Consider the following 55,382-nt stretch of genomic DNA (forward strand, 5'->3'; position numbering starts at 1 on the left):
TGTGTTCCTGTGTAACCATCTCCTGGGAAGGCTTGGACGGGGTGAAAACCGCGTCCAAGCCTCAAATGTGTAAACCATGTCCCCGGTTTACGATGTAAAGGATGTCCCCGGTCGTACACCCGCGAAGCATCCAACCCGGTGCATGGCACCGGCTCTGCCGGTGTTCGCGGGAAAAGCCCGCTCCCACAGTCGAATTGCACTAGATTCTAGAAACTGAGCAAGCCAGTTGTTTCCCCAGGTACTGCATCAGCCTCAAGCCTGCGGGGGACCTGTGGGAGCGGGCTTGCCCCGCGAAGCATCCAACCCGGTGCATGGCACCGGCTCTGCCGGTGTTCGCGGGAAAAGCCCGCTCCCACAGTCGAATTGCACCAGATTCTCCCGTTCATGCAGCAGTACTGATACCTGCCTACCACTCCTGGCTAAGCCCTAAGTCTCGAACCCAGACCCAAGCAGGTACCGGGACCAAATCACCGCGCCACACCCTCCCACCCCAAAGCACCCATCACCCCACGCCAAAGCAGCGTTTCTGGCAATTTGCCCACTTCTGATAATCGCCTCCGACATCCCGTCCCCGTTTGGAGCGCGCCATGCACAACAACAATAAGCACCTGCCGCCTCGTTTTCTCGCAGCCGCCATCGCCAGCTTTTCTGCGCTTGGCCTGAGCAGCGTCGCCGAAGCCGAGATCATGTTGTACGACAAGGACCAGACGACGTTTTCCACTGATGGCTACATCAACGCCTTCTACGTCAACAGCAAGGTCGACCGCGAGGGTGAGCAGTTCGACCGCCGCCAGTCGCGGGTGAAGATGGGCTTCCTGCCCAACTACATCGGCTTCAACATGGGCAAGCAGGTGGATGACCTGAAACTCGGTGCACGCGCCTCGTTCTGGGTCACCATTAACGACAGCGAAACCAATGGCACCGACACGGCCATCGATGTGCGTCAGTTCTACGGCACGGTGGCCAACCCCGAATGGGGCGAGGTGCTGATCGGCAAGGATTTCGGGCTATTCGCCCGTTCCAACATCCTGCTCGACGAACTGCTGGCCGGCTATGGCCAGGTCAGCGACACCTTGGGGCTGGTGGACGGCGGCGGGGTGTCGTTCGGCAACATCGGCAGTGGCTATCCGTACCCGTTCCCCACCTCGCAGATCACCTACCGCACGCCAGTGATGGACGGCCTGCGGGTGGCAGTGGGCATCATGGACCCGGTCGACACCAACGACAGCAGCCCGACCGGCAAGGCTTACCAGGAAAACCCGCGCACCGAGAGCGAGATCACCTACCAGTTCGACCTGGGTGGGGCGCAGATCTACAGCTGGGTCAACGGCAGTTACCAGACCTCGGACAATACGGACTCCACGGTAGAAACGATCACTTCCAAGGGGGTGGGTTACGGGGTGCAGGCAAAGATGGGCGGCTGGTCGCTGACCGGCTCGGGGTTCCAGGCCAAGGGCATCAACCCGTTCTTCACCAACAACGCAGGTGAGCCGGTGCTGCGCAATGTGGACAGTGACGGCTACCTGCTGCAGGGCTCGTACACGTTTGGCAAGAACCGCGTGGCGCTGTCCTATGGCAAGACCAAGGACGATGGCAACGGTGCGGTTGGCAGCGGCGCGGACTACGAGACCCGGGGTGTGGCGCTGTTCCATGACATCAACGACAACCTAAAACTGGTTGCCGAGTACAACCAGTTTTCCATCGACGGGCATGACACCAGTGCGCAGAACGAAGACACCGATACCTTTGCGGTGGGCGCGGTGTTGACCTGGTAAGTGGCCGGGGCCGCAAGGCGGCCCCGAATGACGCGGTCTTTTACGCCCATGGAACCGCCCACCCGCTACCCAAGTAGCATTCGTCACCCGCCACCTGCTCCTTAAACTGAACACTCAGCCACCCCGTGCCGGAGACCACGATGCAGCAGGCTCATAACGACGGTGTGGTCAGTGCCATGTCTCAGGCTACCGACGCACGGCTGGCCGCTCAGGACCTGGCGCGGCAGTTGCTGCACCCGCACCTGGGTTTCGTGTTGTTCTTCTGCTCCGCCGAGTACGACTTGCAGGCTTTAGGCGAAGCATTGGAACAGGACTTTGGCGGCATACGCCTGGTTGGCTGCACCAGCGCCGGTGAAATCACCCCGCTGGGCTACGGCCGCAATTGTGTGACGGCGGTGGGCTTCGATCACCGGCACTTTTCGATCGCCACCGCGTTGATCGATGAGATGGAGCGATTCAGCCTGATCGACGCGCAGCAGATGGTCGAGCGGCTGGTCGGCACCTGCCGGAGCAATACCCTGGCGCCAATCAAGGGCCACAGTTTTGCACTCACGCTGCTCGATGGCTTGTCCAGCCGCGAGGAGATGGTGCTTGCCGCACTCAGCGCAGCACTGGGCGATATCCCGCACTTCGGCGGCTCGGCCGGTGACGACAACTACCTGAACCGCACCCATGTGTATTTCGGCGGTACATTTCACAACGGCGCAGCCGTGGTGGTGCTGGTCAACACCTGGCTCGACTTCGAAGTGTTCACCACGCATCACATCCTGCCGCGCCAGGAAAAGCTGGTGGTAACCGGTGCCGACAGCGCCCAGCGCCGGGTTTTCGAACTGAATGCCGAGCCGGCGGCCGAGGAATATGCCCGCCACATCGGTGTACCCGTGGCTGCGCTCGATCACCGGGTGTTCGCCGCCCACCCGCTGGCCGTGCGCATTCATGATCAGTACTACGTGCGGGCGATCCAGCAAATGCATCCTGACCTCAGCTTGAGCTTCTACTGCGCGGTGGAGAACGGCATCGTGCTCACGGCCATGACCCCGGGCCCGCTGTTGCCGAACCTGCACCAGCTGTTCGATGGCCTGCACCAGCGTCTTGGACCGTTGTTGCTGACCATCGGTTGTGATTGTTTCCTGCGGCGTCTGGAACTGGAGGCCCATCACGGCCTGGAGCCGGTCGGCGCGTTCCTGCGCGAGCAACGGGTGATTGGCTTCAACACCTACGGAGAACAGTTCAATGGCATGCACATCAACCAGACCTTCACCGGGGTCGCCATTGCCCGCAACCGGCCGCCTGTCGGTCGCTGAACTGCAGGCCGAGCTGACCCGGCTGCAGCACCAGAACCACAAGCTGCAGCGCATCAATGACGCACTGATCGAGCGCATCGAGTCGGGCGTGACCCGGGGCAACGACCCATACGCCGCGTTCCAGCATTCGGTGGTGCTGGCCGAGCAGGTGCGCGAGCGCACCGATGCGTTGAACCAGGCCATGGCCGAGCTCAAGGCCGTCAACCGCCTGCTCAGCGAGGCCCGCCAGCGGGCCGAGACGGCCCATCAGCACCAGATTCGCCTGATTACCGACAACGTTCCGGCGCTGATCGCTTACCTGAACGCCGATCTGGTCTACGAATTCACCAACAAGGTTTACGAAGAGTGGTATTGCTGGCCGCATGGCGTGATGCTGGGCCAGAGCCTGCGCGAGGCCCACAGCGAGCAGCATTACCAGCGCCTGGAAGGCTACGTGGCGCGGGCGCTGGCGGGGGAGAGCGTAACGTTTGAGTTTGCCGAGACCAATATCAACGGCCAAGAACGCTACATGTTGCGTTCCTACGTACCGAACCGCCTGGCCAGTGGCGAAATCGTGGGTATCTTCGTGCTGATCCGCGACATCACCGAGCGCCGCAACACCGCACAGGCGTTGCACCAGGCGTATCAGCACCTGGAGCAACGGGTGCGCGAGCGCACTGCCGAACTGACCAGCCTCAACGACCAGTTGCTGCGCGAGATCGAAGAGCGCAGCCAGGCCGAGTCGCGTCTGCGCGAGGCCAAGCGCGAGGCCGAGCAGGCCAACCTGTCGAAAACCAAGTTCCTTGCTGCGGTCAGCCATGACTTGCTGCAACCGCTGAACGCGGCGCGGCTGTTCACCAGTGCATTGCTTGAGCGCGACGAACCGCAAAACGCTGCCCACCTGGTGCGAAATGTCAGCAATTCACTGGAGGATGTGGAAAACCTGTTGGGTACCCTGGTGGATATTTCCAAGCTCGATGCCGGGGTGATCAAGGCCGATGTCGCCCCGTTTGCCCTCCACGAACTGATGGACAACCTGGCTGCCGAATACGCCCAGGTGGCGCGTAGCGAAGGGTTAGCGCTGCATTTTGTGGGGTGTTCTGCCGTAGTGCGCAGTGACATCCAGCTGCTGGCACGCATCCTGCGCAACCTGCTCAGCAATGCCATCCGCTACACCCGCAGCGGGCGCGTCGTGCTGGGGTGTCGGCGCCAGCGCGGTGGCGTGCGTATTGAAGTATGGGACAGCGGCATCGGCATTGCCGAAGAGCACCTGGAAGACATGTTCCTGGAGTTCAAGCGGGGTGATGTGCAGCGCCCGGACCAGGACCGTGGGCTGGGCCTGGGCCTGGCAATCGTGGAGAAGATCGCCGGCATCCTCGGCCACCGGATCCGCGTGCGGTCATGGCTGGGCAAAGGCTCGGTGTTCGCTGTCGAGGTGCCGCTGAGCGCCACTGCACCCAAGGCCCAGCCGAGCCCGGCGATCTGCGAGCCGATGCTCGAACGCTTGCGCGGGGCGCGGGTGTGGGTGCTGGATAACGATGCGGCGATTTGTGCGGGCATGCGTACCTTGCTGGAAGGTTGGGGCTGCCGGGTGGTCACTGCGCTGTCGGAGGAAGACCTGGCGCGCCAGGTGGACAACTACCACGCCGAGGCCGACCTGCTGATTGCCGACTACCACCTGGACAACGACTGCAATGGTGTCGACGCCGTGGCGCGGATCAATGCCCGCCGCGCCCAGCCGCTACCGGCGCTGATGATCACTGCCAACTACAGCAACGATCTCAAGCAGCAAATCCGCGAGCTGGGTCACACGCTGATGCACAAGCCCGTAAGGCCGATGAAACTCAAGACGGCGATGAGCCATCTGCTGGCCAGTGGCGTGGCATAGCGTTTGGCGGCTTCGCGGGGTTACCCCCGAAGCCGCCGGAACAGGTCAACGGCGTAGATAATCAGCAAAATCGATATCGCCAGCACTGAGGATGGCTTGTACCCGGTTGTGCACATTGAGTTTGCGCAAGATCGCCGAAACGTGGGCCTTGACTGTGGTTTCGGCGATGTCCAGCGTGTAGGCGATCTGTTTGTTCGATTCGCCTTTGGTCATGCGCTCAAGCACCAGCAGCTGCTTGCGGGTCAGGGCCTGGAGCATTTCTGGCGGGAAGCTCGGGGTATCGTTGTGGCGCCGGCTGGTGCTGCTTTTCTGGGCGCGGATGATGTCGGGGGGCAGGTAGACATTACCGTTGAGGATCTGCTCGATCGCCTCGATCATCTGCGAGCGCGGTGACGACTTGGTGATGAAACCCACGGCGCCGTAGGTGATGGCCTGCAGCACGATCTGCTTTTCCTGCTCGGCAGAGACAATCACCACAGGTGTGGTCGGCGCTTCGTTGCGCAAGGTGATCAGCCCATTGAGGCCGTGCATGCCAGGCATGTTCAGGTCGAGCAGGATCAGGTCGAGGTCGTCATGCGCCTGGGTCAGGGCCAGGGCGCTGTCCAGGTCGGCGGTTTCCATGACCTCGCTGCCTTTGAAGCCATCACTGATGACATTGTGGATGGCTTCACGAAACAGGGGGTGATCGTCGGCAATCAGAATTTTGTACATGGCCTTTTCACCTTGTTTTTATTGGATGGAGCAGGGCACGCAGTTGCAGGCAAGCAAATCAGGGGAAGGGCACCGGTTGCGCCGGTTGCAATGGCAGCTCGGCCTGCTGCCAGGCGTCCAGGCCATCTCGGTACCAGTAAAGGTTGGCATAGCCCAGGGCTTTAGCGCGTTTTACCGCGTTCCAGCTCAGCCAGCAATCGGCGCGGCAGTAAAACACCACCGGTTGTTCCGGGTGCCCGGCCGTGGCTTTTTCCAGGTTATGCACGAAGTAGTTCTGCCAGGCCGGGCTCAGTTCGCCGTCGCCGGTGTTGGCCAGCCACAGGCTGCCAGGGAGGTTGGCGTGGGGCTCGTCTTCGATGAAGCGGCCCTGCAGCCATTGCCGGCGGTAGACGTCGATCAGTACCGGCGGCGGGTTCTGGCCCAGCAGGCGTTGCAGCGCGGCAGTGTCGATAACCTGGCCGCCTTCGACCTGGGCTGGGGTCGGGCTGCGGTAGAGGCTGGTGCGGTAACCGTCGGCGGAGAACAGCGGCGCCGTGTCAGCCTGGGCGATGCCTAGCGTCAGGCTCAGCGAAAGTACCGCCAGCAAAGGGCGTGGCAGCCGGGGCAGGGCACGTGGCATGGAGGTTGTTCCTTTTTGTTATGGACTCATTACATGCCAGTGGCGGTGCTTTGTGAATGCGACGATAGACAGTAAATGCAGTACTAAAGTAGTAGATGGCCGGGCGCCTGAAGGCATGGAGACGCCCAAGGCCGCTCCCACACACTATCCGCGTTACACGCCAGGTTTTCAGCGCGGCTTGCGCAGCGCTGCATGCTGGGGGTTGAAGGTGAGGATCGCCAGCAGCGTGAACAGCCCGGTCAAACCCAGGCACACCGCCAGCGCCAGCAGGTTCAGCCGCTCGTACAAGGCAAAGCGCACCAGCTCGACGGCGTGGGTAAACGGGTTTACTGCGCACAACCCGTACAGCCATTCGCTGGCCTCGCGCATCTTCCACAACGGGTACAGCGCCGACGACAGGAAGAACAGCGGGAAGATCACGAAATTCATCACCCCGGCGAAGTTCTCCAGCTGGCGGATGGCGTTCGACAGCAACAGCCCCAGGGCGCTGAGCATGAAAGCCACCAGCAGCAATGCCGGCAGGGCCATCAGCAGCCCCGCAGCCGGTGGCTGCACACCGTACAGCCAGGCAATGGCAAGGAAGGCATACACCTGTAGCAGGGAAATCAGCGAGGTCGCCAGCAACTTGCTGCCCAGCAGGAACGGCCGCGGCAAGGGGCTGGTCAGGAGCACCCGCATGCTGCCCATCTCGCGGTCATAGACCATCGACAACGAACCCTGCATACCGTTGAACAAGAGGATCATGCAGGCCAGGCCGGGAATGATATACACCTCGTAGGGGATGTACGTGTCGTAGGGCTCGATGATCGCGATGCCCAACGCTGCGCGAAACCCGGCGGCGAATACCAGCAGCCACAGCAGCGGGCGCACCAGGGCACTGAGCAGGCGCGTGCGCTGCAACACGAAGCGCAGCCATTCGCGTTGCATGATGCCGTTGAAACATTCCCAGTAAGCGTTCATTGGGCGTTGGCTCCTGAAGGCGTGCGGGTCAGGCGGGCAAAGGCGTGGTCGAGGTCGCCACCATGCTCCTGGCTCAACGCATCGGCCGTACCACTGGCCACCAGGCGCCCTTGGTGGAGTATCAGCAGGTCGTCGCTGGGCTGTACTTCGTCCAGCAGGTGGGTGGCCCACAGCACACTCAATTGCTGCTCGACGCACAGCAGCCGCAGGTGCTGGTTGAGCGCCAGGCGGCTGGCCGGGTCAAGGCCGACGCTGGCTTCGTCGAGCAGCAACAGGCGCGGCTCATGCAGCAGCGCGCGGGCAATTTCCACCCGGCGGCGATGGCCAATGTTCAGCTCGCGCACGCGATCATGACGGCGTTCGCCAAGGCCTTGGCGAGCCAGTTCCGCCTCGACGCGCCGGCTGCCTTGGCGCCGCGACAGGCCATGCAGGGCGGCGTGGTAGCGCAGGTTTTGCTCGACGCTCAGGTCCAGGTCCAGGGTACTTTGCTGAAACACCACGCCCAGCTGGCGCAGGGCCGGGCGCGGGCTAGTGCGCAATGAATGGCCACACACGTCAATGTCGCCCTGTTGCAGGTCGTACAGGCGGGTAAGCAGGGCGATCAAGGTCGATTTGCCGGCGCCATTGGGGCCCAACAGCGCGGCGAAACGCCCAGGTGCCAGGCGGAAGCCAACCTGCCTGAGTGCCTCGCGCTGGCCGTAGGCAAAACTGACGTCCCTGACTTCCAGCGCGTTCATGGGGTCACCACCACACCCCAGGGGTAGCGCCCGACTTTCACTGACTTGAGCACCTTGAGGTGTTGCGCATCGATCACCGACACATCGCCACTGACGCCGTTGGTGGCCAGCAAGCGACTCTGGTCGGGGGTGAATGCCAGTTGCCAGACCCGCCGCCCGACCAGCAGGTAGTCGAGCACCTCATAGGTCTTGGCATCGATCACTGCCACATGGTTGGCCGGCCCCAGCGCGACGAAGGCGTATTTGCCATCGGCGCTGAGCTTTATACCCACCGGCTGGACCTTGTCCGGGTGCACGCCCTTGATCTGGAAGTTCAGGGTTTTCAGCACTTGGCGCGTTGCCACGTCGAGGATGGTCACCGTGCCACCGATTTCCGCCGAGGCCCACAGTTTCGAGCCGTCCTGGCTGAACTCGACGAAGCGCGGGCGCTGGTCGACCAGGGTGCTGTCGGCCAAGGTCTGGGTGCTGGTGTCGATCCAGTGCAGCATGTTGGTGGTTTCGCTGGTGTTCACCGCCCACTTGCCATCGGGGCTCACGGCCATGCCTTCGGGCTCGATGCCCACATCGATCTGCCCCAGGACCTTGTCGGTCACGGTGTCGATCACCGTCACCAGCGCGTCGTCCTCGTTGGACACATACAACCAGCGGTCGTTGGGGTGCAGGGCGAACTGCTCGGGGTCCTTGCCGGAGGGCAACTCCTTGATGATCTGGCGCGTGGCCACGTCCATCACCTGCACCCGGTCGGAGTCGCTGGCGCAGATGTACAGCAGCTTGTTGTCATGCGACAGCAGCAGGCCCCGCGGACGCTGGCCCACCGGCAGGGTCTGGATGACCTCCAGGGTTTGCATGTCGATCAGGCTGAGGCTGTTGTCCTTTTCGTTGGACACCCAGGCAGTGGCGGCCACGGCGTGCCCGCAGGCCAGCGCCAAGGCGCCCGAGAGCAGGCTGGGGTAGAGCAGGGCCCGGGGGAAGACGGGGCGGCGCATGGCGAAATCCTTATGGTTGTGGTTATCGGCTCAGGGGTAGCTGCAGGTCACTTCGGGCTTGTCATAGCCCAGGCTGTCCATTTCGTTGAAGGGGTGCAGGAAGCCTTCCTGCGGCGACGTGCTGACCAGGGCGCGTGGCTGCACCAGCGGGATTGGCTGGCGCAGTTCGCCGTTCCACGGGCGGTAACTGAGCTTGCGGCCCTTGAACCCGTCCAGCGGCAACTGCTCGCTGAGCAACAGCTGCTGCACCGCGCGCGGCTGGGCCTGGTGCAACTTGCTGACCGCGCTGGCGACACTGCGCACGGCCATCCAGGCGGCGAAGTCGCGGTCGTTCATCCAGCGCCCGGCCTGGGCTTCGAAGCGCTTTTGCAGCTGTGCCGCGCCGAAGGTTTCCACGGTCTTGTGCCAGCCGGTAGGGGTCAGGCCCTGGGTGCCGGCCACCGGGCGCGGGTACCAGGTCTGGTAGGGCAGGTATTCGCCAAAGTCGCCGCGCTCGTCGGCCACCAGCACCACGTCGTATTCGGCCGTTTGGGTGAACAGCGGCATGTCGGCCTGGGCGCTGCGGCGCTGGTCGTTGTCGAAGGTCCAGGCCTTTTCCGCGATCAGTTGCACGCCAAAGCGTTTCATCGAGCGGCGCAGGGCGGCGGCGTAGGCCTGGTCGTCTGGCGTCTGGCCGACCACCAGCAACGCCCGCTGCCATTTGCGCAGCACCAGGAACTGCACCAGGGCATCGGCGAGCATGGCCCGGCCCGGCAGGCTGTGCAGCACATTGCCCAGGCACTGGCTGCTGCGCAGGCTGTCGTCGGGGCTGCCGGCATTGAACAGCAGGCTGTCGGGCAGGGCGGCAGACAGTGCGCGCAGGCTGGTGGCCGGGGCGTTGACCACGAACAGGCGCAGGCCCTGGTCATGCTGGGCCTTGGCCGCCTGCAGCAGCGCCTCGGGGCTGTCGACGTTGGCGTGGTTCAGCTGGAACTGCTGCTTCAGGAAGCGCCCGGTGCTGTTGCTGTCGACAATGGCCAGGTCGGCGCCTTGCAACCCGGCATCGCCGGGTTCAGGGATGATGTTGGACAGCAGCGGACCTGGGTCGGGGCGATAGCCCAGGTAGCCGATGCGTACTTGCAGCGTCTCTGCGGGCTGGCCCTGCGCGGCAGGCGTCAGGGGCGCAGACAGCGCGGCGGCCAGGGCCAGTAGGCAGGTAAGGGCAAGGTGGGCTGGCTGGCGCATGACACACTCCACGGCAGATGGCGCCAGCATAGGAAGCCCTTCGGCAGCGGGAAATATGCAGAAAGTAGCGCTCGGCCGGTACCAAGGTAGTAATTCCGTGCAGGGGCCGCAGTTTTACGATGGTCCCCAACGGCCTGAGGAGAACCGCTTGTGCGCCTTGTCAACTTGTCGGCCCTGTGGCGAGTCAACCTCTGGGTCACGTTATGCTTCGCCTTGGTGACGCTGGCATGTGCCGGGGTGCTGTTGCACCAGGCAGTGGCCGACGTCGAGCGTGAGTTGCAGTCAGCCGAAGCTGTGGTGGCGTACTTGGGCGAAACCGCTGAGCGCGACCCGGCAAGCCTGCAACCCGGTTTGACCAAGAGCCTGCGCCATGTGCGTGTGCACTGGCTGGCACCGGGTGAGGTGCCAACGCTGCCGCAAGAGGCCGGTATGGATGCCTGGCTTGGCCGCCAGTTGGTCGGTGAGCGTTACCAGGGCAGCCGGTTGCTGGACTTGACTGATGGCCGCCGCGTGTTGATTGCCGTGGATGCGCGGGATGAAATCGATGAAGTCTGGGACTCCCTGCAGCAACTGCTAGGCGTTTGTGGGCTGGCATTGTTGTTGAGCCTGTTGACCATCCGCTGGGCGGTGCGGCGGGCCATGGGCCTGCTGGATGAGCTGCTGGGGGCCTTGCACCAGGTGTCGGGCGGACAATTGACGGCGCGCCTGCGCGAGGCCGGCTTGCCGGAAGCGCGCCAGTTGGCGAAACACTTCAACCGCATGGCCGCAACCCTGGAGCAGGCCCAGGCCGACAATGCCCAACTGACTCAGGCTCTGCTGGCAGTGCAGGAGCAGGAGCGTACCCAGTTGGCGCAGACCCTGCACGATGATCTGGGGCAATACCTGGCAGGCATGCGTGCCCAGCTGTGCCTGTTGCGTATGGTGGCCGAACAGCCTGAACGGGTGACACAGACGGCGCACGCCCTTGAAGTCAATTGCGAGCGCCTGCAGCAAGGCTTTCGCGCGCTGGTGCACAACTTGTATCCGGTGGCGCTGCATTACATGCCGCTGGCCGAGGCCTTCGGGCTGTTGGTGAGCCAGTGGCAGGCCAGCCAGGGCATCGAATGCCGGCTGCGGGTTGGTGAACATCTGCCGGCGCTGCCTGGGGCGAGCAGAACGCATTTGTACCGCTTGCTGCAGGAGGCGCTGACCAACGTCTCCCGGCATGCCGGTGCCACCCAGGTGCGGGTACGCCTGCAGCGCAGTACCAAGGGCTTGCGCCTGTTCATTCGCGACAACGGCTGTGGCGCTTGCCAGCCCCGTCGTCCAGGGGTAGGCCTGCACTCGATGGCGGAGCGGGCCCGCAGCCTTGGGGGGGAGTTACGCATTTTCAGCCGCCCGGGGGCTGGCTGGGCGCTGGCCCTTAACATTCCGGAGGAGGTGTGATGAATATCGTGTTGGTCGATGACCACGCCGTGGTCCGCCAGGGCTACGCCAGCCTGCTGCGGGCGGTGCTGCCATTGGTGCAGGTGCGTGAGGCCGCCAGTGGTGAAGAAGCGCTGGCCAGGGTGCAGGAGCAGGTACCCAACCTGGTGATCATGGACTTTGGCCTGCCCGGTATCAGTGGCCTGGAAACCACCCGTCGCCTGCGCCAGCGCCTTCCGCAGTTGCGGGTGTTGTTTTTCAGCATGCACGACGAGCTGCCGCTGGTGCGCCAGGCGCTGGAGGCGGGGGCTTCGGGCTACCTGACCAAGAACTCGGCGCCTGAGGTGCTGATCGAGGCGGTGCAGCGGGTATTGGCCGGGCATGCCTACATCGAACAGCCCCTGGCCACACAGCTGGCTTGCAGGTCACAGCAAAGCACCGGTGACCCGCGGTTACAGCGCATGACCCAGCGCGAACTGGAGATCTTCACGATGCTGGCAAAGGGCACCCCGGCGCGGGTAATTGCCGAGCAGTTGTGTATCAGTGCCAAGACCGTGTCCAACCACCTGACCTTGCTCAAGAGCAAGATGCAGGTCAGCTCGCATGCCGAGCTGGTGCATCTGGGGATTGACCTGGGAGTGGTGCGGGTGGCGGGGTGAGGTGAGCGCCTGGCTTTGGAGGTTCAGCGCCTGTGAGATCGAGCGCCGCCCGCGCGGCGCTCGATCTCACAGGCCCTGAACCTGCCACGGCGAACCCCCCACTCATTTATCCCAGGTCTCAGGGCAACCCCTGCACCCCTCCATATTGGCCTCCTGAAAGTTCCCGTAATGCTGCCGCGCCCCGCGCAAATCGGCGCGTGCCAAGTTGCTCTGGCCAAACTTGGCCTCCTGCAGGTTGGCATCGCCCAGGTTGGCCTCTTGCAGATCGGCTTTGCTCAACCAGGCCATTTCCAGGTCCGCCGCCTGCAAGTTGGCCTGCGTAAGCTTTGCCCCGGACAGCCTGGCGAACTGCAGGTAGGCTGCGCGCAAGTCCGCCTTTGCAAACTGTGCGCCTTGGGCGAACAAGCCCCAGCCTTGAATAGCTACCAGCTTGCTGTTGCTCAGGTCGGCCAGGCGCAGATTGCTCTGTTGCAGGCTGGCGCGGGTCAGGTTGGCACCTTGCAGGCGGGCTTTTTCCAGATTTGCCAGGTCCAGCTGGGCATGACGCAGGTCGGCCTCACGCAGGTCGGCACCGGCCAGGTTCATCTTGCGCAGGTCCTGGTTGGCCAGGTTGGCGCCGCGCAGGTTGGCCCCTGGGCACTGGCTGGCTTCGGCGATCACGCAGCCGTTGATGACCAAGGGGGCATCGTTGCCGGCGTCGTCGGCGTTCACTGCCAGGGCAGGGGACAGCGCCAGCAGCAAGGTAAAGGGCAGGTAATTCATGGTGAAAGCCTCTGGGCAGGTCAAGGTCAGAAACGGGGAGGGGCGCAGGCCGCTCCCCGCTGCAGGTCAACGCTGTGCAGTCTGGTTGTCCCAGCTCGGGATCTTGAACACCCAGAAAGAACCACCCTGAGCCACCGGTTTGGTCAGCTCGGCCATGTCGCCGCCCCACAGTGGTACTGCACCGCCGTAGCCCACGGTCACGCCGATGTACTGCTCGCCGTCCTGTTCCCAGGTGATGGGCGGCGAGACGATGCCGCTGCCGGTCTGGAACTTCCACAATTCCTTGCCGGTCTTGGCGTCGAAGGCCTTGAAGAAGCCATCGCCGGTACCGGTGAACACCAGGTTGCCCTTGGTTGCCAGCACCCCGGCCCATAGCGGCAGGTGCTCCTTGTGTTCCCACACCAGCTTGCCGGTGGATGGGTCCATGGCGCGCAGGGTACCCACGTGGTCGTCGTACATGCGCTTGATGCGGAAGCCCATGCCCAGGTAAGCCGAGCCTTTCTTGTAGTTCACTTCCTCGGTCCAGTACTCCTCTTTCCACTGGTTGCCGGGGATGTAGAACAGGCCGGTATCCTGGCTGTAGGCCATGGGGTTCCAGTTCTTGCCGCCCAGGAACGGCGGCGACACCTCAACCGGCTTGCCCTTGGTTTCCCCCGGCAGCGGCTTGGCTGGGCGTTGGCCGGGGTTCTCCACTGGGCGCCCGGTCTTCAGGTCGATGTGACTGGCCCAGGTGATGTTGTCGACGAAGGGGAAGGCGTTCTGCAGCTTGCCGTTGTTGCGGTCGACCACGTAGAAGAAACCGTTGCGGTCGGCATGGCCGGTAGCCTTGACCAGCTTGCCGTCCTTGTCCTTGTAGTCGAACAGCACCAGCTCGTTGTTGCCGGAGAAGTCCCAGGCATCGTTGGGGGTGTGCTGGTAGAACCACTTGACCTCGCCGGTACTCGGGTCGACACCGACCTGGCCAGAGGTGTACAGGCTGTCGAAGTCATGCGGGTTGCCGTCCTTGGACGTGCGCGCCCAGGTATTCCAAGGGCCTGGGTTGCCGGCGCCGACGATGATGGTGTTGGTTTCGGGGTCGAAGCTCGCACTTTGCCAAGGGGCACCGCCGCCGTGGCTCCAGGCTTCGACCTTACCGGTTTCGGTGGTCGGGTCGTCCGGCCAGGACGGCGCCTTGACGTCGCCGGTCGGGGTGCTGTCCTTGCCGTTCAGGCGGCCCATGTGGCCCTCGACGAAGGGCCGCATCCACACCTCTTCGCCGGTGTCCGGGTCCCGCGCGAACAGCTGGCCGACCACGCCGAATTCATCACCGGAGCTGCCGTGGATCAGCAGCACCTTGCCGCTGGTCTTGTCCTTGATCAGCACTGGCGCACCGGTCATGGTGTAGCCGGCGCTGTGGTCGCCGAACTTCTTGTTCCACACCACTTTGCCGGTGCGCTTGTCGAGGGCGATGACCCGCGCGTCGAGGGTGCCGAAGTAGATCTTGTCGCCGTAGATCGCCGCCCCGCGGTTGACCACGTCACAGCACGGACGAATGTTGTCGGGCAGGCGGTGGTTGTAGGTCCACAGGCGTTTGCCGGTCTTGGCATCGAGGGCGAATACCCGCGAGTACGAGCCGGTGACGTAGACCACGCCGTCGCTGACGATGGCCTGGGACTCCTGGCCGCGCTGCTTTTCATCGCCGAAGGAGTACGACCAGGCCGGGGTCAGCTTGAACACGTTCTTGTCATTGACCTGGGCCAGCGGGCTCCAGCGCTGGGCGTTGGTGCCCATGCCGTACTGCAGCACGTCGCTGGTGGTGAGGTGGTCGTTGGCGATGTCTTCCCAGGTGACATTCTTGCCGGCAGGTGCCGCTGGGGGGGTGGCCGCTGTTGCCACGCTGCCCAGGGCCAGGCTACCGGCCATCAGCAGCACGCGAACGCTCAGGGCCAGAGGGGAAAGGGCGGGTAGCGATCTTATTGTCATGGTTGCAGTTCCCAATGGAGGTTTTGGCCTGCACAGGGTGGGGCGCAGTGGCGCTTGCGGGATACGGAAAATGTCCCGCCCTTGCCGGGAAGAGTTCCCGGCCGGCACCTCATTTGGCCGTTCGCCACAAGCCCTACTACCAAGGGAGTAAGGCCCGGCCACCAAAGCAGCATTCGGCCGCCTGCGAGGTGTTTTTAAGATGGCGGCACGGCCTCTGTGGTTGAGGCTTTGCGTGCAATGGTGAGGGCATGACAATGACAATAAAACCCAATGTGTTGCTTGCTGCAGGTCTGTTGGCCGGGGCTGTGTTGACCGGCACGGCCTGGGCCCATGGCAATGTGGTCCCGCAGGCGGTGGAGACCCAGGGCCTGACCCCAATCAAGGACGCTGGCGTGAGCCTGGACGGTGACGGCTGGGCAGCGGTCAACCCTTACCGCAGTTCGCCTGAGCACGACAAAGCGGTGGAGATCGGCGCCTCGGCCTACAACCAGAACTGCGCGGCCTGCCATGGCCTGGAAGCCAAATCTGGCGGTATTGCCCCCGACCTGCGCCTGCTCGATGCCGGCGACGCCGGCGATGAATGGTTCGTCGAGCGCGTGCGCCACGGCGCGGTCCGCGACGGCCGCGTGTACATGCCGAAAATGGCCGATTACCTGAGCCAGGAAGCCCTGTGGGCGGTGCGCACTTACCTGGACAGCGTGCACGTCGAGGAGTGACGGCCATGCGCCTGATGGCGGTGCTGTTCACGGGCCTGTTGCTGTGCTGTGCAGCGGCCCAGGCGCAGGTGCGCAGCTACGACACGATCATCGCTGCCGGTGAGCTGAAGGTGGCGGTGTACAAGGACTTTGCGCCCTACAGCTTCCAGGACCAGGGCCAGCCGCGTGGTGTGGATGTGGAGCTGGCCCAGGCGCTGGCCGAGGCCATGGGCGTGCGCCTGCAATTGATCTGGGCCCCCCCTGGGGAAAAGCTCGACGACGACCTGCGCGATTACATTTGGCGCGGCAGCCCGCTGCGCCACCAGCAGTTGGCCGACCTGATGATGCGGGTGCCGTACGACCACGACTACACACAGAAGCGCAACGAACTGGGTGAGCTGGAAAACGGCCAGGTGGTGATGTTCGGCCCTTATCAGGAAGAGCGCTGGCAAGTGGCCTACGACCGCCGCCGGTTGGCCTCGGTGGCCAGTGTCGCCGTGTTCCAGCAGCACCCGATCGGCGTCGAGGTAGACAGTGTGCCGTCGTTCTACCTGACCTCGGTTTTCAACGGCATGCTCAGCGCCAGAACCCATCATTACCCCAGCGTTCAGCAGGCCTTTGCGGCCATGCACGCCGGCCAGGTGGATGCGGTGATGGCGATGCGTGGTGAAGTTGACTGGCAACTGCATCAGGCCGCTGACCCGCAACTGGCGTTGGCGGAAAACGCTTACCCGAACCTTGGCAAGCAAGCCTGGGAGATCGGCATGGCGGTGCATGAGAGCAACCGGCAACTGGCCTATGCGGTGGAGGAGGCGCTAGAGGCGTTGATCCGGGATGGGCGGATGCAGGCGATTTATGCCCATTACGGCCTGCGCTATCAGACGCCGGAAATGTATCGGTAGTGCTCATCAAAGGAGTGGACGATGAACTGGCGAGCGACTGTCCTGCTGGTGTGCTGGATGCCCTGGGCCGCCCAGGCCTTGGCCAGCGAGCCCAGTGCCAGCAAGGACCCGGTACCGTCGGCGATGTGGGACTTCTACCATAAGCAACTGCTCGGCCAGGCACCGTTCGTGTTCGATGACCGGGTCAAGCTGCTGGCCCCACCCTTTGCCGAGGACGCACGCCAGGTGCCGCTGGAGATCGATGCCCGGGCGTTTACCGGCGAGGTGGTGCGTATCATCGCCTGGGCGGAGCTCAACCCGTTGCCGCGCATTGTCGACTTTCGGCCCGGCGAGCGTGTGCTGCCCTGGTTGTCGATCCGTATCCGTATCGAGCAGGCCACGCCGCTGCGCGCGGCCGTGCTTACCCGCGACGGCCTGTGGCATGTCGGCTCTACCCTGATCGATGCTGCCGGCGGCGGCTGTACTGCGCCCAGCGTGGTGCGCACCCAAGCCGGCTGGGAGGAACACCTCGGCGAGGTGCTGGGTGGGCGCTACAGACGCGGCGATAGCAGCCGCTTGCGCTTGCAGGTGAGCCACCCGATGGACAACGGCCTGGTCAGTGGTATTCCCGAATTCTTCCTCAACCATGCGCAGTTGCAAGGCGCCGATGGCCAGCCCCTGGCCAGCCTGGAACTGTACCCGGCGGTCAGCGAAAACCCCAATCTGGGCTTCGATGTCCTGGGCCCCGGGCCAACCCGGCTGCTGTTGCAGGACAACAGCGGCAACCAGTTCGAGGCGGCGCTGCCCTGAGCGCCAGGCCTGACCCTTTACCCGACCCGAGGCACCTGCCATGCGCTGGATCCTGCTGTTGCTGCTGTGCCTGGGGCTGCCGGCCCAGGCAAACCTGGAATACGGGCTGGTGCCCCGGCAGATTGCCGAGGGCACCTGGTTGCTGGAAGGCAGTACCGACAATTTTGCCAAGGCCAATGGCGGCAATGTGGTCAACACCGCGTTCATCATTACCGACGCGGGTGTGGTGGTGATCGACAGCGGGCCGTCGAAGCGCTATGGCGAGGCGTTGCGCCAAGCCATTGCCACCGTCACCGACAAGCCGGTGCTCGAAGTGCTGCTGACCCATCATCACCCAGACCACGCGCTGGGCAACCAGGCCTTTGCCGATGTGCCCATTGGCGCCTTGGCAGGTACCGCTGAGTTACTGCGTCAGCAGGGGGATGCCATGGCCGAAAACATGTACCGCCTGGTCGGTGACTGGATGCGGGGCACCGAGGTGGTGTTGCCGAGCCGGGTAGTGGAGCCCGGTATCCGTGAAGTCGGTGGGCACCGCCTGCGTTTGCTCGGGCTGAGTGGGCATACCGGCGCTGACCTGGCGATTCTCGATGAATCGACCGGGGTGCTGTTCGCTGGCGACCTGGTGTTCTACGAGCGTGCCCTGACGACGCCCAACAGCCCGGGGCTGGACGTTTGGCTCAAGGACCTCGAGACCTTGCAGGCGCTGCCCTGGAAGCAGCTGGTGCCCGGGCATGGCCCGGTGGCCAGCGACACCCGGCCGTTTACGCAGATGCGCGATTACCTGGGCTGGCTGGATAGCCTGCTGCGTGAGGGCGCTGCGCGTGGCGATGACATGGCCGAGATGATCCGCAGCCCGATCCCCGAGCGGTTTGCCGGGGTCAGCCTGACCCGGTATGAGCTGATTCGCAGTGTCAGCCATCTGTATCCGCGTTACGAGCGCCAACAATTCCGGCGCGTTGACGCCAGGCACTGACGCGCCTGCCCTGTACCAAGGAACTAGAAAACTCCGCACTCCTGGCAATTGTTGGCGAACAGGCCGCGACCAAGAATTCTCGGCACACCGGGAAATTTTCCCGGACACAACAAAAAAACCAAAGGTAGCCGACATGACCCGATCCGCACGTCGTCCCGCGTTCGCCCAGAGCCTGGTGCTCAGCGCCTTGCTGCTGGCCGGCGCGGCCCACGCCGCCGTCAGCAATGAAGAAATCCTCCAGGACCCGAAGAACCCGCAGCAGATCGTCACCAACGGCCTGGGCGTGCAGGGCCAGCGCTACAGCCCGCTGGACATGCTCAACAGCAACAACGTCAAGGAGCTGCGGCCGGTCTGGGCATTCTCCTTCGGTGGTGAGAAGCAGCGCGGCCAGCAGGCCCAGCCGCTGGTCAAGGACGGCGTGATGTACCTGACCGGCTCCTATTCGCGGGTGTTCGCCGTGGACGCCCGCACCGGCAAGAAACTCTGGCAGTACGATGCCCGCCTGCCGGACGACATCCGCCCGTGCTGTGACGTGATCAACCGGGGCGTGGCGCTGTACGGCGACCTGGTGTTCTTCGGCACCCTGGACGCCAAGCTGGTGGCACTGAACAAGGACACCGGCAAGGTGGTGTGGAGCAAGAAGGTGGCCGACCACAAGGAAGGCTACTCGATCAGCGCCGCGCCGATGATCGTCAATGGCAAGCTGATTACCGGCGTGGCCGGCGGCGAGTTCGGCGTGGTGGGCAAGATCCAGGCCTACAACCCGGAGAACGGTGAACTGCTGTGGATGCGGCCGACCGTGGAAGGGCACATGGGTTATGTGTACAAGGACGGCAAGGCGATCGAGAACGGGATTTCCGGCGGTGAGGCGGGCAAGACCTGGCCTGGCGACCTGTGGAAGACCGGCGGCGCCGCGCCTTGGCTGGGCGGCTACTACGACCCGGAAACCAACCTGATCCTGTTCGGCACTGGCAACCCGGCGCCGTGGAATTCGCACCTGCGCCCGGGTGACAACCTGTATTCCTCGTCGCGCCTGGCGCTGAACCCGGATGACGGCACCATCAAGTGGCACTTCCAGAGCACGCCGCACGATGGCTGGGACTTCGACGGCGTCAACGAGCTGATCTCGTTCAACTACAAAGATGGCGGCAAGGAGGTGAAGGCCGCCGCCACCGCTGACCGCAACGGCTTCTTCTACGTGCTGGACCGCACCAACGGCAAGTTCATCCGCGGCTTCCCCTTCGTCGACAAGATCACCTGGGCCACCGGCCTGGACAAGGATGGCCGGCCAATCTACAACGAAGCCAGCCGCCCGGGCGCGCCGGGGAGTGAAGCCAAGGGCAGCTCGGTATTCGTCGCCCCGGCCTTCCTCGGTGCCAAGAACTGGATGCCGATGGCCTACAACAAGGACACCGGGCTGTTCTACGTGCCGTCCAACGAGTGGGGCATGGACATCTGGAACGAAGGCATCGCCTACAAGAAGGGCGCGGCGTTCCTGGGGGCCGGCTTCACCATCAAGCCGCTGAACGAGGACTACATCGGGGTGCTGCGTGCCATCGACCCGGTCAGCGGCAAGGAAGTGTGGCGGCACAAGAACTACGCGCCGCTGTGGGGCGGTGTGCTGACCACCAAGGGCAACCTGGTGTTCACCGGCACGCCGGAGGGCTTCTTGCAGGCGTTCAACGCCAAGACCGGCGACAAGGTCTGGGAATTCCAGACCGGCTCTGGCGTGCTCGGCTCGCCGGTAACCTGGGAAATGGACGGCGAGCAGTATGTTTCGGTGGTGTCCGGCTGGGGCGGCGCGGTGCCGCTGTGGGGCGGTGAAGTGGCCAAGCGGGTGAAGGACTTCAACCAAGGCGGCATGCTCTGGACCTTCAAATTGCCCAAGCAGTTGCAGCACACCGCAAGCGCCAAGCGCTGAGGCCCAGACCCTACTACCAAATGACGAGAGCCCCGCTGCCAACGATGCATTCGCCCGGCACGCGGGGCTTTCTACCATTGAAGCATCGCCTGTCGTGGGACAGGCATCGACCCGCAGAGGCTCAGCATGATCTACGCACAACCCGGAACTCCAGGTGCCGTCGTATCCTTCAAACCCCGCTACGGCAACTTCATCAATGGCGAGTTCGTGGCGCCGCTGGCTGGCCAGTACTTCACCAACAGCTCGCCGGTCAATGGCCAGCCGATCGCCGAATTCCCCCGTTCTACCGCCCAGGATATCGAGCGTGCGCTGGATGCCGCGCATGCCGCGGCCGACGCCTGGGGCAAAACCTCGGTGCAGGACCGTGCCCGGGTACTGCTGAAGATCGCCGACCGCATCGAGCAGAACCTGGAAGTGCTGGCGGTTACCGAAACCTGGGACAACGGCAAGGCCGTGCGCGAAACCCTGAACGCCGACGTGCCGCTGGCGGCGGATCACTTTCGTTATTTCGCTGGCTGCATTCGCGCGCAGGAGGGCGGGGCTGCCGAGATCAACGAAGGCACTGTGGCCTATCACATCCATGAACCGCTGGGTGTGGTCGGGCAGATCATCCCGTGGAACTTCCCGCTGTTGATGGCGGCCTGGAAGCTTGCCCCGGCCCTGGCCGCCGGCAACTGCGTGGTGCTCAAGCCAGCTGAACAGACGCCGCTGTCGATCACCGTGTTTGCCGAGCTGATTGCCGACCTGTTGCCGGCAGGCGTGTTGAACATTGTCCAGGGCTTTGGCCGTGAAGCGGGCGAGGCCCTGGCTACCAGCAAGCGGATTGCCAAGATCGCCTTCACCGGGTCCACCCCGGTGGGCTCGCACATCATGAAGTGCGCAGCCGAGAACATCATCCCGTCCACCGTCGAACTGGGCGGCAAATCGCCCAACATTTTCTTCGAAGATATCATGCAGGCCGAGCCTGCGTTCATCGAGAAGGCGGCCGAAGGCCTGGTGCTGGCGTTCTTCAACCAGGGCGAGGTCTGCACCTGCCCGTCGCGGGCGCTGATCCAGGAGTCGATCTACGAACCGTTCATGGCCGAGGTGATGAAGAAGATCGCCAGGATCACCCGCGGCAACCCGCTGGATACCGAGACCATGGTGGGGGCGCAAGCTTCGGAGCAGCAGTACGACAAAATCCTCTCGTACCTGCAGATCGCCCGGGAGGAGGGTGCACAGTTGCTGACCGGCGGGGCTGCCGAGCGCCTGCAGGGTGACCTGTCCAGCGGTTACTACATCCAGCCGACCCTGCTGAAGGGCCACAACCGGATGCGCGTGTTCCAGGAAGAAATCTTCGGCCCAGTGGTGGGCGTCACCACCTTCAAGGACGAAGCTGAAGCCCTGGCAATCGCCAACGACAGTGAATTCGGCCTTGGTGCCGGCCTGTGGACCCGCGACATCAACCGCGCCTACCGCATGGGCCGTGGGATCAAGGCCGGGCGGGTATGGACCAACTGCTACCACCTGTACCCGGCGCATGCCGCGTTTGGGGGCTACAAGAAGTCGGGTGTGGGGCGTGAGACGCACAAGATGATGCTGGACCATTACCAGCAGACCAAGAACCTGCTGGTGAGCTACGACATCAATCCGCTGGGCTTCTTCTAGGCCGGGTCGGGGCCTTCGCGGGTCGCCCGCTCTCACAGGTTCACCGTTGGTTCCAGAACCGGCGCAGGACCTGTGGGCTCGGGTTCATCCGCGAAGAGGCCGGCACTCGCCAATGCCTACCCGTACCATCGCACCCCGCAAGCTCGTTCCAAAGTAGCATTCGCCCCAGTTCCCCCACGTGCATTAATGCTTCTACCGGAATCCTCCGGCACAAGAAGAGGACTAGCCCCTATGTGGACCAAACCCGCCTACACCGACCTGCGCATTGGCTTCGAAGTGACGATGTACTTCGCCAATCGCTGATGCCCCTCCGGCCATCCTTGCGATGGCCGGATCTTCAAACCGGATGTCCCTGTGAACTTGATCGATCGCCAGCAGGCCTTGGCCCTGGGCAAAGGCCTGCGCCTGCACTGGGAGCCTTTGCAGGCGCGTCATGTGCTGCTGTACCCCGGCGGCATCATCGAGCTCAACCCCAGTGCCGGCTGGGTACTGGAGCTGCTGGATGGCCAGCGTAGCGTGGCAATGATCATCGACCGCCTGGCGCAGCGTTTCCCGGGCGTACCCGGCCTTGACGAGGACGTCCTGGCGTTCCTGGAGGTGGCCCGCGCCAAGGCGTGGATCGAATGAGCGCTTGCCCCGCTTTGGTCTGGTTGCTTTCGCTGCGGGATGCTTTACGCTGGCGGTTACCTTCCAGAACAATAAAAACAGGCTTTACGATGAGCCAGAGTTTCAGCCCGCTTCGCAAGTTCGTTTCGCCTGAAATCATCTTTGGTGCCGGCTGCCGACACAATGTTGCCAACTACGCCAAGACCTTCGGTGCGCGCAAGGTCCTGGTAGTCAGCGACCCCGGCGTGATCGCTGCTGGCTGGGTGGCCGACGTCGAGGCCAGCCTGCAGGGGCAGGGTATCGACTATTGCCTTTACACTGCCGTATCACCCAACCCGCGGGTCGAGGAGGTGATGCTCGGCGCCGAGATCTATCGGCAGAACCACTGCGATGTGATCGTCGCTGTGGGCGGGGGCAGCCCGATGGATTGCGGCAAGGCCATCGGCATCGTGGTCGCCCACGGGCGTAGCATCCTCGAGTTCGAAGGCGTGGACATGATCCGCGTGCCGAGCCCGCCGCTGATCCTGATCCCGACCACCGCCGGCACCTCGGCCGACGTGTCGCAATTCGTGATCATTTCCAACCAGCAGGAACGCATGAAGTTCTCCATCGTCAGCAAGGCGGTGGTGCCGGACGTGTCGCTGATCGACCCGCAAACCACCCTGAGCATGGACCCGTTCCTGTCGGCGTGTACCGGCATCGATGCGCTGGTGCACGCCATCGAGGCCTTTGTGTCCACCGGCCACGGCCCGCTGACCGACCCCCATGCGCTGGAAGCCATGCGCCTGATCAACGGCAACCTGGTGGAGATGATCGCCAACCCCCACGATATCGCCCTGCGCGAGAAGATCATGCTCGGCAGCATGCAGGCGGGGCTGGCGTTTTCCAACGCGATCCTCGGCGCGGTGCACGCCATGTCGCACAGCCTGGGCGGGTTCCTCGACCTGCCGCATGGCTTGTGCAACGCGGTGCTGGTGGAGCATGTGGTGGCGTTCAACTACAGCTCGGCGCCGGAGCGTTTCAAGGTGATTGCCGAAGTGTTCGGCATTGACTGCCGTGGGCTCAACCACCGGCAGATCTGCGGGCGCCTGGTGGAGCACCTGATTGCCCTGAAACATGCCATCGGCTTCCATGAAACCTTGGGCCTGCATGGGGTGCGCACGTCCGATATTCCGTTCTTGTCGCAACATGCGATGGATGACCCGTGCATCCTCACCAACCCCCGCGCGTCCAGCCAGCGGGATGTCGAGGTGGTCTATGGCGAGGCCCTCTGACGACCAGCAACGGGCGCTGGCCGGGCTGCTGGGGCTGGGTGATCACTCGGCGCGCAAAAGCCATTACCCGGAACTGTCCGCACGCCTGGATGAACTGGAGGCCGAGCGCAACCGCTATAAATGGCTGTTCGAAAACGCCGTGCACGGGATTTTCCAGGCCAGCCTGCAAGACGGCATGCGTGCCGCCAACCCGGCACTGGCACGCATGCTGGGCTACGACGACCCGCAGGAAGTGCTGTTTTCGCTGACTGACCTGGCCGCTCACTTGTTCGACGGCGGTGCCCAGGAGCTGCACGCCATCACGGCGATCCTCGCCCGTGAGCATAGCCTGCATGGCTATGAAACCCGCTTGCGGCGCAAGGACGGCAGTTACCTCGATGTGCTGATGAACCTGTTGCTCAAGCCCGGCCAGGAAGGCCTGGTGGAAGGCTTTGTCGCCGACATCACTGAGCGCAAGCAGGCGCAGCAGCGCTTGCAACAACTCAATGACGAACTGGAGCAACGGGTCGCTGCGCGAACGGACGAATTGCTCGAGGCGCGCGATGCCGCCGAAGCCGCCAACCGAAGCAAGGACAAATACCTCGCGGCCGCCAGCCACGACCTGCTGCAACCATTGAATGCCGCCCGCCTGCTGATCTCGACCTTGCGTGAACGGCCCTTGCCAGACGCCGAGCACATATTGGTGGAGCGTACCCACCAGGCCCTGGAGGGTGCCGAGGACTTGCTGACCGACCTGCTGGACATTTCCCGACTCGACCAGGCCGCGGTCAAGCCGGATGTGGCGGTGTACCGCCTCGACGAACTGTACGCGCCCTTGGTCTCGGAGTTTCGTTCCGTGGCCGACGCGGCAGGCCTGAAGCTGCATGCGCGCATTGGCGACTACGCCATCAGCACTGACCTGCGGCTGCTGACGCGCATCTTGCGTAACTTCCTCAGCAACGCCTGCCGTTACACCGATCAGGGTCGGATCTTGCTAGGCGCCAGGCGCCGCGGCAAACACCTGCGCCTGGAGGTATGGGACACCGGGCGGGGCATTGCGCAGGACCGGTTGCAAGCCATCTTCCTCGAGTTCAACCAGTTGGACGTTGGCCGTGCGGCGGACCGCAAGGGCGTGGGCCTGGGCCTGGCGATCGTCGAGCGGATCGCCAAGATTCTCGGCTACCGGATCGAAGTGCGCTCGTGGCCGGGGCGTGGTTCGATGTTCAGCATCGAGGTGCCGATTGGCCAAGAAGTACCGCAGGCGGCACACCAGGCCGCGCCGCAGCCCAGCGCCGGCAACCCGCTGCCGGGCCGGCGCCTGCTGGTGCTGGACAACGAAGTGAGCATCCTCCAAAGCATGGGTGCGCTGCTGGGGCAGTGGGGGTGCGAGGTGGTTACGGCCACCGACCAGGCGGCGGCCATGCAGGCGCTCCAGGGGCGGGCACCGGAGTTGATCCTGGCCGACTTCCATCTCGATCACGGCGTGGTGGGTTGCGAGGTGGTGCGGCATTTACGCGAGCATTTTGCCACCCCGATACCGGCAGTCATCATCACTGCCGATCGCAGCGATCAATGCCGACAGGCCCTGCTGACACTTGGCGCACCCTTACTGAACAAACCGGTTAAACCAGGCAAATTGCGCGCGGTGTTGAGCCAGCTGTTGGGGTAAGTGCCATGGGGCAGGTTGGCGCTGTTCTTTCCGGGGCGGCGTTCTGTATGCAGCGGGTTAGAGCAATTTGTAGTCGCTGCCTGTTCTGGATCCAACTACCGACAAAAAATTACCCAATCGGTCAGCTTGCAAGAAGTTAGCAAACTAACTAACGCGACTTTAAATACCGCTGGTCGGTGGTTCTGTATGAAATATGAACGATTCGCTCGCTGGCGGCTCTTATTTGCCAGCAGGTGTGTTCCGCTGGAACTGCACTTTGCACACTCCCCAGAAAGTAAAGGATGTTCAACCTCATCTGCATCGCAGGGATGCACATGGGGCTTTTTTTTACCGTTGAAAGTGGAGTAATGCCCATGCCCAACCGAGGCTCATCCGGTTGAGCCGCTGTACGCCTAGGTAAAACAATCCGCTGTTCAAACTAACGATATGATTTGGCGTTTGCCGCTGCGATCAAGGGGTTCGCACGCCTGTCGCACGGCTATGGGGCGCTGATGTATTACGTGGAGAATTCGACGTGGAGTTTAATACAATTATTAGCCTGTTCGGGCAAAAAGAATCCATGGAACTGGTGCGGCTGTCGGTGATTTATGTTCATCTGTTGGCCTGTTGCATTGCCATCGGCCTGGTGTTTACCAGTGATGCCGAGATGGTCAGGGACTTATTGAAAGGCCACAAAAAGGCCGGCCATGACGGTCAGCACATGGCGCGGTTACAGAAGTCTGTGACCTATGCTTTGTTAGGGTTGTGGCTGACCGGCGCTGCCGTGATTGGTATTGACTACCTTGAGAAAGGCATGAACTATTTTGCCAATCCCAAACTTCACGCCAAGGTCATTATTGTCCTGTTGCTGACGTTCAATGGCCTGTTGTTGCACCGTTATGTCTTGCCTGCCTTGCTCAAGGCCGGTTCTTTGATCGACTTGAATATCGGCGTGCGCCTGTTCGCCCTGTTCTCCGGCGCCCTGTCGGGTGTTTCCTGGTTGTACGCAGCGATGCTGGGGGTTGGCCGGCCGCTGGCCTGGAAGTATTCGCTGACCGAGTTGTTGCTGGCCTATCCGGTCATGATCCTGCTGGGCTTTGCCCTGATGGCAGCCCTGACCCAGTGGGCACGTCAACGCGCCCAAGCCCAAGAAACCCAAGCACCGGCATGGCCGCTGGCGGGTATCCCTTGCTGAATGCGTGAACCCAAGCGTGAAAGCTCATACGCTGCGAACCGGTCGCCTGGTTCGCAGCGTGGTTGATGACGGGTGATGAATTGCACCGCCGACGTCTTGTGGCTGCGTTGCCTTCAGCGGCGGTTCGCCAACTCTGCGCGGACGATGGCTGCCCCTGCACTCAGCGCCTTGAGCTTGCCGCTGGCGACCCGGCGTGGCAGGGGCGCCATGCCGCAGTTGGTGCACGGGTAGAGTTTGTCGGCGTCGACAAACTGCAGGGCCTTGCGCAGGGTGTGGGCAACTTCCTCGGGTGTTTCGATGCCATGGCTGGCGACGTCAATGGCGCCGACCATGACTTTCTTGCCACGAATCAGTTCAAGCAGGTCCATCGGCACCTGTGAGTTGTGGCACTCCAGCGAAATGATGTCGATGCTGGATCGCTGCAACCTGGGGAAGGCCTCTTCGTATTGCCGCCACTCCGAGCCCAAGGTCTTTTTCCAGTCGGTATTGGCCTTGATGCCGTAGCCGTAACAGATGTGCACGGCCGTTTCGCACTTGAGGCCTTGAATGGCCCGTTCCAGGGTAGCCACGCCCCAGTCATTCACTTCGTCAAAGAACACATTGAAGGCGGGTTCGTCGAACTGGATGATATCGACGCCGGCCGCTTCCAGTTCCAGGGCTTCCTGATTGAGTATCTTGGCGAATTCCCAAGCGAGCTTTTCCCGGCTCTTGTAATGGCTGTCATACAACGTGTCGATCATGGTCATGGGGCCGGGCAGCGCCCACTTTATCGGCTGGGTGGTTTGCTGCCGAAGGAACCGCGCATCTTCGACAAACACCGGTTTTTCGCGGGCGACAGCGCCGACTACCGTCGGGACGCTGGCATCGTAGCGGTCGCGAATTCGGACTGTTTCACGCTTGGCGAAATCTACCCCGGCAAGGTGCTCGATAAACGTGGTGACGAAATGCTGACGTGTCTGCTCGCCGTCACTGACGATATCGATGCCGGCGTGCTGTTGTTCTTGCAGGGCCAGGCGCAAGGCATCCTGTTTGCCTTCGATCAATTGCGCATGCTGCAACTTCCAGGGTGACCAGAGTGTTTCCGGTTCGGCCAGCCAGGAAGGTTTGGGCAAGCTGCCGGCAGTGGAGGTGGGAAGCAGGGTGTTCATCAACGGTAACCTTGTACGTGAAGTGATCAGCGGGCGTATCGAGCGGACCATTGCTCGAGCGTGGCCTGGTACGGTTTGACAAATTGCTCTTGGGCAAACTTGCCCTGTTCGATCGCCAGGCGGCTGCGTTCCTCGCGATCGTAAACAATGCGCGTGAGGGAATAGTCCTGGTGTTTCAGGCTGGGCTGGTAGGACTTTCCGGCTGCCGAGTTGGCGTTGTAGATCTCGGGGCGATAGATTTTCTGAAAGGTATCCATGGTGCTGATGGTGCTGATCAGCTCAAGGTTGCTGTAGTCGGCCAGCAGGTCACCGGCAAAGTAAAAGGCCAATGGCGCCACACTGTTCGGCGGCATGAAATAGCGCACCTTCAGGCCCATCTTGTTGAAGTAGTCGTCCGTCAGCGAGTAGGCGTCCTGCAGGTATTCAGCGCCCAGGACCGGGTGCTGGTTTTCGGTGCGGTGGTAGGTCCTGCTGCTGGACACGCTCAGGCAGATGACCGGTGGTTTGTTGAAGTGCTGCTTGTAGGTTGGCGAGTTGATGAAGCACTTGAACAGGTTGCCATGCAGCTCGCCAAAGTTCTCAGGTGTGCTGAAAGTTGGCCGACCCTTGTTGTGTTCCAGCAACAGGACGCTGAAGTCGTAGTCGCGGACGTACGAGGAGAAGTTGTTACCGACCATACCCTCGAGGCGGGTGTCGGTCTTGTGGTCGACAATATGGGTCTTCAAGATCTCGATCAGCGGCAGGGCGCTACCGTGCTGCTCGGCACCCAGACGCAGTGCGACCGAAATGATGTCCAGCTCAACGCTGTAGCGATCGTTGTCGGCATTGTCCCAGTGCGCCAGGGCGTTGAAACGGTTGTCGATCATCTTCAGGGTGTTGCGCAGGTTTTTCCGGCGATTCGAACCCCGCGCCAGGTTGGCGAAATTGGTGGTGATGCGGGTGTTTTCGCCGGGGTGGTAGTGCTCATCGAAAGGGGTGCGCGTGACGATGAATGTCGGTGCTTCGTTCATGTGTTCGGTGTCCTGATACCTGCGCCGAGATGCTTCATTGCTGCGAGGCGGCATGCGCAAGGCTGAAGGCTCGGTCGTCTGTTGTCCGTGATCGAGGCCTATTCTAGGCAGGGTCAGTGCATGAATGAAATTGAAGATGATTCAGAAAACATTTAGTTTTCCTCATGAAGCCTTCGCGAATTATTTCCTGATAAAAGGGAGGGAATTTTGAGTTGGCATGAATATCTCATGTCAAACGAGAGCCATTACGGGCTCATGCGTTCGTACCCACCTCCCATGGAAGAACAATAAAAGGGGGCTTACATGAGTTGTCTGATCTGTGCAGGGCAGGCGGAATCCGTTGAGTGCACCCTTGGATGGGAAGAGCGGCGTTGTGCCCGATGCGGGTGTTACCGAATGTCCCAATCGCTCATCCTGGTGATGATGGAGGAAGGGCAGATTTTCGATACCGAGCGCATGCGCGCATGGCTGGCGGTTACCCGTGGTCAGGTGCCTGTTCCCGCCATCGACCATGACCAGGCGATTCTGCTGCTGTGAATTGCAGGCTGGTGCAGCGGTTCTGGCGAGAGCGTTGTGTACCTGCCTTGGTGACCTGCGGCATCATGTGACGCTCGGCCATCAACTTACCCAGGATACCGCGATGATCAAAGTTGGCGATCAGCTGCCCGACGTCACCCTTTACCAGTACAACAACGACGCGGGGGCCTGCGCGATCGGGCCCAGGGCCTTTTCCATCCGCGAGCGTTGCAAGCAGAAAAAAGTACTGATTTTCGGTTTGCCGGGAGCGTTCACGCCTACTTGTTCCGAACGCCACGTCCCCGGTTATGTCGCTGCGGCGCAAGCGTTGTCGGCAGCTGGCATTGACGAAATCCTCTGTGTCTCGGTGAACGACGCCTTTGTCATGAACGCCTGGGGCAACAGCCTGCAGGTAGCCGATGCAGTGGGCATGATTGGCGACGGCAATGGCGATTTCAGCGACGCGTTGGGGCTGCTCCAGGACCTTTCTGCGCGCGGTATGGGCCGCCGTTCGCTGCGCTATGCGATGGTGGTCGACGATCAGGTGGTCACCTACGTTGCGCTCGAAGCACCTGGCAAGTTCGAAGTCAGTGATGCGGCGAGCCTGCTGGCAGCATTGCGCTAGCTGCACGTCCCCGGCCCTTGCACCCAGGCCGTGTCGGGCCACCGAAGCCCATTTCGAACCGCCCCCGCTAAGAATAAGGTACAGACGGTTGAAACTTCACCAACTCCGGGCGCTGGTCGCCATCCATAACGCAGGCAGTATCCTCGAAGCTTCCAAGCTCATGCACATTACCCAGCCGGCGCTGAGCCGCTCGATCAAGGAGCTGGAACGGGAAGTAGGCTTTAGCTTGTTGCAGCGCTCGCACAAGGGCATGGCCCTTACCGAGGAGGGCAAGCGGGTGATCCGCCATGCCAACCTGGTGGTGGAGAGCATACGCCGCCTGCAGATCGAAGCCGCAAGCATCCAGGATGCGGCCTTGGGGGCGGTTACGATCGGCGTCACCGCGCTGACGGCGATGCTGGACGGTGTCGATGAAAGCATCCTGGCCTTTCGGCGCAAGTACCCGCGCGTGAAGTTGACCATCACCGACCTGCGGCCCAGCCAGATCCTGCAGCGCCTGCGCGACGGCAGCCTGGACTTTGCCATTACCTCGCAGCAACCGCTGAGCCGGCTGAGCCTGGATTGGGAAGCCCTGGGCAGTATCAAGGGCCGGGTGATCTGCCATGCATCGAACCAGCACAAGTTCGCCAAATCGCTGCGGACCTTGCAGTACGGGCACTGGATCAGCCTGGACGAGCTGTCCGACCAGGCTTCGCAATTTCACCAGCTGTTCGAGGCCAACGGCCTGCGGGTCCCGCAGAACACCGTTGAGTGCACGTCGATCATGATGGCGCTCAAGCTGTTGAAGAATACCGAGTCGTTGATGACCATCAGCGAGCTGGCGGTAGACCAGGGGTTCACCTTCGGCCTCGATTCGCAGTACGTGGCCATGGCGGTGCAGGAGTTGATTCCGGACTATCCGATCAACCTGGTCTGCATAGACCGCCACAGCCTCACGGCACCTGCCCAGGAGTTGTTCCACAGCTTGCGCGGGCAGGTGCTGAGGCAAACCCGCGCGGTCGCCTCAGAAGTGGTAGTACATGCCTAGCGCGAGGTTGGTTGGGTTGTCGCCCACCTGGTCCAACGGGGTGCCGGCGTAGGTGACCGACGATGCCCGCTGGTTGGCGATCATGCCCAGCCGGCCATACACGGCCCAGCGCGGGGTAATGAAGTGGTCATAGCCGATCATTACCCCGAATGCGTCCTTGTCGTCGGCCGTGACCTGGCGTTGCATCAGCGCCAGGCGTAGCACGTCCAGCTCACCGACCGGGGCCATTACACCGAAGGTGTACAGCGTGGTGCTGGGCGTGCCAGCCTGGTCCACGTCCTGGCGTTGCCAGGTCAGGCTGGTAGCCAGCGGGCCGAAGTCGTAGAACGCCGACAGGCTCTTGAAGTGGTTGGCGGTCTGGCGTGACCTGCCGTTGTCGTCCCACGGGTCGCTGTAGTACAGGTTGTACGAGGCCAGCAGCATCACCCGGCTGTTGCGGTACTGCAGCTTTGCACCACCGCCGCGTACGGTGCGCCCCTGGCTTGCCACGTCGTCGAAGCCGAAGGTTAAGGCAGTTCCCAGGCTGAACCCATTGAGATTCGGGCTGCTGTAGGCCAGGGTGTGCTTGGGGCGCAGGTCGAGGTAATAGGCCCCTTTGCCGGCGGCGGGTATGGCCAGGTAGGTGTAGGGCGAGCCGTAGGTTGCCAGGAACGGGTCAGCGTAGGTTGGCGTGCTCATGCCGTAGGTCTTGCCGAACTCCAGCTTGCCCAGGGTCCGGGAGCGCAGGGCGACTGTCGCCAGGCGCAGGGTGCCTATGTTGTCCCAGGTGCCGTCCAGGGCCTCGCCGTTGAGGTTGAAGCCCTCTTCGACATCCAGTTCCAGTGCTGTATCGGGGTTCAGCGCCTTGCGTGCATAGAGGCCGAGTTTGTTGGTCCAGGCGCCGCCGCCGGCCAGTTTGAAACCCGAGTGGTGCTGCGAATCGTGGTAGCTGGCAAAGGCATCCAGGGTACCGTAGACCTTCAGTTTGTCATCGAACCCGTAGTCCACGCCGTAATAGCCGAACCCCGAGGCAATCCGGTTTAGGGTGGGGAAGCCCTCGGCCTGCGCCTGCGCGGCAAGGCAAGCCCCTTGGATCATCAACAGCAACGACGTAGTGCGAGTAATCATTCACGACTCCAGGCCAGCACGGTGATGTGGTGGCTGTAGCGTCGGTGAACTCCACGTTGCAGCGTGATTGCCTATTCGGCCCGACCATGCCGTTTGGTTAATCGGGGGCCTGCGCGGCAATCGGACTGGCAACCATGACTGTTCCAGACAGGCTGCGCGCTTGCCGCAAGGTGCCTTGTGGCTGTGGATCTGTGAGCAATTACGGGGCAGGCCGCAGAGGCATGGCGAACCGTGCGCCAGTTCAGGGCAAATTGGCCAGCGGCCGCATCGGTCAATTAACCACTGGTTAGCCATATGCCGAAACTGCAAGTGTGTTGAAGGCCTGATTGGCCGATATTCGCTGCATGCCGCGATTTGCCAACGGAGATAACAATGACCAGACCGCTACCTGCACCGCCGATCCTGCAGACGGGCACGCATTCGACCGCGCAAGCCTCTTCCTCCCGCAAGACCCTGATCGCCTGCTCGTTGGGCAACGCGCTGGAAATGTATGACTTCACGATCTACAGCTTTTTCGCTGTGCTGATCGGCAAGCATTTCTTCCCCTCCGACTCGCCGATGGCGTCGTTGCTGATGTCGCTGGCAACCTTCGGTGTCGGGTTCCTGATGCGCCCGGTCGGCGCGATGGTCATTGGCCGCTACGCCGACCGGCATGGGCGCAAGGCGGCATTGAGCCTGACCATCGGGCTGATGACCCTGGGTACCGCATTGATCGCGTTTGCCCCCACGTATTCGCAGATCGGCATTTTCGCCACGCTGTTGCTGGTGGCCGGGCGGCTTATCCAGGGCATGTCTGCCGGGGGGGAAATCGGTACCGCGTCGGTGTTCCTGATGGAGTCCAGTACGGTCGGCAAACGCTGCCAGAGCGTCAGCTGGCAGGCCGCCAGCCAAGGCTACGCCGCTTTGGTGGGGGCCGGCTTTGGCCTGGCCCTCAGCCAACTGCTCGACCCCGCTGCCCTGGACAGCTGGGGGTGGCGGATCCCGTTCATCTTCGGCCTGCTGATCGGCCCGGTCGGCTGGTACATTCGCACGCGCCTGCCGGAAACCCATGAAGCGGCGTCGGCACACCAGGCACAACAGGGGCTGGACGCCGAACTGATCAAGCGCATCGCCCAGGGCATCGGCCTTATGGCCAGTTCAACCATCGGCATGTACCTGTTCGTGTTCTACATGCCCACCTACCTGACCACAGCCTTGCACTATCCGCCAGGCAGCGCGATGGCGATTGCCTGTATCAGCAGCGGCTGCATGGCGCTCATCTGCCCGCTGGCGGGCAAGTTCGCCGACAAGTACCAGCTGCGCAAACGCCTGCTGGTGTGGACGGTTGCCACCCCGGTGGTGCTGACCCTGCCGGTGTTCTACCTGCTCGGCCATGTGCAGCACATGGCGCTGGCGATGATGTGCGTGGCGCTGCTGATCCTGCCGACCTGCATCGGTGCCGGTGCGTTCTTCGCACTGATCATGGAGGGTTTCCCGAAAGCCCGGCGCTCGTTCGGCACGTCGGTCAGCTACAGCCTGGGGGTGACCCTGTTCGGCGGTTTCTCGCCGCTGGTGGCAACCTGGCTGATCGCGGCGCTGGGCACTCCCTTGGCCCCGGCCTGGTTCCTGGTGGCTGGCGGCGTTGTCAGCCTGGCTTGCCTCAACTACTTCCCTGAAAACAAAGGATGCGAATGACATGGGTATTGTGCAGAGCAATCAACCTCGGCAGGCGATCGCCGAGCTGGACGAGTTCGTCATGCTGCGCCGGCAGATCCACGCAGCGCCCGAGTTGGGCGGTGAAACCCCGGACACCGCGGCCCTGGTCGCCGACAAGCTGCAGGCCTTGGGCTATGAAGTGCATCGCAATGTGGGCGGGCATGGTGTAGTCGGGGTGCTTAAAGTGGGCGACAGCCCGCGCAGCATCGGCTTGCGTGCCGACATGGACGCCCTGCCCATGAGTGAAAAGAACCCCTTCGCGCATGCCAGCAAGATCCCCGGCCGCATGCATGCCTGTGGTCATGACGGGCACACCGCTATTTTGCTGGCCGCTGCCGCACGGCTGGCGGCCACGCGTAACTTCAACGGCACCTTGAACCTGATCTTCCAGCCGGACGAAGAGGGCCTGGCCGGGGCCAAGGCGATGATCGACGACGATCTTTTCCAGCGCTTCCCGTGTGATTCGGTGTATGCGCTGCACAACATGCCCGGCATGCCAGTGGGTACCTGCGTGGTGCAGGCCGGGCCCACCATGGCGTCTTCGGAACGGGTCAGCGTGCGCATCACCGGCAAGGGCGGCCACGGTGCGATGCCGGAGCTCTCGGTCGACCCGGTGATGGCGTTGAACAGCCTGATCGGTGGCATCCAGACCATCAAGTCGCGCAACCTCAGCGTCGAGGAGTATGCGGTCATCAGCATCGGCATGATCCAGGCCGGTACCGTCTACAACATCATCCCCGACGAAGCCTGCATGCTGCTGAGCGTCCGCACCGATACGGCTGAGACCCAGCAGAAAATCAACAGCCGTATCGAAGCCCTGGCCAAAGGCCACGCCGAAAGCTTTGGCGTGCAGATTGATGTGGAATTCACCCAGCTGGCACCCGCGTTGTGCAACAGCGAACACGAAAGCGCATGGCTGCGTGAGAGTCTGCGGCCGTTATTTGCCGACGGTGCGCTGCTGGACAAGATGCCGAAGAAGGTGATGGGCACCGAGGACTTCGCCTACATGCTGCAGGCGCGGCCTGGCTGTTACTTCATGCTGGGCAACGGTACGGGCGAGTTCCATGGGTGCTCGGTGCATAATCCACACTACGACTTCAACGATGCGTTGGTGAAGATCGGTGCCGATTGCTGGGTGAAGTGGGTCGAAGATTACCTGCAGTCGGCCCCGTCCGGCCGTGGGCAGCCAGCACCGCAGCCGTAGACCTCGCAGCCCAGGTTGCAGCATCGCCTGAACGTCGGGCGCGAGTAATCGATAGGTTGTTCGCGCCTGCGGCGTTAAAGTGGGTTCAAGGTCGATGCTTCCTGAAGGTGCGGTATGAGGATTGGACAGCTAGCTAAAATCACGGGGCTTGCCCCATCGCGAATCCGTTTCTATGAGGCCAGCGGGCTGATTCAATCGGTCGAACGCAAGGCCAACGGCTACCGCGACTATTCAGAGGATGCGCTGTGGACCCTGGAGATGATCACCAGCGCCCAGGCTGCAGGGTTTTCCCTGGACGAGATCCGGCACCTGCTGCCGATGAGCGCTAACGGTTGGCGCCATGAACAGCTGCTGTCCGGGCTGAAGCGCAAGGTCGAGGAAATCGAGGCGTTGCAGGTACGCCTGGCGCGCAACAAGGCGCAGTTGCTGATGGTGATCGACGGCATTGAAAACAAGCCCGCCGACATGCCCTGCGGGGACAACAGCCAACGTGTGCTTGGCCGCCTGCGCGAAGGGCTTGTCTCGCACAAGCCCAACGCTATCGGGAAATGAACACGGCTTGGCCCGAGGCCGCCTATGCGCGGCCACGCACAGCCGGTGGCAGCCACCGCGCCAGCAGAGACGCGGCTGGCGCATGATGCCCCCTCAGTGGTGCGCGCTTTCCACCGCAATGCTTTCGCCACTGACCTCGAGGTAGCCGGCGTTGCGGTTGGCCAGGGCGTAATGGATCAGGCCGCCCAGGCCGGCGCCGAAGAACCAGGAGAACTGTGACAGCGTTTCGAACGCCGGTACCAGCGCCAGCACGATGGCGATCAGCGCCGCCGGGATGAATGCCGCTACGGCGCGCAAGTTGACCCCACCGTTGTAATGGTAGGTGGCCTGCTTGCTTTCGCTATACAGCTGCGGCAGGTTCACCCGGCTGCGGCGTACCAGGTAGTAGTCGGTGACGATGATGCCGTACAGCGGGCCGAGCAGGGCACCCAGGCCGCCGAGGAAGTACACGATCACCGACGGGCTGTTGTACAGGTGCCAAGGCAGGATCAGTACCGCAATGGACGCACTGAGCAGGCCGGCGCGGCGGAAGTTGAGCAGGTTCGGGGCCAGGTTGGTGAGCACGTAGGCCGGAGCAACGAAGTTGGCCATGATATTCACCGCCACGGTGACGATCAGGAACGCCAGGCACGCCAGCACCAGCCCGGCGGTGCTGGGAATGGCCGCGACGATCTCGGTCGGGCCCTGTACCAGCCTGCCGTCGATGCTGAACTGCGCGCCGGCCAGTACCACGGCAATCAGCGCGAACCCGAGCATGTTCACCGGCAGGCCCCAGAAGTTGCCCACGCTGATGGTGCGGCGGTCCGGGCAGTTGCGGGTGAAGTCGCAGAAGTTGAGGATCATGGTGCCGTACAGCGAAACCCACAGCGCAGCTGCACCGAACACCTTCAGCCACATGGCAGCGCCACTCGGGGCGTTGCCGCTGGACCAGGAAATCGACAGGCCGCTGCGCCAGTACATCCAGCCTGCCAAACCGGCGAAGGCGACCAGGATGATAGGCCCGGCGAAGGATTCGAAGCGGCGGACCATTTCCATGCCGTAGGCGAAGATCGCCACTTGCACGCACCAGATGCCGAGGAATGTGACCCAGCCCAGTGTCGACAGGCCGAGGATCGAGTTCTGATCGTACGCCGCGAGGTCTGGCGCGATGGCGGTGAGCAGGACACGCAATACGACCGAGGCGAGGTAGGTCTGGATGCCGAACCAGGCGATGGCGATCACCGCGCGGATCAGTGCCGGGATCTGTGCACCATGGATGCCGAAGCTGATCCGGCACATGACCGGGTAGGGCAGGCCGGTTTTCTGGCCCATGTAGCCAGAAAGGTTCATCAAGCCATAGATCACCAGCGCACCGAGGGCAAAGGCGGCAAGGATCTGCGCACCGCTCATGCCCAGGGCGAACAGGCCGATGGCGAAGGAGTAGTTGGCCATGTTGTGAACATCGTTGGTCCACAGCGCGAACAGGCTGTAGCGGCCCCAGGTTCGATTGGCCGCGCGGGTTGGGGCCAGGTCGGCGCTGTACAGGCGCGGGCTTAACGCCAGCTGAGCGGCCTCGGCCTCATCGGCGGGGCGAACATCAAGCTGGCTAACATCGGAACGCGAAATCGACGCCATCGGAACTCCATGATGGTTGTGTACTTTTATTCTTGGTATTTGTATACAAACAAGATTCGTACCAACCTTGGATTTCGGCGGTTTTCATGGCTGCCTGGCTTTGCTGCCCGCTTCTGTAGGGCTTGATGAGGGTGGGGCTGGGAATTTTGTGCACATTTCAGTGCGCGGTTGTTACCCGCTGCATCCGCACGATGCACCCCTAGAGCGCGCGCAGCATTTCCCAGAACGATGCCCCGACCCCCATGATGCTCTCACCGGCAATCAGCCCAGCGGCCGCTGTAATCGCAAACCGCTCGGCGATACTCGGCCAGCGGCAGCTGACCAGCCAGGTAAGGACTGCGCCCAGGCCCATCATCAGGCTGATCGACGCGGGCAGAATGAACGCCAGGCCCAGTGCGGCCGTACTTGGCAGCCAACGCGCCGCGCGCCGCGGCAGCAGGCTGTCCAGCGCGCCCAGTACGACGCCCACCGCACTGCCGGCAGCAATGGCCCAGCGCAGTTCGGGCGCCAGTGCACCAAGCCCCTGAGTCAGGGTTTCGGCCACTGCTTTCCAGGTCGCCACCGCCGGCGCGGGCCATTGCTCGGTGAGCAGCAGGGCCTTTGGGTCGGGTATCAGCACGAGGTAGACCAGCACGCCGACCACGCTGCCGATGAAAATCCCGATGCACTGTGCAATCAGCTGTTTGTGTGGCGTGGCGCCGATCGCCTGGCCGACCTTGAAGTCGTTCATCAGGTCGGTGGACTGCCCGGCCGCGCCGCCTGCGGTGTTGGCGCTCATCAGGTTGATTGCTACCTGGCCCGGGGCGACCAGGCCGAAGCCCAGCTGCGACAGTTTGCCGATAGCGCCGATCGGCGCGATGCCGGTGGCCCCGACCACGCGTGCGGCGACCACGGCAAGGCACACCGCCAGCGGAATGCTCAACAACGCCATCCACCCATCGATCCCGAACAGCAGCACCTGCAAGCTCACTACCAGTGCGCTGGCAACCAGCAACCCCGACGCCGGCCACGGTGACCACCGGCCCCTGGCCCGTGGTGCCTGGTTAGCCCGTCGGTCGTGGGGCGGTCGGCGGGTCACTTGCAGCAGACGCAGCGCAAGCGCTGTCAGGGTCGCACACACCATCAGGCTGACCCCCGGCCACAACAGCCATTCCACCAGCGCCGCGAACTGCGGGCCGCTGGCGTTGGGCGCCAGTACTACCAGGGCATGGTCGATCAGCCACGGTGCCAACCCACCCCACGCCAGCGCGGCCCCCAGCAGCAATGTCAGGCCCACGCGGATACCGATAATGCCGCCAAAGCCGATGAGCATCAGCGAGGGGTCGACAGTAAAGGTCAGGCGCTCAAGCGTGGGTGTGGGTGCCCAACGGGGTATTGCCCAGGCGAAACCGTCTACCCATTTCACCAGCCCTGACAACAACGCGGCGCTGCACAGCACCTTGATCCGCGTCATGGCCTCCTGGCCGTGATGGTAGATCTGCTGCAGCGTTTCCAGGGTCGCCATGCCCTCGGGGAACTTCAGGTCATGGTCGTTGAGCAAGGCGGGGCGCAGATACCAGGCGATCCAGATGCCCAGGAAGCTCACCGAGAAAACCCAGGCCATCATCGGCAGCGGATCCAGCTGATGACCGGTGAGCAGGGTATAGGCCGGGATCGGTGCCACCAGCCCGCCGGAAACGATGGAGGCTGCGGCCGAGGCCACGGTCTGGTTGATGTTGCTTTCATGCAGCGACCATGTGGGCCGGTGCTTGCTGCGCCCAGCGACGCCCTGCCACAGCGCGAAGCCCACCAGCAGGGCGATGATCGACATGTTGAAGGACCAGCCGATCTTCAGCCCTGCATAGACATTCGACGGCGTCAGCAAGATGCCCAGTACCGCGCCGGTCAGCACCGCTCGCGGGCTCAGTTCCCGTTCGACGCGAACTTCGGGGAGGGCAGTGGATGCAACGTGTTCCATGGCAATCCTTTGTGTCGCAAGCACTTTGCACAACTGAGCACTGACAGCCACGAAGGTTCCGTGCTGCTTCGGCAGCGACTTCGGTTATAGCGCCTGGATGCAGCTGTCTTTGGACGCGGGACGCGGGATGAGTGCGGGGAGGGCCGGCCCCAGCATACGATAGGGCCGGCAAGGTTCTGCGGCGGGAGCAGCCGTGTGCTGCGAAGCAGTGGGCGCTAAGGCTGAAGCGGTGCTTTGCCAGTCACGACCCTTTCGCAGCAAGGCTGCTCAGTCAATGCAATCAGCGGTTCTTGTCCATGTCCTGCTGATCATCGCGGACCTGCTTGCCGCCCATCGAGCCTGTCTTGTCAGCCGTTTGCGTATCGCGGCTATTGTCGCCCGACTGGCCACCCTGGCGACCTTTGTCCTGGGACGCGTCCCAGTCCTTGTTCATCTTGTCTTCAGGCCGTTGCCCGGTTTGCTGGCCGCCTTGGTGCTTGCCAGCGTCGGCACCGCCTGATCCATGGCCTCCTTGCTGGCCGGCTTGGCCCATGTCAGGTTTGCCGGCACCGCCTTGATGGCCGCCTTTGTCTTGATTGTTCGCCATGATCGCTTACCTCAAGTCAAACACAGGAAGGTCTGTGTTCAGTTGTGACTTGGGAAAATTTCCGGGCGCTGCAAAAGTTTAGGGTTTTTCGGACGAGGCGCTTTAAGTAACAGGGTGCAAACCTTTAGTGGCTGAAAACCCAGGCCAACACCGGGCCTGCGCAACGGTGTCATTCGCTTCGCGAGCCGATACCGACTTTTTCAGGCAACTTCAGATTCCCTTCAGACTTGCCTCCGATACTCACCCTCACTAACCCAGTCGGGGGGAGTTTCATGACCCATACCCTGTGGAGCAGCCTGCTCCCATTGCCCATTGGCACCCACGCGGAGCATCACGCCTGTCTGTCCCTGCACCTGCAGGGCGAGCCCGGCCGTGATGAGCTCGAGCACTTCATTCACCGCTGTTTCGCTGATGTGCACCATGCCGATGTCCATCACTACCTGCCCGAGTTGCTGGCCCTGCGGGACAGCCACGGCCAACTGATTGCCGCAGCGGGAATACGCCCCGCCAGCAGCGGCCCGCTGTTTCTCGAGCGCTACCTGGACGTGCCACTGGAGAGTGCAATTTCGCACATCACCAGCCTGCCCTTGGGACGTGAATGCATGGTCGAGGTGGGCAACCTGGCGTCACTCAGTGCTGGCAGCGCGCGCATCATGATAACCGCCGTGACGTGGTTGCTTGCCAGGCGAGGGCTGCAGTGGGTGGCGTTCACCGGTGCCTCTACGTTGATCAACAGCTTCCAGCGCCTGGGGCTGGTACCCACCTTGCTCGCGCAGGCCGACCCGGCACGCCTGGGCGAACCTGCAGAGCAGTGGGGCAGCTATTACGCCCAACATCCGCAAGTGTTCGTTGGCGAAATCCATCACGGCTTCGACCTGCTGCGCACCGCAGGTGTGTTCCGCCGCCTTGGCTTTCCGGCGTTGGACGAGGAGGCCGGGCATGCCGCATGAACTTGAGCATTTCCGGCAGGTGTTGCTGGCGCACGGGCGTGAGCGGGGCGACGCCCCGGCGATAGAAGGGGCCACGGCCCGCTACAGCTACAAGCAACTGCTGGCTGAGGTTTGGCAGCGTGCCGAGGTGTTGAGCCAACGACCGGCCGGCGTGTTGCTATTGGGGCTGGATAACGGCCCCGAACTGCTGTTCTGGGACTTGGCGGCCCTGGTCTCGGGGCGCGCCTGCGTGACCGTGCCAGCATTCTTCAGCACAGCCCAGGTGCAGCATTGCATCGAACAGAGTGGCGCCAGCCTGGTGCTTTGCCCGCAGACCTGGGAGGGCATGCTCAGCCAACTGGGCTTTGTCGAACAGGACGGTTTCTGGGCCCGCGCAGTACAGCCCCCTGCCACGCTGCCTCAAGGTACCGCCAAGATCACCTACACCTCCGGCAGCACGGGCAGCCCCAAAGGCGTATGCCTGGGCGCGGATGCCGTGCTGCGGGTTGCCCATGAACTGGAACTGGCCAGCCGGCCCACGCAGCCCCAGCGCTACCTGGCGGTGCTCCCGCTGGGCGTATTGCTGGAAAACCTGGGTGTCTACGCCGCCTTGATGGCAGGGGCCAGCGTGTTGCTCTACCCACAGGCGCAGCTGGGCATGGGCGGTGCCAGCCAGGTTGATTTCAAGCGATTGCTGGGTGCCATCGCGCTCAGCAGCGCGCACAGCCTGATTCTGGTTCCACAGCTGCTGTTGGGCCTGGTGACGGCGATCGAGCGTGGGCTGACGCGCGTCGGCCCGCTGCGTTTTGTCGCGGTGGGCGGCGCACGGGTGGCACCCAGCCTGCTGGCGCGGGCCGAGGCCATCGGCTTGCCAGTGTTCGAAGGGTATGGGCTGTCGGAGTGTGCCTCGGTGGTGTCGCTCAACCGCCCCGGTGCGCTGCGCCGAGGCAGCGTTGGCCGGCCATTGCCCCATGTGCAGGTACGCATTGCCGAGGATGGCGAGGTGCTGGTTGCCGGCTCCCTGCTGCTTGGCTACCTGGGGGAGACGCCGACCAGGGAGGCCTGGTGGGCCACCGGCGACCTGGGTTTCTTCGATGATGAAGGCTACCTGCACCTGAACGGGCGCAAGAAACACCAGTTCATCACCAGCTTCGGGCGCAACGTCAACCCTGAATGGGTAGAGGCCGAGCTGACCCAGAGCGGGGTAATCGCCCAGGCGTTCGTCCACGGCGAAGGCCTGCCGCGCAACCTGGCATTGCTCTGGCCACTCGACCCCGGCGCCACGGACGCGGCCATCGAGCAAGCCGTGCAGCAATGCAATGCGCGCCTGCCCGACTACGCCAGGGTGCATGCCTGGCGACGATTACCCGCGCCGTTCACGGCAACCGGGCACACCCTGACTGCCAACGGCCGCCCACGACGTGAGGCGATCCTGCAGCGTTACCACTCTCTGTTGTCCGAAATCCCGTTATGAGGTCCGTCATGTCATTTTTCGATACGTTGCAGTTGCAAACCAGCCACGAACGCCAGGCTTTGTTCGCGGTGCCTGTGATTCGCGAGGCGCTGGCTGGCCAGGTCAGCCGCTCCAGCTATATCGCCTTCCTTACCCAGGCCTACCACCATGTACGCCACACCGTGCCGCTGATGATGGCTTGCGGCGCGCGCCTGCCCTCACGGCTGGAGTGGCTGCGTGGCGCGGTGTGCGAATACATCGATGAAGAATATGGCCACGAGCAGTGGATCCTCAACGATATCAAGGCCTGTGGCGGTGATTGGGAGGCGGTGCGGGATGGTCGGCCCGCCTTGCCGATCGAACTGATGGTTGCCTACCTGTACGACCTGATCGCCCGCGGCAACCCGGTCGGGTTGTTCGGCATGGTCAATGTGCTGGAAGGCACCAGCATTGCCTTGGCCACCCACGCTGCCGGTGCGATCCAGGGTAGCCTCGGGCTGCCCGACCAGGCATTCAGCTACCTCAGCTCCCACGGTGCGCTGGACCAGGACCACATGGTCACCTACAAGCGCCTGATGGACCGGCTGGAGGACGCGGATGATCAGCAGGCGGTGATTCGCGCCGCCAAGGTGGTGTACCCGCTGTATACCGCCATGTTCGAAGGCCTGCCTCGGGCGGAGCATACCGAGGTGCAGCATGCGCTTGTCTGAATCGGTGGTGGTGCTGACCGGTGCCAGCGGCGGCATCGGTCTGGAACTGGCCGGGCAACTGTGCGCGGCCGGCGCCCGGGTACTGGCGGTGAGCCGGCATCTGGGCAAGCTGGCAGGGCTGATGAACCGCTACCCGGATCGCTTGCGCTGGCAAACGGCCGACCTGCGCACCCAGGCGGGGCGTGATCAGGTCGTCAACCGCGCCCATGAGATGGGCGGGGTCAATGTGTTGATCAATGCTGCCGGAGTGAACCGCTTCGCTTTGCTCGACCAGCTGGACGAATATGCGCTGGACGAGTTGCTCGACATCAACATCAAGGCGCCTTTGCAACTGACCCGCGCCTGCCTGCCCATGCTGCGCGCGCAACCCAAGGCGCTGGTGGTGAATGTCGGCTCCACCTATGGCTCGATCGGCTACCCCGGTTATGCCACCTACTGCGCCAGCAAGTTTGCCCTGCGCGGTTTTTCCGAGGCGTTGCGCCGGGAGCTGGCCGACACCACGGTGAATGTGCTGTATGCCGCGCCTCGTGCTACCCGCACCAACATGAACAGCAGCGCCGCGACTGCACTCAACCAGGCCCTGAAGGTCGGCATGGACGACCCTGCCGATGTGGCCCGTGCCGTGCTCGTGGCGGTCCAGTCGGAACGCAACGAGCTGTACCTGGGGTGGCCGGAAAAGCTCTTCGTGCGCATCAACGGCATGCTGCCAGGGGTGGTCGACCGCGCCTTGCGCAAGCAACTGCCCGTCATTCGCCGCTACATTGGCGGCCATACCAAGGAGTCGAGCAAATGAAGCGCCTGGTCATTGTCAGCCTGCTGGCGTTCACCCCCTTCAGCTGGGCATTGGACCCGGCCGGCAACCAACAGCTGAGCAACCTGCAGCAGCGTTGGGCGCAGATCCAGTATCAGACACCGAAAGCGCAACGGGCAGATGCTTTTGAAAGGTTGTCTGGCGATGCGGCGGCATTCGTCAAGCAACACCCCGGCACGCCGGAGCCGTTGATCTGGGAGGGCATCATCAACAGCAGCTGGGCAGGTGCCGTTGGTGGCCTGGGCGCGCTGGGCAAGGTCAAGGCGGCCAAGGCCAGTCTGGAGCAAGCCCTGAAACTGGACCCTGATGCCCTGCAAGGCTCGGCCTACACCAGCCTTGGCACGCTCTATGACCAGGTCCCAGGCTGGCCGATAGGTTTTGGTGATGCCGACAAGGCCGACGAGCTGTTGCGCCAAGCCCTGAAGGTGAACCCTGACGGCATCGACAGCAACTACTTCTGGGCCGACCACCTGTACCGGCAAAAGCGCTACCCTGAAGCCACCGCGGCCTTGCACAAAGCCTTGCAGGCACCGCCGCGGCCGGGCCGTGAACTGGCGGACCAGGGCCGGCGCGCGGATATCGATGCTTTACTCAAGGCAATAAAGGACAAACAGGACTGAACATGCGGCTACTGCTGGTTGAGGACGATACCGCGTTGGGCGAGGGGATCTGCGATGGTTTGCGCCAGGAAGGGTATACGCTGGACTGGTTGCGAGACGGCCAGGATGGCTTGCATGCCCTGCAACTTGAAACGTTCGACCTGGCAATTCTGGACCTCGGCTTGCCGCGCCTGGATGGCATCGAGGTCCTACGGCGCGTGAGGGGCGCTGGCAATAGCCTGCCGGTGTTGATCCTCACCGCGCGGGATGCCCTGGATGATCGTATCGCCGGGCTGGATGCCGGCGCCGATGACTACCTGGTAAAACCGTTCGACCTGAACGAGCTGAAGGCGCGGTTGCGTGCCTTGCTCAGGCGTAGCGCCGGGCGTGCCAAGGTGTTGATCGAGCATGCGGGCGTCATGCTCGACCCCGCTACCCAGCAAGTGCACTACCAGGGGGTCGAAGTGACATTGACCCCAAAGGAGTACCGCTTGCTGCATGAGTTGCTGGCGCAGCCTGGCAAGGTGTTCACCCGTGAACGCCTGACCCAGCTGCTGTATGGCTGGGATGAGGAGCCCGAAAGCAATACCCTGGAAGTGCACATCTATCACCTGCGCAAAAAACTGTACAACGGCCTTATCCGTACAGTGCGAGGCATCGGTTACCTGGTCGAGGGCAAGGTATGAGCTCGCTGCGTCGACGCACGCTCTGGCGCGTGATGCTGTTGCTCCTGCTGGGTACCGGGCTGCTGACGCTGTACAACTACCACGACAGCCGCCATGAAATAAACGAGGTGTACGACGCCCACCTGGCACAGAACGCCCGCTTGCTGCTGGGGGTGATGAGCCTGCCGGTGCAAGGCGGCTCGCGTGAAGCCATGTACAAGGCATTCAACGATGCGTTGGCCCAGGCGGGCCATCACCGGGTGGGCCACCCCTACGAGAGCAAGCTGGCGTTCCAGGTGTGGGGCGAGGGTGGCGCTTTGCTGGTGCATACCCCGAGTGCACCGGCGCTTGCGGTGCCACCGAGCGAGCCGGGGTTCTACGATTTTTCCAGCGGCGACCGGCAATGGCGTGGCTTCGTCTTGCCGGTACCCGAGAAGCACTGGGTTATCTGGGTGGGCGAACGCGATGATGTTCGTTACGACTTGATCGACCGGATCGTGCGCCACACCCTGTTTCCGTTCTTGCTCGGCAGCCTGGCCTTGGTGCTGCTGGTATGGGTGGCGATCGGTTGGGGCTTGCGACCGTTGCAGAACATGGCCACGGTCATCCGCGCACGCCACGCCGATTCGCTCGAGCCCTTGCGCCTGGCGCCGTTGCCATCGGAGCTGGAGCCCATGCAGGCGGCCATCAACCGCCTGCTGGCGCAAATCGAGGACATGTTGCGGCGCGAGCACCGGTTCATCGCTGATGCGGCCCACGAAATGCGTACGCCGCTGGCGGTACTGCGCCTGCATGCGCAGAACGCGCTGGAGGCCAGCACCGAGGCCGAGCGGCACAAGGCACTGGGCTTTCTGATTGGGGGCGTCGACCGGCTGACCCGGGTGGTGAACCAATTGCTGACCCTGGCCCGGGTCGAACCTCGGCTGGGCCAGCAGGCAGCGGCCAAGGTCGACCTGGCCGAGGTGGTCACCGACACCCTGGCAGAGTTGACCCCGTGGATACTCGACCGCGGCCTCGAGCCGTCGCTGGACATTGGCGAAGGCGATCACCACTTGGCCATCGATGCCGGTGCGTTGGCCATTGCGCTGCAGAACCTGGTTTCCAACGCTGTAGAACACTCGCCGTCGGGAGGGCGCATCAGTGTGTCGCTCAGGCGCCTGGACAACCGTTTCGAGCTGATCGTCGAAGACGAGGGGCCGGGCATCCAGGCCTCGGAAGTCTCTCGGGTGTTCGAGCGTTTCTACAGCCGTAACAGCCCCAATGGCGCAGGGCTAGGATTGTCCATCGTCGCCACCATCATCGACCGCCTGGGCGGGCAGGTACACCTGCAGAATCGACCGAGCGGGGGCCTGGCTGCCACCTTGCGCTTGCCATTGACATGAGCGGTCAATCTATACATTTCTGGTGACAAACCTGTACAAGTTGATATTGTTGTACAGTATTTACCGCAGTCACCGAGGTCAGCATGGCGCACCCAGCCCGTTGGACTTGTCTGTGCTTGTTACTGACGGCCCTGTCTGCAACGGCGGCGGACTGGCGGTCGGACTTACCGTCGGCACAACGGCTGGGCGAAGGTGAGTTCAGCTGGTGGGGCTTACGCTTGTACACCGCCCGGTTATGGGCAATCGCGCCTGTGCAGGGCTGGGACCAACCGTTCGCGCTGGAGCTTCTGTACCACCGGTCACTGTCCAGGGACACGTTGGTGCAGGCCAGTCTCGCAGAAATGCGCAGGCTTGACCCGGCCAGTATGACTGCGCAACGCAGTGCGCAATGGACCGAGGCGCTGGAACGGGCATTCGTGGACGTACGCCCCGGTATGCGCATCACGGGCGTTTACCTGCCGGGCCAGGGGTGCCGCTTTTATGTTGGCAGCACGCTCAGCAGCGAAATCGCCGACCCTGTATTTGCCCGGGCATTCTTCGCCATCTGGCTTGGCCCGGATGCCAGGGACCCACAATTGCGTCGGCGCCTGCTGGGGCTGGCCGACACCGACGGAGGCCAGTGATCATGAACCTTGGCAAAGCGCTGTTGCTAACCGGCTGCCTGCTTTTGGGCAGTTGCGGCAATGTGGGGGTCGAGCATTACGCCGGCGAGCAACCCAAGCTCGACCTGGCGGACTTCTTTTCCCGCCCTGTCCAAGCCTGGGGCATGTTCCAGAAGCGTTCCGGGGAGGTGGTCAAGCGATTCCACGTGCGCATCGACAGCCGTCGTGAAGGTGAGCGGCTGATTCTCGACGAGCATTTTGTGTACAGCGACGGCACACGCCAGCAGCGAACCTGGACCCTGGTGCCGGATGGCCCCGGCCGGTGGCGTGGCACGGCGGGGGACGTGATCGGCGAAGCGCAAGGTGAAGTGGCGGGCAACGCGCTGCGTTGGCGCTACCGGCTGGACCTGCCCGTGGACGGGAAGCATTGGGAAGTCGAACTGGACGACTGGATGTACCTGATGGATCAGGACACCCTGATCAACCGCTCCAGCATGCGCAAACTGGGTGTGGAGATCGGCCAGATCACGCTGTTCTTCCGTCGCCTGCCAGAGGGTACACCATGAGGCTGCACGGGCATGCCAGCAAGGTTTGCGCTACCTGCGGCCGGCCGTTCACCTGGCGCAAGCGCTGGGCGCGCTGCTGGGACCAGGTGCGCTATTGCTCGCAGCGTTGCAGGCGTTCAGCGCCACGCAGCCAGGCGAACCAACAAGGGCAAGGCCAACGCCCAGATCGGCACCAGTAGCAGGCCGGTCGCCAAAGGCCCGTGGGGCAAGGCTACATCGGCGAGCCTGGCCCCGCCCAGATAGGCCAGGGGGCCGCCCACTGCACCGATTGCCGCCCCGCGCAGGAACGGCCATCCGGCCCAGGCCAGGCTGTGGCGCAAGCCGCTGGCCAGCACCAGCCACAACAACGCCAGCCACAAGGGCAGCGGCCATGCGGCAAAATCAAACACACCCAAAGCCCCCAGCACGCTGTCCAGCACACAACCCGCCAAGGTCACACGCACCAGTGCCCTGGCTTCCGCACGCGGCTGTGGGCAAGCCCACAGGTGCAATGCCAGGCCCAAGGGCACCAGCAGCAACAGTGACGCGGTGCTGGCACCCAACACGCATAGCCACCAGCCGAGCTGCAGCCACAGCGCATTGGCAACCAGCCAGCGGGTAGCCATTACCTGTTCTCGGGCAACGGCGCGCGGCGGGCGTTCGGCGCTGCCCACAGCAGCTGCGCCACGCCGATGGCCCGCTCTTCAAAGCCGCCCTGGCAATAGCACAGGTAAAATTCCCACAAGCGCTGGAATGTCTCGTCATAGCCCAACGCCGCGAGCGGGGCGCGTGCCTGCTTCAGGTTGTCGCGCCAGTGCCGCAGGGTCAGGGCGTAGTCGACACCGAAGTCCTCCAGGTGCACGAGGTTGAGCGCGGTCTGGCGGCTGGCGGTGTCCAGCAACACGCTTAGCGATGGCAGGGCGCCGCCGGGGAAGATGTAGCGCTGGATGAAGTCCACCGAGCGCCGCGCCTGGTCATAGCGCTGGTCACGAATGGTGATGGCTTGCAGCAGCATCAAGCCATCCGGCTTGAGCAAGCCTGCGCACTGGCGAAAGTACGTGGGCAGGTAGCGGTGGCCGACCGCCTCGATCATCTCGATGGAAACCAGTTTGTCGAATGTGCCGCGCAGGTCGCGGTAGTCCTCTTGCAGCACCGTGACCTGTTGTTCCAGGCCAAGGTCTTTGACCCGTTGACGTGTATAGCTGTACTGCGCCTGTGACAGCGTGGTGGTGGTGACCCGGCAGCCGAAGCGGCTTGCGGCATGGATTGCGAGGCTGCCCCAGCCAGTGCCGATCTCCAGCAGGTGGTCGCTTGGGCTCAGGTCGAGTTTCTGGCAGGTGCGCTCCAGCTTGTGCCGCTGGGCCGCTTCCAGCGTTTGGCCGGGGTGCTCGAACTGGGCGGCCGAGTACATCATGGTGGGGTCCAGCAGGTGCTCGAACAACGTGTTGCCCAGGTCGTAGTGGGCCATGATGTTGCGTCGCGCACCGCGCCGGCTGTTGCGGTTGAACCGGTGCAGCAACCGCAGGGCGGGGCGGCCGAGCCGTGCCAGGCCGCCTTCCAGGGCATCGAGCACCTCAAGGTTGGCGACGAACAGGCGGGTGACCAGCCCCAGGTCGGGGCTGCGCCAGTACCCATGGATATAGGCCTCGCCGGCACCGATCGAGCCATTGCCCGCCAGTAGGCCCCAAGCGGCGTCATCAAGGATTTCCACCTCTGCCTGCAGGGCACTGTCAGCATCGCCGAACGCCCATTGCCGACCGTGACAGAGCAAGCGCAGGTGGCCATGGCGCAACTTGGCCAACTGCGCCAGCACGGCGTTGCGCGCCAGCCCGCCAAGCCAGGGTGCAAGGCCTGCCGACTTGCTAACGCTCAGGGTGGGATTCGACATGATCAGAGTCCTCGCAAGGTTGGCCAAGGGCCAGGTCAGCCTGGCTGGCGATGTGGTTGTGGATGGGCGTGCGCTTGCAGAAAAGGCGCAAGGCTTGCCAGTAAATGCCGGTCACGGTACGCAGGCTCATCCAGGGAAATGCCAGGATGTAGCGGTGCAACGCCGGGCGATCCAGTGGCTGGCGCTGCAAGGCCAGGTCGGCCTCGAATACCTTGTGGCCGCGTCGCCAGTTTTCCATGTGGATGCGCACCCGCGTTTCGTCGAGGTGGAAGCGCAGGCGGTAGTCCATGTCCAGCGGCATGAACGGCGATACATGGAAGCGCTTGGTCAGGGAAAAGTGTTGCGCCAGCCCGCCTTGCACCGGCAACACGTAGTGGAACCGCTCGCGCCATGGGGTGTTGCGAACCTCCAGCAGAATGGCCTGCAGGTGCCCGTCGCGGTCGTGGCAGAAATAGAAGCTCACCGGGTTGAACGACAGCCCCCAGCAACGCAGTTGGGTCAGCAGGCGTACCGGCCCGTCGGGCATGCGCCCAGTGGCCTGGCCTACCAGCAGCCGCGCGGCCTGGGCAAGCGGTTGGCCTTGGCGGGTCAGCGCCGGCAGGTAGTCGGTCTCCCGCCAGCTCAACGGTGCCAGGCGTGACCTTCTCAACCAGCGGGACAGGCCGAGCAGCCAGCCTTGTTCGTCCAGGTCCAGGTAGAACATGCCCACCCGGTAGCGAAACGCATGTGGCCGCGGGCCAAGGCGCCGATGGCTGATCCAACCCAGGCACAGGCTGCTGTTCATAGTTGTTCACCAAAGTGGCTGGCCACCTGCAGCGCGCTGGCGACGCCGTCTTCGTGGAAGCCATTGCCCCAGTAGGCGCCGCAGAAATAACTGTGCATGTAGCCCTGCAATTGCGCGTGGCGCGGCTGCGCCGCAAATGCGGCAAGGCTGTATTGCGGGTGGGCGTAGGTGAAGCGGGCGATGATCTGGGTCGGGTCGATGAGCGCGGTCTGGTTCAGGCTGACACAGAAGGTCACGGGGGCCTGTATGCCCTGCAGGATATTCATGTTGTAGGTCAGCGCGGCCGGCGCCTGCCCGTTGTCGCCCAAGCGATAGTTCCAGCTGGCCCAGGCTTTGCGCCGGCGTGGCAGCAGGCGGGTGTCGGTGTGCAGCACCACATCGTTGTCGGCATAGCCGATGGCACCCAGCACGGCGCGCTCTTGCCGGCGCGGCGCTTCCAGCAGGGCCAGGGCCTGGTCGCTATGGCAGGCGAACACGACCTTGTCGAAGCGCTCCGTGCCGGCGTCGCTGTGGACAGTGACACCGCCTTCGTCACGAGCGACCCGGTAAACCTTGCAGTCCAGACGCACCCGTTCGGCAAAGGGCTGGCTCAAGGGCCCGACATAGCTGCGCGAACCGCCCTGGATCACCCGCCATTGTGGGCGCCGGTTCACCGACAGCAAGCCATGGTTGCGGCAGAACCGCACGAAGAACTGCAACGGGAAGCCCAGCATGTCCGCGCGCGACATCGACCAGATCGCCGAGCCCATGGGCACGATGTAGTGTTCGATGAACCGCCGGCCATAGCCTTTTGCCTGCAAATACGCGCCCAGCGTGGTGTTGGTGTCGATGCGCCCGGCGTCGAGGTCGGCTACCGCCTGGCGGTTGAAATGCAGGATTTCGCGCAGCATCCCCCAGAACCCCGGGGACAGCAGATTGCTGCGTTGGGCGAACAGGGTATCCAGGTCGTGACCGTTGTACTCCAGGCCGCTGATCGGGTCATGCACCGAAAAGCTCATCTCTGTTGGCTGGGAGGCGACGTTGAGCTGGTCCAGCAAGCGAATGAAATGGGGGTAGGTCCAGTCGTTGAACACGATGAAGCCGGTGTCTATGGCATACCGTTCGCCCCTCAGGGTGACGTCGACGGTATGGGTATGGCCACCGATCCAGCTGTCGGCCTCGAACACCGTTACCGTGTGCCGACGAGACAACAGGTAGGCGCAGGTCAGGCCTGCAATGCCGCTTCCGATAATGGCTATACGCATGGGTTATTCCTGTTCATGGCGTGCCAGGCGTTGGCCCAGCGCCAGGCGCAGGCGCGCCGGCAGCGCTCCAAGCAGGCGCAAGCACCAGGTGAAAAGGCCAGGGAAGTTGATTTCCAGCGGGCGCCGAGGCAGCCGCCTGACGATATGGCGTGCGGCGCGCTCGGCCGACCACATTTGCGGCATCGGAAAGTCATTGCGCCGGGTTAGCGGGGTGTCGACAAACCCCGGGCTGACCAGGGTCACGTCGATGCCTTCGCGGGCCAGGTCAATGCGCTGCGATTCCATCAGATAACGCACGGCGGCCTTTGACGCGCCATAGGCACCCGCCCTGGGCAGGGCGAACCAGGTCACCGAGCTGCCGACCACCACCAGGTGCGGACGTACACCTGCGCGCAACAAGGGCAGGGCGGCCGCCAAACACCGGCAGACGCCCAATAAATTGGTACGCACCACGCGTTCGACCAATGCCGGGTCGAAGTGCCCAGGTTCCAGGTATTCACAAGTGCCTGCGTTGAACACCGCCATATCCAGCGCGCCCCAGGCTTGCTGGATTCGTTCGGCGATCTGCGCCACCTGCGCAGGGTCGTCGAGGTCGCCGTCGGCCAGCAGCACCTGGCCGGGAAACCGCTCGGCCAAGGCCTGCAGCGGTTGCCGACGGCGGCCACCCAGCGCCACCTGGTGGCCTTGCTCCAGCAGTGCTTGGGCGAGTGCGGCACCGATGCCGCTGCTGGCGCCGGTCAGCCAACAGCGGCTCATGCCAACCTGCCCTTGAGCCAGCGAATGGCACCACCCATGAGCGGTACATGCTCGTACAGCAAGGCGCCTGCGTCGAAAAAGTCCTGGTGAACGTGGACGCGGTCACGCCATTGCAGATAGCTGCAGCCCTGCACGGTCACCGGGCCGCCGCTGGCTAGCCGTGGGTGGCGAAATTGCAGGGTCCAGCGCAGGTAGCCCTGGCCAGGCAGCACCTCGTCGGCGGCGTCGAAGGTGTAGCGGATGTCCCGTGCGTTGGCGTACAGCTGGGCGAAGTAGGCCTGCAGCGCCTCCAGGCCGTGAATCTGATGCAGGGGGTCGCGGAAGAGCACCTCCTCGCTGTAGAGGTTTTCCAGCGCGTCGAGGTTATCCCCATCGAGCCTGGCGAAGCGTTCGGCGAACTGCTGCAGGTAAGATGACATGCTTGGCTCCGGACCATGCTGTACAACAGTGGGTTGTTGTACAGATATAGCTGAAGCCTAGGGATAAAGCTGTACAAGATCAATGTTCTTGTACAGATTTTGTTTAACGGTTTTTTTCCTGCAACTGACGACGCAGTTCAGCGACCTCCGCTTCCAGCTCGAGAATGCGTGCTTCGGCAGTGATCTGCCTGGAAACATCGTGTTGAATGCCGATGTAATAGGTGAGCTGGTCCGCTTCGTTATACACCGGGGTGATGGACAACTCGTTCCAGAACAGGCTGCCGTCCTTGCGGTAGTTGCGCAGCACCTCCCGGCAAGGCTCACCCTTACGGATTGCCGCGCGGATCTGCCTGACGCCCGCCTGATCGTGGTCCTCGCCCTGCAGGAACCGGCAGTCCTGGTAGAGGATGTCTTCGGCGTTGTAGCCGGTCAGGCGCTCGAAGGCCGGGTTGGCATAGATGAGGATACTGTCCTGGCCTTCCTGCTCGGCAACGACAATGCCGTCGTTGGAGTGCTCGACCATGAGTTGGAGGAGTTTTGCGTTGATCATGCAGGCCCACCTACGAAAATGTAGTGTCAGGTAAGCGCAGCGTAGCCCCATGTGCAAGGCTTCGGGCGCGATTAGTTGCATGATGACCCAGGTCGGCGCTGCGCAGAAGGGTAGGTATGGGTTTACAATGGGCCACCTCCCGGACGGCCCGCTTGATGACTGAATTTTCCTCACCCGAACTGATGCCCATGCGCGATGTTGTGACCCTCACGGGCATCAACCCGGTCACGCTGCGTGCCTGGGAGCGGCGCCATGGGTTGATCCACCCGCAACGCACCGAGGGTGGGCACCGGCTGTATACGGCCGAGGATGTGCAGCGGATACGCGACATCCTGCACTGGACCGCCAATGGGCTGCCGATCAGCAAGGTGGGTGAGCGGCTTGCCGGCCAGCGCAAGGCGCCGGTGCACTCGGGCTTGGCCTTCGCTGACTGGCGCGCTGCCGTACTGCGTGCAACCAAGGCGTTCGATGGTCAAGCACTGGACGTGCTGCACGGCCAGTTGTTCACGCTGCTGCCCAAGGCCACCGTGCTGCGTGACGTACTGATGCCGGCCTGGCTTGAACTGGCTTCAGGCCGTGCTTTTGGGCAACGCAGCCAATGGCTGTTCTTCGATACTTTTCTGCGCGCCCGCCTGTTGTTGCGCCTGCACATGAACCAGGCCGATGCGCCGCGCGTGTTGCTGGCAGGCACCGAGGGGCACGCCGAATCGCAACTGCTGTGTACCGGCCTGTTATTGAGCAGCGAGCAACAGCGCATCGACGTGCTCGGCTGCGGGCAACCACTGGCAGAGCTGGCGCTGGTGTGTGCGGCTATGCAGCCTGCGGCGCTGGTGGTTGCCGTAGAGGGCCCGGTAAGCGCGGCCCTGGCCCGGCAACTGCGGGCCTTGCAGATGGAGATCGCTTGCCCGCTGGCGTTGCTAGGCGAGGGGCTGGCAGGCTCACAAGCCGAATTACAGGGCATCCCCTTGCGCGTGCTGGACGAACAGGGTGCTGACATCGCCGCGGTGCTGAGTGCCTTGCTTGCCGGTGGGCTGGAGCTTTGAGCTCGCCGGGGTTGAAAAGCCAGGGCAGCACCACGGTTTTTTGCAGCCAGGTGTTCAGCGTTCGCGCATGAAAAAGCCGGCGACGAATTTGCGGAAGGTTTCCAGGCTTTTGAAGTCGGCGTAGCGCTTGAAGTTTTCGGTATCCGGCTCGGGGCCGATCGGCTGCTCCAGCAGTGATACCGACAGTACCCGGTCCTGATCCGAGGTCATGACCAGCTCATCTGCCACCTGGCCCCCAATGACCGGCCGGCGCATCTGCACTTTCACACCCTTGCTTGCCATCCAGTCGACCAATGACACCAAGGCCTTGAGTGGTTCGCGTTCTTCATCGCGGTACACCGGGAACAGGTGGGCGCGTGACAGTACCGGCACGCTGGCCACATGGATCAGCTCGTAAAAATGGCTGCCCGCACTGGTCGGTGAGTACAGCATCAGCGCCAGCAGTGGCCCAGTGGTGCGGTTGCCGCCCCAGTACAGGTGGTGCCCCTGGAAATCGAAACCGTCGTCGCTGCGATTGTTGAACAGCTTGCGCCCCTTGATCTGGTCGACGCAGTCCAGCAGCAGGCCGTGACGGCGGTGGTTGCCGAACACCTTGGCTTCGCGCAGGCGGGCCTTGAGCATCATCATGTGCTTCATGTCCAGGCGGGTTTCCAGGTAGTTGCTGGCGGGCACCCGCTCCAGCAATGGGTAGCGGCTGGCGACACTGCGCAGTTCGGCGAACAGCCCGGTCAGGTCCTTCTTCAGGTGCGTGGCATACAGGTTCAGGCCGCTGGTTTCGATCCAGGTCAGCAGCAGCGACAGCAGCCGCTGCTGCTCGCGTCGTTCACTGCCATCGCCGCCAGCAGTGGTACTGTCGGAACGAAAGTCGCTGATCAGGCGCAGCGGCGTGTCGGGCGGCAGCCAGGCAGCAGGTGGCGTGGGGTCGCTCTCGCGCTCGGCGGCTTCCCGTTCGTCCTTGGTGAACGGGCAGCCAAGGGCGTGCTCGGCGGTGCCCGGGTTGTTCTTGAGAAACAGCGTGCCAGTGTTGCCGTTCAGGGTGACGTTAAGCACCGGCAAGGCGTCGCTGCGGCAGTCGCAGGCCAGCCACTGGTTGGCGTTGCGCACCTTCATCAGCAGTTGGTTGGCCTGCAGCAGGCGCGGGCCGAGCAGGCTGCCGGTGGCGAAACCGACCAGCAGCTCCTCTTCGGCGGGGGTCAGGCTGCGCACCTGGGCGGCGGTTTTGTCGATGATTCGCATGAAGCAGCTCCAAGCTACGAGCCCCAAGCTTCAAGCAAAGTGGCGCCGCTTTCAACTTGCCGCTCAGTTGCCGCCAAACATCTTCGCGGCACGGGCGCGGATTTCCTCGTGCGTCAGGTCCTCCTT

Annotated in this window: 56 protein-coding genes (1 of these 56 running past the window's edge); 33 read left to right on the forward strand and 23 right to left on the reverse strand. The window is 63.1% G+C overall.

Translation table 11 applies throughout. From position 1 onward, the window contains the following. The first annotated feature begins 587 nt into the window (after positions 1-587). The 3 genes from OO258_RS06860 (at position 588) to OO258_RS06870 (ending at position 4,946) form a co-directional block, all read left to right on the forward strand. Positions 588-1,775 carry a porin gene (locus OO258_RS06860; protein ID WP_266029359.1) on the forward strand — a complete coding sequence of 396 codons (1,188 nt, stop codon included), beginning with the start codon at positions 588-590 and terminating at the stop codon, positions 1,773-1,775. 140 nt (positions 1,776-1,915) lie between these two features. Further along, entirely contained in the window at positions 1,916-3,079 is a 1,164-nt protein-coding gene (nosP, locus tag OO258_RS06865; RefSeq protein WP_266029361.1) for a nitric oxide-sensing protein NosP, read from the forward strand. After that, positions 3,048-4,946, forward strand: a complete 1,899-nt coding sequence (locus tag OO258_RS06870; protein WP_266029363.1) for a NahK/ErcS family hybrid sensor histidine kinase/response regulator — start codon at positions 3,048-3,050, stop codon at positions 4,944-4,946. The genes nosP and OO258_RS06870 overlap by 32 nt, the downstream gene beginning before the upstream one ends. 45 nt (positions 4,947-4,991) lie before the next feature. Here OO258_RS06870 and OO258_RS06875 read toward each other — a convergent pair whose 3' ends face one another. The 6 genes from OO258_RS06875 to OO258_RS06900 all read right to left on the reverse strand — a co-directional run bounded on the left by OO258_RS06875 (position 4,992) and on the right by OO258_RS06900 (position 10,183). Next, positions 4,992-5,657: a response regulator transcription factor gene (locus OO258_RS06875; RefSeq protein ID WP_266029365.1), complete on the reverse strand. Its 666-nt coding sequence runs from the start codon at positions 5,655-5,657 to the stop codon at positions 4,992-4,994. Between the two features lie 58 nt (positions 5,658-5,715). Continuing rightward, positions 5,716-6,276 (reverse strand): PQQ-dependent catabolism-associated CXXCW motif protein, encoded by a 561-nt coding sequence (locus OO258_RS06880; RefSeq protein ID WP_266029366.1) that lies wholly within the window; start codon positions 6,274-6,276, stop codon positions 5,716-5,718. A gap of 168 nt (positions 6,277-6,444) precedes the next feature. Beyond that, positions 6,445-7,236 (reverse strand): ABC transporter permease, encoded by a 792-nt coding sequence (locus OO258_RS06885; protein ID WP_266029368.1) that lies wholly within the window; start codon positions 7,234-7,236, stop codon positions 6,445-6,447. Continuing rightward, positions 7,233-7,973 (reverse strand): ABC transporter ATP-binding protein, encoded by a 741-nt coding sequence (locus OO258_RS06890; RefSeq protein WP_266029370.1) that lies wholly within the window; start codon positions 7,971-7,973, stop codon positions 7,233-7,235. The genes OO258_RS06885 and OO258_RS06890 overlap by 4 nt, the downstream gene beginning before the upstream one ends. Beyond that, positions 7,970-8,959 (reverse strand): YVTN family beta-propeller repeat protein, encoded by a 990-nt coding sequence (locus OO258_RS06895; protein WP_266029372.1) that lies wholly within the window; start codon positions 8,957-8,959, stop codon positions 7,970-7,972. Before OO258_RS06895 ends, OO258_RS06890 begins: the two co-directional genes overlap by 4 nt. Positions 8,960-8,989: 30 nt before the next feature. Next, entirely contained in the window at positions 8,990-10,183 is a 1,194-nt protein-coding gene (locus tag OO258_RS06900; protein WP_266029374.1) for an ABC transporter substrate-binding protein, read from the reverse strand. Positions 10,184-10,333: 150 nt separating this feature from the next. Here OO258_RS06900 and OO258_RS06905 point away from each other — a divergent pair, with 150 nt between their 5' ends. Both OO258_RS06905 and OO258_RS06910 read left to right on the forward strand, forming a co-directional pair. Beyond that, positions 10,334-11,608 carry a histidine kinase gene (locus tag OO258_RS06905; protein ID WP_266029376.1) on the forward strand — a complete coding sequence of 425 codons (1,275 nt, stop codon included), beginning with the start codon at positions 10,334-10,336 and terminating at the stop codon, positions 11,606-11,608. Continuing rightward, positions 11,608-12,246 carry a response regulator transcription factor gene (locus OO258_RS06910; RefSeq protein WP_110743077.1) on the forward strand — a complete coding sequence of 213 codons (639 nt, stop codon included), beginning with the start codon at positions 11,608-11,610 and terminating at the stop codon, positions 12,244-12,246. The genes OO258_RS06905 and OO258_RS06910 overlap by 1 nt, the downstream gene beginning before the upstream one ends. A gap of 102 nt (positions 12,247-12,348) precedes the next feature. Here OO258_RS06910 and OO258_RS06915 read toward each other — a convergent pair whose 3' ends face one another. Both OO258_RS06915 and exaA read right to left on the reverse strand, forming a co-directional pair. Further along, positions 12,349-13,008 carry a pentapeptide repeat-containing protein gene (locus OO258_RS06915; RefSeq protein WP_266029379.1) on the reverse strand — a complete coding sequence of 220 codons (660 nt, stop codon included), beginning with the start codon at positions 13,006-13,008 and terminating at the stop codon, positions 12,349-12,351. 66 nt (positions 13,009-13,074) lie between these two features. Next, positions 13,075-14,970 carry a quinoprotein ethanol dehydrogenase gene (exaA, locus tag OO258_RS06920; RefSeq protein WP_266029381.1) on the reverse strand — a complete coding sequence of 632 codons (1,896 nt, stop codon included), beginning with the start codon at positions 14,968-14,970 and terminating at the stop codon, positions 13,075-13,077. A 254-nt stretch (positions 14,971-15,224) separates the two neighbouring features. Here exaA and pedF point away from each other — a divergent pair, with 254 nt between their 5' ends. From pedF to OO258_RS06975, 11 genes are all read left to right on the forward strand, one after another. After that, positions 15,225-15,686, forward strand: a complete 462-nt coding sequence (gene pedF, locus OO258_RS06925; RefSeq protein WP_266029651.1) for a cytochrome c-550 PedF — start codon at positions 15,225-15,227, stop codon at positions 15,684-15,686. Positions 15,687-15,691: 5 nt separating this feature from the next. After that, on the forward strand, positions 15,692-16,567 hold the full coding sequence (locus tag OO258_RS06930) for a substrate-binding periplasmic protein (protein ID WP_266029382.1): 876 nt from the start codon (positions 15,692-15,694) through the stop codon (positions 16,565-16,567). 21 nt (positions 16,568-16,588) lie between these two features. Beyond that, complete coding sequence (locus OO258_RS06935; protein WP_266029384.1) at positions 16,589-17,356, forward strand: quinoprotein dehydrogenase-associated SoxYZ-like carrier; 768 nt, start codon at positions 16,589-16,591, stop codon at positions 17,354-17,356. Positions 17,357-17,396: 40 nt separating this feature from the next. Continuing rightward, on the forward strand, positions 17,397-18,329 hold the full coding sequence (locus tag OO258_RS06940; RefSeq protein ID WP_266029386.1) for a quinoprotein relay system zinc metallohydrolase 1: 933 nt from the start codon (positions 17,397-17,399) through the stop codon (positions 18,327-18,329). Between the two features lie 133 nt (positions 18,330-18,462). Beyond that, complete coding sequence (pedH, locus tag OO258_RS06945; RefSeq protein ID WP_266029388.1) at positions 18,463-20,250, forward strand: PQQ-dependent alcohol dehydrogenase PedH; 1,788 nt, start codon at positions 18,463-18,465, stop codon at positions 20,248-20,250. A 126-nt stretch (positions 20,251-20,376) separates the two neighbouring features. Beyond that, positions 20,377-21,897, forward strand: coding sequence for an aldehyde dehydrogenase family protein (locus OO258_RS06950; protein ID WP_266029391.1), 1,521 nt, complete (start codon positions 20,377-20,379; stop codon positions 21,895-21,897). Between the two features lie 231 nt (positions 21,898-22,128). Beyond that, the gene (gene pqqA, locus OO258_RS06955; protein WP_003243383.1) at positions 22,129-22,200 is read left to right on the forward strand and encodes a pyrroloquinoline quinone precursor peptide PqqA; all 72 of its coding nucleotides are present in this window, start codon (positions 22,129-22,131) and stop codon (positions 22,198-22,200) included. A gap of 51 nt (positions 22,201-22,251) precedes the next feature. Next, a complete protein-coding gene (gene pqqD, locus OO258_RS06960; protein ID WP_266029393.1) occupies positions 22,252-22,524 on the forward strand; it encodes a pyrroloquinoline quinone biosynthesis peptide chaperone PqqD in 273 nt (90 codons plus the stop codon). Positions 22,525-22,613: 89 nt separating this feature from the next. Next, the gene (gene ercA / locus OO258_RS06965) at positions 22,614-23,777 is read left to right on the forward strand and encodes an alcohol dehydrogenase-like regulatory protein ErcA (protein ID WP_266029395.1); all 1,164 of its coding nucleotides are present in this window, start codon (positions 22,614-22,616) and stop codon (positions 23,775-23,777) included. After that, on the forward strand, positions 23,761-25,425 hold the full coding sequence (locus tag OO258_RS06970) for a NahK/ErcS family hybrid sensor histidine kinase/response regulator (RefSeq protein ID WP_266029397.1): 1,665 nt from the start codon (positions 23,761-23,763) through the stop codon (positions 25,423-25,425). Before ercA ends, OO258_RS06970 begins: the two co-directional genes overlap by 17 nt. A 559-nt stretch (positions 25,426-25,984) precedes the next feature. Continuing rightward, on the forward strand, positions 25,985-26,599 hold the full coding sequence (locus tag OO258_RS06975; RefSeq protein ID WP_266029652.1) for a hypothetical protein: 615 nt from the start codon (positions 25,985-25,987) through the stop codon (positions 26,597-26,599). Positions 26,600-26,712: 113 nt separating this feature from the next. Here the strand turns inward: OO258_RS06975 and OO258_RS06980 are convergent, their stop codons facing one another. Together OO258_RS06980 and OO258_RS06985 are read right to left on the reverse strand one after the other, a co-directional pair. Further along, entirely contained in the window at positions 26,713-27,747 is a 1,035-nt protein-coding gene (locus OO258_RS06980) for a methionine synthase (protein WP_266029399.1), read from the reverse strand. 26 nt (positions 27,748-27,773) lie between these two features. Continuing rightward, on the reverse strand, positions 27,774-28,757 hold the full coding sequence (locus OO258_RS06985; protein WP_266029401.1) for a DUF1852 domain-containing protein: 984 nt from the start codon (positions 28,755-28,757) through the stop codon (positions 27,774-27,776). 396 nt (positions 28,758-29,153) lie between these two features. Here OO258_RS06985 and OO258_RS06990 point away from each other — a divergent pair, with 396 nt between their 5' ends. The 3 genes from OO258_RS06990 to OO258_RS07000 all read left to right on the forward strand — a co-directional run bounded on the left by OO258_RS06990 (position 29,154) and on the right by OO258_RS07000 (position 30,925). Then, on the forward strand, positions 29,154-29,294 hold the full coding sequence (locus OO258_RS06990; protein ID WP_177410701.1) for a hypothetical protein: 141 nt from the start codon (positions 29,154-29,156) through the stop codon (positions 29,292-29,294). Positions 29,295-29,397: 103 nt separating this feature from the next. After that, positions 29,398-29,898: a peroxiredoxin gene (locus tag OO258_RS06995; RefSeq protein ID WP_266029403.1), complete on the forward strand. Its 501-nt coding sequence runs from the start codon at positions 29,398-29,400 to the stop codon at positions 29,896-29,898. Between the two features lie 88 nt (positions 29,899-29,986). Continuing rightward, positions 29,987-30,925: a LysR family transcriptional regulator gene (locus tag OO258_RS07000; RefSeq protein WP_266029406.1), complete on the forward strand. Its 939-nt coding sequence runs from the start codon at positions 29,987-29,989 to the stop codon at positions 30,923-30,925. Here the strand turns inward: OO258_RS07000 and OO258_RS07005 are convergent. Next, on the reverse strand, positions 30,902-32,032 hold the full coding sequence (locus OO258_RS07005) for a porin (protein ID WP_266029408.1): 1,131 nt from the start codon (positions 32,030-32,032) through the stop codon (positions 30,902-30,904). The two genes, OO258_RS07000 and OO258_RS07005, sit on opposite strands and share 24 nt — an antisense overlap. Positions 32,033-32,404: 372 nt before the next feature. Between OO258_RS07005 and OO258_RS07010 the strand changes: the two genes are divergently transcribed. The 3 genes from OO258_RS07010 (at position 32,405) to OO258_RS07020 (ending at position 35,483) form a co-directional block, all read left to right on the forward strand. Next, positions 32,405-33,706: an MFS transporter gene (locus OO258_RS07010; protein ID WP_266029410.1), complete on the forward strand. Its 1,302-nt coding sequence runs from the start codon at positions 32,405-32,407 to the stop codon at positions 33,704-33,706. A gap of 1 nt (position 33,707) precedes the next feature. Next, positions 33,708-34,931: a M20 aminoacylase family protein gene (locus OO258_RS07015; protein ID WP_266029412.1), complete on the forward strand. Its 1,224-nt coding sequence runs from the start codon at positions 33,708-33,710 to the stop codon at positions 34,929-34,931. A 114-nt stretch (positions 34,932-35,045) separates the two neighbouring features. Then, positions 35,046-35,483: a MerR family transcriptional regulator gene (locus OO258_RS07020; protein WP_266029414.1), complete on the forward strand. Its 438-nt coding sequence runs from the start codon at positions 35,046-35,048 to the stop codon at positions 35,481-35,483. Positions 35,484-35,576: 93 nt separating this feature from the next. On the opposite strand, the gene OO258_RS07025 is transcribed toward OO258_RS07020, so the two are convergent. From OO258_RS07025 to OO258_RS07035, 3 genes are all read right to left on the reverse strand, one after another. Continuing rightward, positions 35,577-37,097, reverse strand: a complete 1,521-nt coding sequence (locus OO258_RS07025) for an NCS1 family nucleobase:cation symporter-1 (RefSeq protein WP_266029417.1) — start codon at positions 37,095-37,097, stop codon at positions 35,577-35,579. A 199-nt stretch (positions 37,098-37,296) separates the two neighbouring features. Further along, positions 37,297-39,054 carry an OPT/YSL family transporter gene (locus OO258_RS07030; protein WP_266029419.1) on the reverse strand — a complete coding sequence of 586 codons (1,758 nt, stop codon included), beginning with the start codon at positions 39,052-39,054 and terminating at the stop codon, positions 37,297-37,299. A 280-nt stretch (positions 39,055-39,334) separates the two neighbouring features. Beyond that, complete coding sequence (locus OO258_RS07035) at positions 39,335-39,640, reverse strand: hypothetical protein (protein ID WP_266029421.1); 306 nt, start codon at positions 39,638-39,640, stop codon at positions 39,335-39,337. Positions 39,641-39,912: 272 nt separating this feature from the next. Here OO258_RS07035 and OO258_RS07040 point away from each other — a divergent pair, with 272 nt between their 5' ends. The 10 genes from OO258_RS07040 (at position 39,913) to OO258_RS07085 (ending at position 47,536) form a co-directional block, all read left to right on the forward strand. Further along, positions 39,913-40,590, forward strand: a complete 678-nt coding sequence (locus OO258_RS07040) for a thermostable hemolysin (RefSeq protein WP_266029423.1) — start codon at positions 39,913-39,915, stop codon at positions 40,588-40,590. Next, a complete protein-coding gene (locus OO258_RS07045; RefSeq protein ID WP_266029424.1) occupies positions 40,580-42,043 on the forward strand; it encodes an AMP-binding protein in 1,464 nt (487 codons plus the stop codon). The genes OO258_RS07040 and OO258_RS07045 overlap by 11 nt, the downstream gene beginning before the upstream one ends. Positions 42,044-42,051: 8 nt before the next feature. Next, on the forward strand, positions 42,052-42,732 hold the full coding sequence (locus OO258_RS07050) for a TenA family transcriptional regulator (RefSeq protein ID WP_266029425.1): 681 nt from the start codon (positions 42,052-42,054) through the stop codon (positions 42,730-42,732). After that, positions 42,719-43,525: an SDR family oxidoreductase gene (locus OO258_RS07055; protein ID WP_110743051.1), complete on the forward strand. Its 807-nt coding sequence runs from the start codon at positions 42,719-42,721 to the stop codon at positions 43,523-43,525. Before OO258_RS07050 ends, OO258_RS07055 begins: the two co-directional genes overlap by 14 nt. Next, positions 43,522-44,163, forward strand: a complete 642-nt coding sequence (locus OO258_RS07060; RefSeq protein ID WP_266029428.1) for a tetratricopeptide repeat protein — start codon at positions 43,522-43,524, stop codon at positions 44,161-44,163. Before OO258_RS07055 ends, OO258_RS07060 begins: the two co-directional genes overlap by 4 nt. Before the next feature lie 2 nt (positions 44,164-44,165). After that, entirely contained in the window at positions 44,166-44,828 is a 663-nt protein-coding gene (locus OO258_RS07065; RefSeq protein ID WP_110743049.1) for a response regulator, read from the forward strand. Next, positions 44,825-46,189: a sensor histidine kinase gene (locus tag OO258_RS07070; protein ID WP_266029430.1), complete on the forward strand. Its 1,365-nt coding sequence runs from the start codon at positions 44,825-44,827 to the stop codon at positions 46,187-46,189. Before OO258_RS07065 ends, OO258_RS07070 begins: the two co-directional genes overlap by 4 nt. 83 nt (positions 46,190-46,272) lie before the next feature. After that, positions 46,273-46,812, forward strand: a complete 540-nt coding sequence (locus OO258_RS07075) for a chalcone isomerase family protein (protein WP_110743047.1) — start codon at positions 46,273-46,275, stop codon at positions 46,810-46,812. Between the two features lie 2 nt (positions 46,813-46,814). After that, entirely contained in the window at positions 46,815-47,357 is a 543-nt protein-coding gene (locus tag OO258_RS07080) for a DUF3833 domain-containing protein (protein ID WP_110743046.1), read from the forward strand. Beyond that, positions 47,354-47,536 (forward strand): DUF2256 domain-containing protein, encoded by a 183-nt coding sequence (locus tag OO258_RS07085; protein WP_110743045.1) that lies wholly within the window; start codon positions 47,354-47,356, stop codon positions 47,534-47,536. Before OO258_RS07080 ends, OO258_RS07085 begins: the two co-directional genes overlap by 4 nt. Here OO258_RS07085 and OO258_RS07090 read toward each other — a convergent pair. The 7 genes from OO258_RS07090 to OO258_RS07120 all read right to left on the reverse strand — a co-directional run bounded on the left by OO258_RS07090 (position 47,474) and on the right by OO258_RS07120 (position 52,977). Continuing rightward, a complete protein-coding gene (locus tag OO258_RS07090) occupies positions 47,474-47,962 on the reverse strand; it encodes a DUF2878 domain-containing protein (RefSeq protein WP_266029434.1) in 489 nt (162 codons plus the stop codon). The two genes, OO258_RS07085 and OO258_RS07090, sit on opposite strands and share 63 nt — an antisense overlap. Continuing rightward, the gene (locus OO258_RS07095) at positions 47,962-49,224 is read right to left on the reverse strand and encodes an SAM-dependent methyltransferase (protein ID WP_266029436.1); all 1,263 of its coding nucleotides are present in this window, start codon (positions 49,222-49,224) and stop codon (positions 47,962-47,964) included. The genes OO258_RS07090 and OO258_RS07095 overlap by 1 nt, the downstream gene beginning before the upstream one ends. Continuing rightward, positions 49,199-50,008, reverse strand: coding sequence for a DUF1365 domain-containing protein (locus OO258_RS07100; protein WP_266029438.1), 810 nt, complete (start codon positions 50,006-50,008; stop codon positions 49,199-49,201). The genes OO258_RS07095 and OO258_RS07100 overlap by 26 nt, the downstream gene beginning before the upstream one ends. Further along, a complete protein-coding gene (locus OO258_RS07105) occupies positions 50,005-51,252 on the reverse strand; it encodes an NAD(P)/FAD-dependent oxidoreductase (RefSeq protein WP_266029440.1) in 1,248 nt (415 codons plus the stop codon). The genes OO258_RS07100 and OO258_RS07105 overlap by 4 nt, the downstream gene beginning before the upstream one ends. Before the next feature lie 3 nt (positions 51,253-51,255). Next, positions 51,256-52,008 carry an SDR family NAD(P)-dependent oxidoreductase gene (locus OO258_RS07110; protein ID WP_110743040.1) on the reverse strand — a complete coding sequence of 251 codons (753 nt, stop codon included), beginning with the start codon at positions 52,006-52,008 and terminating at the stop codon, positions 51,256-51,258. After that, positions 52,005-52,427, reverse strand: a complete 423-nt coding sequence (locus OO258_RS07115) for a nuclear transport factor 2 family protein (protein ID WP_266029444.1) — start codon at positions 52,425-52,427, stop codon at positions 52,005-52,007. The genes OO258_RS07110 and OO258_RS07115 overlap by 4 nt, the downstream gene beginning before the upstream one ends. Positions 52,428-52,530: 103 nt before the next feature. Further along, entirely contained in the window at positions 52,531-52,977 is a 447-nt protein-coding gene (locus tag OO258_RS07120; RefSeq protein ID WP_266029446.1) for a PAS domain-containing protein, read from the reverse strand. 155 nt (positions 52,978-53,132) lie between these two features. On the opposite strand from OO258_RS07120, the gene OO258_RS07125 reads away from it, so the two are divergent. Then, positions 53,133-54,020, forward strand: a complete 888-nt coding sequence (locus OO258_RS07125; protein ID WP_266029448.1) for a MerR family transcriptional regulator — start codon at positions 53,133-53,135, stop codon at positions 54,018-54,020. Between the two features lie 54 nt (positions 54,021-54,074). Here OO258_RS07125 and OO258_RS07130 read toward each other — a convergent pair whose 3' ends face one another. Both OO258_RS07130 and OO258_RS07135 read right to left on the reverse strand, forming a co-directional pair. Next, positions 54,075-55,256 carry a hypothetical protein gene (locus tag OO258_RS07130; protein ID WP_266029450.1) on the reverse strand — a complete coding sequence of 394 codons (1,182 nt, stop codon included), beginning with the start codon at positions 55,254-55,256 and terminating at the stop codon, positions 54,075-54,077. Between the two features lie 63 nt (positions 55,257-55,319). Then, positions 55,320-55,382, reverse strand: partial view of a VOC family protein gene (locus OO258_RS07135; protein WP_110743035.1) — the 3' portion only. 405 nt of this gene lie beyond the right edge of the window; only the last 63 of its 468 coding nucleotides appear in the window; its start codon lies beyond the right edge, outside the window — the gene reads right to left on this strand; it ends in the stop codon at positions 55,320-55,322.

Origin of the sequence: Pseudomonas sp. DCB_BI (assembly GCF_026240995.1) — a bacterium.
Lineage (GTDB): Bacteria > Pseudomonadota > Gammaproteobacteria > Pseudomonadales > Pseudomonadaceae > Aquipseudomonas.

Excerpts from the sequence above, each read along its gene's own strand:
- OO258_RS06860 (WP_266029359.1), top strand. The coding sequence starts at position 588 with ATGCACAACAACAATAAGCACCTGCCGCCTCGTTTTCTCGCAGCCGCC.
- nosP (WP_266029361.1), top strand. The coding sequence starts at position 1,916 with ATGCAGCAGGCTCATAACGACGGTGTGGTCAGTGCCATGTCTCAGGCT.
- OO258_RS06875 (WP_266029365.1), bottom strand. The coding sequence starts at position 5,657 with ATGTACAAAATTCTGATTGCCGACGATCACCCCCTGTTTCGTGAAGCC.
- OO258_RS06880 (WP_266029366.1), bottom strand. The coding sequence starts at position 6,276 with ATGCCACGTGCCCTGCCCCGGCTGCCACGCCCTTTGCTGGCGGTACTT.
- OO258_RS06885 (WP_266029368.1), bottom strand. The coding sequence starts at position 7,236 with ATGAACGCTTACTGGGAATGTTTCAACGGCATCATGCAACGCGAATGG.
- OO258_RS06890 (WP_266029370.1), bottom strand. The coding sequence starts at position 7,973 with ATGAACGCGCTGGAAGTCAGGGACGTCAGTTTTGCCTACGGCCAGCGC.
- OO258_RS06895 (WP_266029372.1), bottom strand. The coding sequence starts at position 8,959 with ATGCGCCGCCCCGTCTTCCCCCGGGCCCTGCTCTACCCCAGCCTGCTC.
- OO258_RS06900 (WP_266029374.1), bottom strand. The coding sequence starts at position 10,183 with ATGCGCCAGCCAGCCCACCTTGCCCTTACCTGCCTACTGGCCCTGGCC.
- OO258_RS06910 (WP_110743077.1), top strand. The coding sequence starts at position 11,608 with ATGAATATCGTGTTGGTCGATGACCACGCCGTGGTCCGCCAGGGCTAC.
- OO258_RS06915 (WP_266029379.1), bottom strand. The coding sequence starts at position 13,008 with ATGAATTACCTGCCCTTTACCTTGCTGCTGGCGCTGTCCCCTGCCCTG.
- exaA (WP_266029381.1), bottom strand. The coding sequence starts at position 14,970 with ATGACAATAAGATCGCTACCCGCCCTTTCCCCTCTGGCCCTGAGCGTT.
- pedF (WP_266029651.1), top strand. The coding sequence starts at position 15,225 with ATGACAATAAAACCCAATGTGTTGCTTGCTGCAGGTCTGTTGGCCGGG.
- OO258_RS06930 (WP_266029382.1), top strand. The coding sequence starts at position 15,692 with ATGCGCCTGATGGCGGTGCTGTTCACGGGCCTGTTGCTGTGCTGTGCA.
- OO258_RS06935 (WP_266029384.1), top strand. The coding sequence starts at position 16,589 with ATGAACTGGCGAGCGACTGTCCTGCTGGTGTGCTGGATGCCCTGGGCC.
- OO258_RS06940 (WP_266029386.1), top strand. The coding sequence starts at position 17,397 with ATGCGCTGGATCCTGCTGTTGCTGCTGTGCCTGGGGCTGCCGGCCCAG.
- pedH (WP_266029388.1), top strand. The coding sequence starts at position 18,463 with ATGACCCGATCCGCACGTCGTCCCGCGTTCGCCCAGAGCCTGGTGCTC.
- OO258_RS06950 (WP_266029391.1), top strand. The coding sequence starts at position 20,377 with ATGATCTACGCACAACCCGGAACTCCAGGTGCCGTCGTATCCTTCAAA.
- ercA (WP_266029395.1), top strand. The coding sequence starts at position 22,614 with ATGAGCCAGAGTTTCAGCCCGCTTCGCAAGTTCGTTTCGCCTGAAATC.
- OO258_RS06970 (WP_266029397.1), top strand. The coding sequence starts at position 23,761 with ATGGCGAGGCCCTCTGACGACCAGCAACGGGCGCTGGCCGGGCTGCTG.
- OO258_RS06975 (WP_266029652.1), top strand. The coding sequence starts at position 25,985 with ATGGAACTGGTGCGGCTGTCGGTGATTTATGTTCATCTGTTGGCCTGT.
- OO258_RS06980 (WP_266029399.1), bottom strand. The coding sequence starts at position 27,747 with ATGAACACCCTGCTTCCCACCTCCACTGCCGGCAGCTTGCCCAAACCT.
- OO258_RS06985 (WP_266029401.1), bottom strand. The coding sequence starts at position 28,757 with ATGAACGAAGCACCGACATTCATCGTCACGCGCACCCCTTTCGATGAG.
- OO258_RS06990 (WP_177410701.1), top strand. The coding sequence starts at position 29,154 with ATGTCCCAATCGCTCATCCTGGTGATGATGGAGGAAGGGCAGATTTTC.
- OO258_RS06995 (WP_266029403.1), top strand. The coding sequence starts at position 29,398 with ATGATCAAAGTTGGCGATCAGCTGCCCGACGTCACCCTTTACCAGTAC.
- OO258_RS07005 (WP_266029408.1), bottom strand. The coding sequence starts at position 32,032 with ATGATTACTCGCACTACGTCGTTGCTGTTGATGATCCAAGGGGCTTGC.
- OO258_RS07010 (WP_266029410.1), top strand. The coding sequence starts at position 32,405 with ATGACCAGACCGCTACCTGCACCGCCGATCCTGCAGACGGGCACGCAT.
- OO258_RS07015 (WP_266029412.1), top strand. The coding sequence starts at position 33,708 with ATGGGTATTGTGCAGAGCAATCAACCTCGGCAGGCGATCGCCGAGCTG.
- OO258_RS07020 (WP_266029414.1), top strand. The coding sequence starts at position 35,046 with ATGAGGATTGGACAGCTAGCTAAAATCACGGGGCTTGCCCCATCGCGA.
- OO258_RS07025 (WP_266029417.1), bottom strand. The coding sequence starts at position 37,097 with ATGGCGTCGATTTCGCGTTCCGATGTTAGCCAGCTTGATGTTCGCCCC.
- OO258_RS07030 (WP_266029419.1), bottom strand. The coding sequence starts at position 39,054 with ATGGAACACGTTGCATCCACTGCCCTCCCCGAAGTTCGCGTCGAACGG.
- OO258_RS07035 (WP_266029421.1), bottom strand. The coding sequence starts at position 39,640 with ATGGCGAACAATCAAGACAAAGGCGGCCATCAAGGCGGTGCCGGCAAA.
- OO258_RS07040 (WP_266029423.1), top strand. The coding sequence starts at position 39,913 with ATGACCCATACCCTGTGGAGCAGCCTGCTCCCATTGCCCATTGGCACC.
- OO258_RS07045 (WP_266029424.1), top strand. The coding sequence starts at position 40,580 with ATGCCGCATGAACTTGAGCATTTCCGGCAGGTGTTGCTGGCGCACGGG.
- OO258_RS07050 (WP_266029425.1), top strand. The coding sequence starts at position 42,052 with ATGTCATTTTTCGATACGTTGCAGTTGCAAACCAGCCACGAACGCCAG.
- OO258_RS07055 (WP_110743051.1), top strand. The coding sequence starts at position 42,719 with ATGCGCTTGTCTGAATCGGTGGTGGTGCTGACCGGTGCCAGCGGCGGC.
- OO258_RS07060 (WP_266029428.1), top strand. The coding sequence starts at position 43,522 with ATGAAGCGCCTGGTCATTGTCAGCCTGCTGGCGTTCACCCCCTTCAGC.
- OO258_RS07065 (WP_110743049.1), top strand. The coding sequence starts at position 44,166 with ATGCGGCTACTGCTGGTTGAGGACGATACCGCGTTGGGCGAGGGGATC.
- OO258_RS07070 (WP_266029430.1), top strand. The coding sequence starts at position 44,825 with ATGAGCTCGCTGCGTCGACGCACGCTCTGGCGCGTGATGCTGTTGCTC.
- OO258_RS07075 (WP_110743047.1), top strand. The coding sequence starts at position 46,273 with ATGGCGCACCCAGCCCGTTGGACTTGTCTGTGCTTGTTACTGACGGCC.
- OO258_RS07080 (WP_110743046.1), top strand. The coding sequence starts at position 46,815 with ATGAACCTTGGCAAAGCGCTGTTGCTAACCGGCTGCCTGCTTTTGGGC.
- OO258_RS07085 (WP_110743045.1), top strand. The coding sequence starts at position 47,354 with ATGAGGCTGCACGGGCATGCCAGCAAGGTTTGCGCTACCTGCGGCCGG.
- OO258_RS07090 (WP_266029434.1), bottom strand. The coding sequence starts at position 47,962 with ATGGCTACCCGCTGGCTGGTTGCCAATGCGCTGTGGCTGCAGCTCGGC.
- OO258_RS07095 (WP_266029436.1), bottom strand. The coding sequence starts at position 49,224 with ATGTCGAATCCCACCCTGAGCGTTAGCAAGTCGGCAGGCCTTGCACCC.
- OO258_RS07100 (WP_266029438.1), bottom strand. The coding sequence starts at position 50,008 with ATGAACAGCAGCCTGTGCCTGGGTTGGATCAGCCATCGGCGCCTTGGC.
- OO258_RS07105 (WP_266029440.1), bottom strand. The coding sequence starts at position 51,252 with ATGCGTATAGCCATTATCGGAAGCGGCATTGCAGGCCTGACCTGCGCC.
- OO258_RS07110 (WP_110743040.1), bottom strand. The coding sequence starts at position 52,008 with ATGAGCCGCTGTTGGCTGACCGGCGCCAGCAGCGGCATCGGTGCCGCA.
- OO258_RS07115 (WP_266029444.1), bottom strand. The coding sequence starts at position 52,427 with ATGTCATCTTACCTGCAGCAGTTCGCCGAACGCTTCGCCAGGCTCGAT.
- OO258_RS07120 (WP_266029446.1), bottom strand. The coding sequence starts at position 52,977 with ATGATCAACGCAAAACTCCTCCAACTCATGGTCGAGCACTCCAACGAC.
- OO258_RS07125 (WP_266029448.1), top strand. The coding sequence starts at position 53,133 with ATGACTGAATTTTCCTCACCCGAACTGATGCCCATGCGCGATGTTGTG.
- OO258_RS07130 (WP_266029450.1), bottom strand. The coding sequence starts at position 55,256 with ATGCGAATCATCGACAAAACCGCCGCCCAGGTGCGCAGCCTGACCCCC.